The following is a 55,973-nucleotide window of genomic DNA, read 5'->3' as shown; positions in this document are numbered from 1 at the left end:
CCAATCATTTGCACTTTCTCATCCATGGCACAGGTCTCTTTCCAAGGCATCGGCGCACCTCCACCAATACCTTATCTGTAACCCATGTGCCCGGTCTATTTTGTTACCATTGTACCCGGTCTGTACCAACCCCCTCACTGCCCTAACAAGGGGGATGCTGTATTTTACCGACCCCTTTTCCTCTTATCCCTCTCCCCGCCGGCAGGGAGAGGGACGACCGATGTTAGTATAGATTCCAGTCCTCGGATAAACCCGTTCTAAAGCCATCACCGGACCCTTCGACAAGTCCCGATTCCTTCGTCATATCCCGATTCCCTATGGTCATGCGGGACACCGGATGAGATATGAATCGGTGCGGGATGGCGACAAGGTCGCTCACTCAGGGTGAGCGGAAGTGACATACTACCGGCATATCACAATTTCATCAGATAAAATAAGCAAGACGGATGTTTAAATCCTCCTCACTCCCCTTCCGATTCGTCCCTCATGCGGAATCTGCGACTTTGACGAGGAGGACAAAATACCCCAAATAATATTTAGTTAGTAAAAAGAAAAGTCTCTCTTTTCTTGACAGGCAACAGCGTTCAAACCTAGAATAACGGCGGAAGCAAGGGCTGTTTAGCCGGCCCGGAATATTTAGCCGTCAGGAGGCATCATGTCCCGAAACGTCCGCACCGTTCCCGCCATTCTTACCGACGACCCCGCCACCCTGGAAAAGCTGGTACGCCAGACGGAGTCGTTCACCGACTTCGCCCAGTTCGACCTGATGGACGGGGATTTCGTGCCGTCGCACAGCATCTCCTGCGGGGATATCGCCGCTTTAAAGACCAAGCTCAAATGGGAAGCGCACCTGATGGTGCGGCACCCGGAGGAATGCCTGGCGGACTTTAAAAAGGCCGGGGCGGGGAAAATAGTCTTTCACTACGAGGCCACACCCGCGCCGCAGGACGTTATCCGCCGGATAAAAACGCTCGGCATGAAAGCGGGGCTGGCGGTCAACCCGGAAACGCCAATCAGCGCTTTCGCGCCCCTGTTAAAAGAGCTGGACAGCGTGCTGTTCCTATCGGTCAACCCAGGTTTTTACGGCGCCAAGTTCATCCCGGAAGTGCTGGAAAAAATAGTCGAGTTCCGCCGGGCCTACCCGCAGATGGAAACGGGCATAGACGGCGGGGTCAAGGAAAGCAATATAGCGCAGATAGCCCGCACCGGCGTGAACGTTATCTACGTGGGCAGCGCCATCTTTTTACAGCCGGACCCGGCGGCCAGCTATAAACGGCTGGCGGCGCTGGCGGCGGACGCTTAACAGGGAGAAAAGCTTTGTTTAAAGTGAAAGCCACGGTTACCGGCTTCGACAAGGACGAGCGGAAATACCCCTGCCATTTCAGATATAAAGTCGGCGAGGAAATCATCTTCGACGGGGAGAGGATTACCGGCCGTATCTGCCCCACCGTGGTCCCGATACTGGGGCAACTCTTCGACGACCTTTTGGCGTCCGGCGGCCGCCACCGGGAAGGGGAAAACCCCAAAAGCTACGTCCCATTCTGGCACGCGCCCCGGAGCGTAAGCGACCCGGCTTACCGGATATACGACGGCGCGGGCTTCCGCCCCACCCCGGAAAGGCCGGAAGAAGATTATAAATTCGTAGCGGACGAGACCCTGTACGATATTCCGCCCGGCGGCAGGTATATCATCGGCCGGGGCACGGCCAGGCGGGAATTCTCCGCCGTCTGCAGCGACAAGCACACGCTGGCGCGGTTCAAGGTGGAGGCATTCGACCTGGCGGATAAAGGCGACAGCCTGCCCTACTACCGCCGCACCATGTCCATCCTGGACAAAATCATACGCCGGCCGGGCATAGCCATAAAAAAGATTTTAGGTGAATTTACCGCCGAGCAGATTAACGGTATTTATCCCGTACTGGGACAGAAGATGGTGGCGGTGCTGGCGGGGGAGCTGGAGCTGATGGGCTACGTAGAGGTGAGCGAAGATAAAGCGACAGCTACCGCCAAAGGCGAGCAAAAGCTGCGAGGCTTTATCCGGGGACTGACGGCGGCGGAGAAAAAAGCTTTAAAGCTTAAAAACCATTAACCCTGGCCCTGCCCAAGCCTGTCCTCGGAACCCCAGTTCAGCATTACCTCTTTGAGTTTCTGGGCGAGCTGCGGGCTGTTGCGCAGGCGCTGGATGAAAACGGGGCAACCCTCCAGCAGCGAGTTCTGGGCCGCCGTGGCCATGCTGGAAAGCAGGTTCTGCATGTTCGGGTCCATCTGCTGCGGGGCATTACCGCCCGGCACCTGCTCCAGCTGACGCCGGATATCCTCGGAGGTAAATTTCATCGGCACGACGCAGGCTTTATACCAGGGACATTCCTTACACTGTACTATCTGATAAGCTTCATTGATAATATCATCCATCACCGACCCCCTGTCATTACACTTATATTATAGCACCTTCAGCGGCGAAATATACCCCGGACTCTTTAAGGGAAAGCCGCCGCCCGTCACTCTGGACAAAACCGGTGCCACAGCATATAATCCACTTGTATATCATCTGTACAGCTAAAGTCTATCCATCCGGCAGCCATGAAAACGTGGACGGCCGTAATTCATTCTCGAAGTATCAAAGGCAGGAGGAAATTATGCCACTGTACATCATGATGAGCAATCTCACGGATGAAGGCAGAAAGACGGTAAAAGCCAACCCCCACCGGATACTGGAGGTCAATAAGGAGGTGGAGGCGATGGGGGTAAAAATCCTGGCGCAGTACGTCACGCTGGGGCAGTACGATTTCATCAACGTCCTGGAAGCGCCCAACAACGAAGCCATCGCCAATGTAGCCATGGAGCTCGGCTCCCGCGGCACACTCCAGACCAGCACGCTGTCCGCTTTGACCCTGGAGAATTTCATCAAGGCGATACAATAGCCCATCGTGCTTAATACGGGCAGCGGCGCCCTTTTTGCAGCCCGGCCGCCAAATACAACCGGAGGCAGAAAATCAAACCGCTAAGCTATACCCAAATTTCTCTTTATAAATCCTGTCCCCTGTGCTACAAGCTACAGTACATCGACGGACTAAAAACCGCCGTACGCTGGTATTTCAGCTTCGGGACATCCATGCACAGCACCGTCGAGCGCTTTTTTAAAGTACGCACGCCCCACCCGCCCTCCCTGGAGGAGCTACTGCAATTCTACGAGCAAAGCTGGCTTTCCCAGGGCTACGCATCAGCGGAGGAGGAGGCGAAATACAAGGAATACGGCAAGCAGATACTGGCCAAATTCCACGAGATACACGCCCCCGGCTTCCGACTGCCGGTAGCCACCGAGCGCGGCTTTAGCCTGGACGTAGCGGGGATAAAGGTGCGGGGCTTTATGGACAGGGTAGACAAGCTGGACAGCGGCGGGCTGTCCATCATCGACTACAAGACGAACCATGAGCTGTTCACGGCCGAATACCTGGAAAACGACCTCCAGCTGACCATATACCAGATGGCCGCCGAGCAGACCTGGAAACTGCCGGTGGAAAAGCTGACGCTGTATCACCTGCGCTCCAACACCGCCTGCACTTGCGCGCCGCGGGCACGGGAGCGCATCGAAGAAACGCGGCAGATGGTTCTGGACGTGGCGGCCAACATACAGCAGGGCATTTTCCCAGCCACGGAAAACCAGTACTGCCCCTGTGATTTCCCCCAGCACTGCCCCTACTACCGCCACCAGTTCCTCACCGCCGTCCCGCAAACGCCGATACAGGAGCCCCTGCCCGGCCTGGCCGCCGCGGCGGCCGTAGATAAGTACGCGGCCATACAAAAGCAGATAAAAGAGCTCCAGGACGAGCTGGAAAAAACCAGGCAGGAGATTATCGAGTACTGCCAGGGGGAGAACCTGAACCGCGTTTACGGCGATGAGCATGAAATCACCTACAAAATCACGGAGCGCACCGGCTACGATGATGATGAAGTGAAAAGAGTGCTCGAGCCGGAGGGGCTGTGGGAAAAGGTGCTGGGGTTTGACGCCGCGCTGCTCAAGCAACTGCTGGCGGATAAAAACCTGCCGCCCGACCTCCGTAAAAAAGTAGAGTCGTTAAAGCGCGTTACCTCCGCTTACCCCCAGCTCTGGCTGCGGGCGCGGGGCGGAGAAGAAGAGTAACCCTTGCGCTAAAGAAAACAGGGAGCCAACATGTCCAGGCTGCTGCTTATCAGGCATGGCAGGACCAAACTGCATAAGGACAACAGGTTCTGGGGCAACACGGATGTCCCCCTGAGCGAAACCGGCATACGGCAGGCCGGGCAATTGCGGGAACGCCTGGCGGCGGAAAAAATCTCCGCGGTGTACGCCAGCACGCTGAGTCGCGCTCTTACCACGGCGGAGATAATAGCCGCTCCCCACCGCCGCAGCGTGACAACCTGCCCCGAGCTGCGCGAATGCAACTTCGGGTATATAGAGGGTTTAACATACCCGGAAATAAAGAGGGTATACCCGGCCCTGGCCCGGGAACTGAACGACGGCACGGCGGTGAGCTTTCCCGGCGGCGAGAACATAGAGCAGCTCAATAAGAGAGTGGCGACTTTCACCCAGCGGCTGGCCGACCATAAAGCGAAAGATACTATAGCTATAGTGGCGCACGGGGGGCCGCTGCGACTGCTCATCTGCAGCCTGCTGGGACTGGAGCAAAAGCACTGGATACAGCTGCGTATAGATTTGGCGGCTTTGAGCATCGTGGAGACGTACCCGGGAACGGCTATTTTGAATTTGTTAAACGACACTTCATTTCTCACTCCGGAGGAGGACTAACCCATGGAAAAAACATTCGCGTCATGGAGCGGCGGCAAGGACTGCTGCCTGGCACTATACCGGGCCAAGGCGGCCGGCCGGGACGTGCGCTACCTGGTGAACATGGTCACCGCGGACGGAAAGCGCTCATGCAGTCACGGGATTGCCGCCGCCGTCATCGCCAAACAGGCGGAAGCGCTGGGGATTCCCATCGCGCAGCGGCGCACCACCGGCGATAACTACCAGTCGGTCTTCATCGAGACACTAAAAGAACTGAAGCGGGAAGGCGTGACGGGCGGGGTGTTCGGGGATATCGACTTCGAGCCGCACCGCGAGTGGATAGAGCAGGTCTGCGCCGAGGCCGGGGTAAAACCCCACCTGCCCCTCTGGCAAGAAGACCAGGCCGGGCTGATGGAAGAGTTCCTGGACGCCGGTTTCACGGCGGTGGTGGTGGCGGTAAGAGCCGACCTGCTGGGCAAGGAGGCACTGGGGAGAGTAGTGAACCGGGAGTTTTTAGCGTACATCGCGGGGCTGAACAAGGGCATCACCCCCTGCGGCGAGGCCGGTGAGTTCCATACGCTGGTTGTAGACGGGCCGATATTCGGGAAAAGGCTGGAAATTGCCGAGAGTGAAAAGGTTTCCCGGGGCGACCACCATTTCCTGGAGATTTTAAAAACCGGGCTGAAAGACAAGCAGCCGGCGGGGCGCTAAAAATGGCGAAGATAATAGCCAGGGTAATCTCCCAAAAAGGCGTCTGCGACGCCGGCCACCGGGTGGGGGACGAGTTCGTCATCGGGCAGAAAACGCCGGAGGGCATGTGCTCCTGGGCGTTCTACACGCTCTTTCCCTTCGCCGAGCCTTTACAGTTCGGCGGGGCTTTCCCCTGGGAAAAAGACCCGGCCAAAGCGCGGGTGGCCTGCCCGGACGCGGACAACCCGGTGGTCTTCGAGCTGAGTCGGGTGGAATAGGCCGAGAGGGAGAGTCTGGAAAAGCAAAGTGCTCTCCTATTTACGCCAACGCCAGGGCTATCAGCTCTTTAACGTTCCAGCCCACGACGCCGCATAAAAGCAGGATGGCGGGAATCAGCCAGCGCCCCGGCCAGGTGGTCTTTCATAGACAGCGTTTTCTTTTCCGGCACGTTCGTTACCCCCGGTGAATAAGGCTTCCTGCATCTTAAACATAGGCCGCCGGGGAAAAATACGGATAAATATTGCCGCGGAAATTGTAAATAATAAGTAAAAACGCAATATCCTCTACTAACGATTCGATTCCATACCAACAACTTAAATTACACTCGTCCCTGTGCTATACTTTAGGAAAGAATTTCTCCGTGAGGTTTTACACTTGACCGGCAGCGCAGAAGCCAGGGAAAAAATAGAAAAGCTGAGGGCGGAAATCGACCGCGCCAACTACCGCTACTATGTGCTGGACAGCCCGGAGATTGCCGACATCGAATACGACCGGCTGATGCGGGAACTGCAAAATCTCGAAGAACAGTACCCCGAACTGCGCACCCCGGACTCCCCCACCCAGCGCGTCGGCGCCGCCCCGCTGGAGGCCTTCGGTGTGGTGGCGCATCCCCAGCCGCTGCTGTCTTTAGCCAACGCCTTTTCCGACGACGAGCTGACGGCCTGGTACACGCGCACGCTGAAGCTGGCGGGGGGCGCTAAATTCGACTTTGTCTGCGAGCACAAGATAGACGGGCTGGCGGTGGCCCTGACTTACGAAAACGGCCAGCTCGTGACCGGCGCCACCCGCGGGGACGGGCTGCGGGGGGAGAATATCACGCAAAACCTGCGCACCGTCCGCAGCATCCCCTTATCCGTCCCTAAAGACGCGCCGCCCCGCTTCGAGGTGCGGGGGGAGATATATCTACCCAAGACCGGCTTTATCAAGCTCAATAAGGAGCGGGAGGCGGAGGGTTTACCCCTGTTCGCCAACCCCCGCAACGCCGCCGCCGGCTCGGTGCGGCAGCTCGATTCCCGTATTACCGCCAAACGCCCGCTGGATATTTTTGTTTACCAGATGGGCTGGCCGGAGATTAAACCCACGCACCAGGAGACGATGGAACAGCTGAAAAAATGGGGATTCAAGACAAACCCGCGCAGCCAGCGGGTGGACACCATAGAAGACGCCCGCCAATATTACCACAAATGGGAAGCGGAAAGGGAAGGACTCCCCTACGAGGCGGACGGGGTGGTGGTGAAAATCAACCAGATTAACCTGCATATGGAACTCGGCGATGTAGGCCGGGAGCCGCGCTGGGCTATCGCCTATAAATTCCCGGCCACCCAGGCCACCACCCGGCTGCTGGACATCGGCATCAGCGTGGGGCGCACCGGCACGCTCAATCCCTACGCCATCCTGGAGCCGGTGGCGGTAGGCGGGGTTACCATCCGCAACGCCGCCCTGCACAATGAGGACGATATCCGCCGCAAGGACATACGCATCGGGGATACGGTAATTATCCAGCGCGCCGGGGAGGTCATCCCGGAGGTGGTGGGGCCGGTGGTGAGCAAACGCACCGGCGGAGAAAAAGAGTTCAATTTACGGGAAAAAGTAAATGGCAAGTGTCCCGAATGCGGCGGCGAGGTGGTCAAGCCGGAGGGCGAGGTGATGTACTACTGCGCCAACGCCGCCTGCCCGGCCCAGGCGCAGCTGCGCATCGAGCATTTTGCCTCCAAGGGCGCCATGGACATCCGGGGGGTGGGGGAAAATATCAGCGCCACGCTGTTCAACGCGGGGCTGGTGAAAAAAATATCGGACCTATACTACCTGAAAGAAGCCGACCTGGCTGATATAAGAAACCTGGTAAAAAGCATCATCGCCGCGGTAGGCGAGCGTATTATGCTCCCCGCCAAACAGGCGTCACTAATCAAGTTCCTGACCACCCGAACGCTGGCGGAAGAAAAAGAACTGCCGGCATTGGCGGGCAGATACCAGGTAGATTCGTCCTACATCATGTCCGTAAAAGACCGGGTGGATGAGGTCTTGCCCGCAGTACTCAAAGAATACGTGACCAGGACAGACATGGCGCTGACCTGGGACGATGTCCTGACCCTGGAGAAGCTGGCAGAAAAAAGCGCCGCCAACATCATCAGCGCTATTGAAAAAAGTAAAACCCGTCCCCTGGCACGTCTCATTTACGCGCTGGGCATCCGGCACGTGGGGGAGGAAATGGCGGAGATACTGGCCACCGAGTTCCGCAGCCTGGACGCTTTAAAAGAAGCTTCCCGCGAAAGGCTGATGGAAATCAGCGCCGTAGGACCCAAGATAGCGGACAGCATCCTGGCCTTTTTCCGCCAGGAAGACAATCAAATAATCATCCAGCACCTGAAAGACGCGGGGGTAAAAGCGGCCATAACCGAGGAAGTCGCTGACGAAAAAACAAACCTGCCCCTGGCGGGTAAGGAGTTCGTGGTGACGGGGCGGCTGGAAGCGTTTTCCCGGCCGCAGGCGGAAGCCAGGATAAAGGAGCGGGGCGGGGCAGCTAAAGATAACGTCACCCGCAAGACGGATTACGTGGTCTACGGCGCGGACCCCGGCTCCAAGCTGGATAGGGCAAAAGAGCTGGGAATTAAGACCATCGATGAAAAGGAATTTTTAGAACTGCTGCAACAGGATAAGCTTTAGTGGCAAGTCTTTTCAGAATTATCGTAAAATGGGGGGCGGGGTGAGGTTACCGGATTTAACCCTTGAAAAATCGGGGAAATGACGGATACAATAAAGGAATTATTATCTTATGAAACTAATAGTCGGACTGGGTAATCCCGGATATTTATACGCGCGCAACCGGCATAACATCGGCTTTATGTGCGTCAACCACCTGGCCAAGCGGCAGCGCATCACCTTCGATAGAAAGCAGGGACACGCCCGCACCGGCATCGGCAACATCGGGGGCAGCCGGGCAGTGCTGGCCAAGCCGCAGACCTACATGAACGCCAGCGGGGAAGCGGTAAACGCGCTGCTGAAAAAGCTCAACATCAAACCGGAAGACCTCGTCGTCATCCACGATGACCTCGACCTCCCCGCCGGCAAGATACGCCTCCGCCTGGGGGGGAGCTCCGGGGGGCACAAGGGCATCGACTCCATTATATCCCACACCGGCACGCGTGATTTCTACCGGGTGCGGGTGGGCATCGGCCGGCCGGAAAGCGACAGCAAGTCCGAAGCCGCCAAAGAGGACGGGGTTATCGCTTACGTTTTGAGCGACTTCACCGGCGCGGAGCGGGAAATCATGGAAAAGACCATCCCGCAGGTGTCCCAGGCGGTAGCCGACCTGCTGTCCGAAGGCATCACCGCCGCCATGAACAAGTACAACTAAAAGCAGATGAACAATAAAAAGGTATTTTATATAAAGTTCATCCATTCCGTAATCTATCTCTTCATGGTGGCCTGCCTGTGCTATATTTTCTATTGCGCCCTGGCGCAGCGGTACGACTGGACACTGCTCACAGCCATACTCGCCATAGTGGTGGAAGGCCTGGTATTACTGCTGAACCGCGGCCGCTGCCCCTTTACCAACCTGGCGGAAAAATACGGCGCGGAACGCGGCTCCGTGACCGACCTGTTTTTCCCCATGTGGTGCGCCCGGCATACGTTCAGGATTTCCACCACCGTTTTCATTCTAGAGCTTATCTGGCTGGCGTGGGGATACTTTACGTAGCACAAAGCCATAACATAAAGCGTAAAGCCAAGTTAACCCAGTTTTGGGCAGTGTATCATTTTGAAATGAGTTGATTTCATCAGCTATACTATGAATTATGGAAAAATTCCATCTTATTGCCAGAGCTCTTATACTGGATAATAAAGCAGTTTTGTTGGCACATCAAAAAGGCGCGAAAAATACATTTCTTCCCGGCGGACACGTAAATATCGGTGAGAGTGCGACTACGGCTTTAAAACGCGAGCTAAATGAAGAACTTGGTTTTGAATTGGATATCGAAAGTTTCCTGGGTTGTATCGAAGCTGATTGGCAAGATGGAACAACGCAAAATTACGAAATAAATCTCGTTTTTAAAGCCGCCATTAAAAATCTCGATATAAATTCTACCTTAGTATCACGTGAAGCACATCTCGAATTCTTTTGGTCGAAGGTAGATGACCTGGAAAAACATAACTTATTACCTAATCCTCTTCAAAAAATGATAAGAGATTATATTGCGGGACAGAAAACAATCTGGTGGGCAAGCACTTTATCACAGTGAGTGTGAAAGCCATACTAAAAGACATATTGCCGAAATTATCGTTTTATCCTATTAGTTTCACGATTTCCTCAACATTCCAGGTATGATCAGCTATCCCGGCTGCCATAGCCGGTGTTCGAGGATAAGGATTGGCCAGTGTCTTATTTTTAGTTCTCAGTGCTAACCTTTAAGTCCTCTTTTTGCCAGCGTGCAACCCCGATGCTATAATAACAACGTCAAACGAGGGTATTTCCTGATGAGCAACGACCTTATTTTGATTGCAGTCATCGGCGGCAGCGAGGTCCCCCCGCCGATTGCCACCCTCGCCGAGGAAGTGGGGCGCGAGATAGCCCGCCGCGGCGCGGTGCTGGTGTGCGGGGGAATGGGCGGGGTGATGGAAGCCGCATGCCGCGGCGCTGCGGCGGAGGGGGGAATGACGGTGGGCATACTGCCGGGAGACAACCGGCGCGAGGCCAATCCCTACGTCAAGATACCCATCGTCACCGGCATAGGGTACGCCAGGAACGCGGCGGTAGTGAAATCCGCCCGGGCGGTCATCGCCATCGACGGCTCCTACGGCACACTCACGGAAATCGGCTACGCATTGCAAAGCGGCCGGCCGGTTATCGGGCTGGGGACGTGGGGCTTAACTATAAACGGCAAGGCGGACGAAAATATAATCCCGGCCAAAAACGCCGCGGACGCGGTGGCTAAAGCTTTCGATTTGTTGTAAATAATTCCGCATGGATGGAGTAGAGAATGTCAACGATTGAGAATATCAAAGCCAGGGAAATACTGGACTCCCGCGGCAATCCCACGCTGGAGGTGGAGGTGGAGCTCAACAGCGGCGCCCGCGGTTGGGCGGCCGTGCCCTCCGGCGCCAGCACCGGCAAGCACGAGGCGCTGGAACTACGGGACGGCGACAGCTCCCGCTACAACGGCAAGGGCGTGCTCAAGGCGGTGGCTAACGTGAACAAGACCATCGCCGAAGCTATTACCGGCATGTCCGCCGTCGAGCAAGCGGAAATAGACCACGCGCTCATCGAGCTGGACGGCACGCCGGACAAGTCCAACCTGGGCGCCAACGCTATCCTGGGGGCGTCTCTGGCGATTGCCCATGCCGCCGCCGACCATTTAAAAATGCCTTTGTACCGCTACCTGGGAGGTAGCAGCAACTATACCCTGCCCGTGCCCATGATGAACATTCTCAACGGCGGCAAGCACGCCGCCAACTCCACCGACCTCCAGGAGTTCATGGTCATGCCGGCGGGCGCTAAAAGCTTTCACCAGGCGCTGCGAACCGGCGCGGAGGTATATCACGCCCTGAAAAAAGTGCTCAAGGACAAAAAACTGGATACCAACGTGGGGGACGAGGGCGGCTTTGCCCCTTCCCTCCCCTCGAATAAAGAGGCGGTGGAAGCCATACTGGCGGCTATCGAAGCGGCCGGCTATGTACCCGGCAAGGACTGCTACATCGCGCTGGACCCCGCCGCCAGCGAGTTCTACGAGGACGGCAAATACGTCCTGGCCCGGGAAGGCAGGACGTTTACCCCCGCCGAGATGGTTGATTATTATGTCAAATGGGTCAGCGAGTACCCTATTATCAGCATCGAGGACGGCATGGCGGAGGACGACTGGGAGGGGTGGCAGCTCATCACCAAAAAGCTGGGCGGTAAAATCCAGCTGGTGGGGGACGACCTTTACGTCACCAACGTGAGCCGCCTGGCACGGGGCATCAGCCTCAAGGCCTCCAACTCCATCCTCATCAAGCTCAACCAGATAGGCACGCTGACGGAGACCATAGAGGCTATCAGGATGGCGCGGGATGCCGGGTGGACGGCTATCGTTTCCCACCGCTCCGGCGAAACGGAGGACACGACTATCGCCGACCTGTGCGCGGGTTTGAGCACCGGGCAGATAAAGTCCGGCGCCCCCTGCCGTTCCGAACGCACCGCCAAGTACAACCGGCTGCTGCGCATCGAGGAGGAGCTGGGGGAAAAGGCGGAGTACGCAGGGATGAAAGCGTTTTATAATATCAACAAATAGAAGTTATCACACGTGAATATCAAGTTACGCCAATACAACGTTAAAAAGGACTTTAAAACGGTCGGGGATTTCCTGGTAAAGCATTACCTGCCGGAAAACCGGGACGGAAACTATTTGCAGCCAGCCTGGGAATATATGCACAGCCACCCTTACTTCAAGGACGGACTGCTGGACAGCTTTAGAATCTGGGAAGATGACGGCAAAATCGTCGGCGTGGTGCACCCGGAGTCGCTCCCCGAGGAAGCGTTTTTCGAAATCCACCCGGATTACCCCCATCTCAAAGCGGAGATGTTTGCCTACACCGAAGAACATATAAAAGGCAGGGGGCCGGACGGACGGATATGCGTGTTAGCATTCATCAACGACTTTGATAAGGAATTCGAAGCCTTGGCCGAGGCGCACGGCTATGCCATTTTTAGCGAGCTGGCGCGCCCCATGGCCCATCTGCCGATACCGAAACCTTTCCCTTCCATCCATTTGGCAGAGGGGTTCCGGCTGCAAAGTCTGGCGGACGAGAACGACCTGGCGAAACTGGACCGCTGCGTCTGGCGGGGCTTTAATCACGGCGACGAACCGCCTGCCGTTGACTACGCCGGACGTAAAAAGATGCAATCCGCCCCCAGTTTCCGGAAAGACCTGAATATAGTCGCCGTTGAGCCAGGCGGGAATTATGTGGCTTACGCGGGGCTATGGTTTGAACCCGTAAACAAATTTGCTTATGTTGAACCTGTTTGCACCGACCCGGACTACCGCTTGAGGGGACTCGGCAAGGCGGCAGTGCTGGAAGGGATTCGGAGGTGCAGCCAACTCGGCGCAACCGTGGCTTACGTCGGCAACACTCTACCGATTTACTTAAGTATAGGGTTCAAACGGGTACATACCTGCAACTGCTGGAGAAAATATCCCGGCACATAAAAGGAACTAATCATGAATGAAGTATTTCCCGGCATACGGTGGCTGCAACTGCCCATCACCATGGAGCAGTCCGACCTTAACTATATCAACGTGTACCTCATCGCGGGGGAAAAGGGGTATTTGCTGGTGGACTCCGGCTGGAACACGGACGAGGCTTTCGCCACCCTGCACAACGCCCTGATAAAAAACGGCATCGCCTTCAACAACATCAAGCAAATACTGGTGACGCACGTTCACCCGGACCATTACGGCATGGCGGGGCGTATCCGGGAGCTTTCCGGCGCGACGCTCATCATGCACCATATAGAAAGAGACTACATCGAGCCGCGCTACGTCAAGATGGAGCCCCTGCTGAACGAGACCGACCACCTGCTGGTGACCAACGGCGTACCGGAGGCGGAAATGGTCAACATGCGGGACGCCACGCTGGGGCTGGAAAACTATATCATCGCCGCCCAGCCGGACCGCACCCTCCACGATGGCGAGACGATATCCACCGGCACTTTCAACTTCCGCGTCATCTGGACGCCGGGGCATTCCTCCGGGCATGTCTGCCTGTACGAGCCGGAGAAAAAGGTGCTGCTTTGCGGCGACCATATATTGCCCAAGATAACCCCCAACGTCAGCGTGCACCCGCAGTCCATCGAGAACCCGCTCGGCAGGTATTTGAAGTCGCTACAGGAGCTGAAAAAGCTGGACGTGGCGTTGGCGCTGCCCGGGCATGACAAGCCCTTCACCAATTTTAAAGAGCGCATCGACGAGATAACGCACCACCACGGCATCCGGAACCAGGAGATACTGGAGACAATCGGCGAGGGGCACAAGACCGCCTACCAGATAGCGCGGGAGATAACCTGGGGGAATAGCGGCAGGTGGGACGACCTGCCCCCCTTCCACCAGCGGATGGCGGTCTTCGAGACGCTGGCCCACCTGGAGATGATGGCGTCAGACGGACTTATAGACAAGCTGCCCGGCCGGGGCACCATAGCGTATAGTCGGAGATGATATAATATACCGGCATGAAGAAAATAGGCATCACCACCACCGTCCCCGCGGAAGTGCTGCTGGCGGCGGGATACCAGCCCGTAGATTTAAATAATATCCTCGTCTCTTCCCCCGACCCCACCCGGTACATCACGATAGCGGAGAGGGCCGGTTTTCCACTCAACTGCTGCGCCTGGATAAAGGGTATTTACGGCGTCTGCATCGATTCCGGCCTCAAAGACGTGCTGTGCGTTACCAGCGGCGACTGCTCCAACACCATCATGCTGATGGAGGTATTAAAGCTCAAGGGGTTCAACGCCATGTCCTTCGCCTACCCGGCCGGGCCCGACCCGGAGCAAATGCAGGCGGCGCTGGAAAGCCTGGCGGAAGCGTTCGGTACTACTTTAGGGGCGGCGGAAAAGGCGCGGGGGGAGCTCAAGAGCGTGCGGGAGCTGGCGCTGAAGCTGGACCAGCTTACCTGGAAAGAGAACCAGGCGAGCGGCTGGGAAAACCACCTGTGGCTGGTGTCCGCGTCCGACTTTAATGGTGATTATGTCAAATACCAGCAGGATTTGGAAGCATTGATAAAGTCCGTTAACGCCCGGCTACCCTACCCGGAAAAGGAGATACGGCTGGCGTACCTGGGCGTGCCATCCGTTTACGCTAAAGAGCTTTACGCGTACGTAGAAAAACATGGGGCGCGCGCGGTCTATAACGAGGTGCAGCACCAGTTTGCCATGCCGGAACCGGGCGAGTCCCTGGCCGAACAATATGCCAACTATACCTACCCGTATTCCTTACGCGAAAGGCTTAAAGTAATTAAAGCCGAGATTCAGCGGAGGCGCATTCACGGCGTGATACATTACGTGCAGGCGTTCTGCCACCGGGGCATCGGAGACATAGTTATCCGCGACGCGATAGACCTGCCGGTGCTGACGCTGGAGGGCAACGCGGACTTTTACCTGAGCGGGCACGTCAAGACGCGTATCGAGGCGTTTTTGGACATGATAGAACGGCGGAAAAGGGCCAACACAGACTCATGAGGGCGGGACATCAGGGCGAGAAAATATGAGGGCAGGTTTAAAACGCACCCTATATAGTGTAAAATTAGTCAAGGAAAAATGAAGTGTTAAACCGGCATATTGCATAAAACCAGTGAACTGATTATTTCACACATTGGATTCCAGCCCCCGATTGTCATACGTGGCACGGCTTCGCTGGAATGACAATCTAATAAAAAACAGGAGGCGAACATGAAAACAAGAGTCGGCATCAACGGCTTCGGGCGCATCGGCAGGCTGACCTTGAGGACCATCAACCAGTACCACAAAGACCGGCTGGAGGTAGTAGCCCTTAACGATTTGACCGATACCAAGACCAATGCCCACCTGATGAAATGGGACAGCGTGTATGGTCGCTACCCCGGCGAGGTGTCCGCCACCGAGAAGGCTATCATCGTGGATGGGCAGCAGATACAGGTAATTTCCGAACGCGACCCTGGCGCCATACCCTGGAAGGATTACGGCGTGGATATCGTCATCGAGTCCACCGGGCTGTTCACCGATGCCACCAAAGCCATCGCCCACACCAAGGGCGGCGCCAAGAAAGTGGTCATTTCCGCCCCCGCCAAAAACGAGGACGTGACCATCGTGCTGGGGGTGAACGAGAAAGACTACGACCCCAAAAAGCACACCGTGATATCCAACGCGTCCTGCACCACCAACGGCATCGCGCCGGCGGTCAAGGTGCTGAACGATACCTTCGGCATTACCAAGGGGCTGATGACCACCATCCACTCCTATACCAACGACCAGAAAATCATGGATACCGTCCATAAAGATATCCGCCGGGCGCGCGCCGCCGCCATGAATATCATCCCCACCACCACCGGCGCCGCCAAAGCCGTGGCGCAGGTCATCCCCGCGCTCAAGGGCAAGATACACGGGCTGGCTTTCCGCGTCCCCACCCCCACCGTATCGGTAATCGACTTTGTCTGCGACGTGACCAAAGACGTCACGGCGGAGCAGATTAACGAAGCGTTCAAGAAAGCCGCCGCGGGGTCGCTCAAGGGCATCCTGGAGTACTGCGAGGAAGAGCTGGTCAGCATGGACTTTAAAGGCAACCACCACAGCTCCATAATAGACGCGCCCAGCACCATGGTTATCGGCGGGAACATGGTGAAAATCCTGGCCTGGTACGATAACGAGTGGGGCTACTCCTGCCGCCTCGGCGACCTGGTTTACTATATAGCCACCAAAGGGTTGTAGAAATCCTCGTGTCAGTCTGTAAAATAATCGATACTTTTCCGGCTTTTCTGGAGTGGTGGGAAAAGGGGCGGCGTTTGCCCTTTGAGGAACAGCTTAACGGCTGGGAAAAAGATTACATGGCGGGCTGGCCGGAACTGCGGCAAAAGCAGCTTGACAGCTACGCCGAGGATAAAGCAGACTGGCGGCAAGCCGCCGGGGAAAGAGTCTTACCTTATCTTTCCGAAAGAGTGCCGGCCATGCAGGAAGCTCATCAAAACCTGCAAACATCGTGCCTGCCTGTCTATGAAAAAGCCAAAAAGACGCTGGTCTTCGATTTCCCGCTGATAACCGTTTTCTACGTGGGTATCGGGGTGGGGGCGGGGTGGGCGACGACATATCAAAATACACCTGCCGTACTCTGCGGACTGGAGAATATCGCCGAGTGCGGCTGGAGCGGCGGTGAAGCTATAAAAGGGCTTTTGGCCCATGAACTGGGACATCTCATACAGTATCACTGGCGGGGTCAGACCAAGGTATTTGCCGCAGCCAACCCCTGGCGGCGACTGCTCGAAGAGGGCTTCGCCCAGCGCTGCGAGGTCTTAATCACCGGCCGGCTGTTCCACCAAACAGCCGGCGTTAATACCGGCGATTGGCTGGAATGGTGCCAAAACCATAAAAGCTGGCTGGCCGCGGAATTCTTGAAAACGGTAGAAGCAGGCAAATCCACCGCCGCATTCTTCGGTTCGTGGATTAAGATACAGGGTAAAAGCGAGACGGGCTACTTTCTGGGGCATGAGGTTGTTAAAGAACTGGAGAAGAATCTGAGCCTGAAAGAGATAGCCTTGCTGGATGATTATGAAGTGTCTTTAAAGCCTATCCTGGAAGGCTTAAAATAGAGACGTTTTCCCTCATGGTTCGATAGTATCACCATGAGATGCTTGGCTAATTTCCCTCGGTCGGCTGATTGACATACCGTCCGCAAACCCCCTAAAATGAATCATCGAATCCGGTTTAAGGAAGATAAATGAAGTTAGTTGTTGTCGGTTTCGGGCAGTGCGGCGGCAGAATAGCCGACGAGTTCGCCCGCTTAGATAAAAGGGCGCGCGGCCTGCGCGGCTACAATATCATCACCGGCGCTTTCGCCGTCAATACGGATATCGCGGACCTGAGCGGCCTGACCACCATCCGGCCCAACTACGACCACCGTATCCTGATTGGCAACAAGAAAACGCAGGGGCACGGCGTGGGCAAAATCAACGAGCTGGGCGCGGAGATAGCCCGCGAGGACGCGGACAAGGTAATCGAGACTATCCGGAACACGGAGAATTTCACGGATACGGACGCCTTTTTACTGGCGGCCAGCGCCGGCGGCGGCACCGGCTCCGGGGCGATATCAGTGATGACGCAGCAGATAAAAGAGCGCTACGTGGACAAGCCGGTCTATAACCTTATCGTCCTGCCCTTCGAGCATGAAGTGTTGACCGAGGAAAGAACGGTCTATAACGTGGCCACCTGCCTCAAGTCCAGCTACCTGGTGGCGGACGCCATTTTCCTGGTGGACAACCAGCGGTACGTCATGAAGGATGCCTCCCTGACCCACAACCTAGCCCGGATTAACAGCAATATTGTGCAGCCGTTTTTCAACCTGCTGTGCGCCGGGGAGGAAAAGAAGCCGCGCTACATCGGGGCTAAAATCCTGGACGCCGGGGACATCATCCAGACGCTGGTGGGGTGGACGACCCTCGGCTACGGGCAGTCGGCGACCTCATTTTTCAAGCCGTTCTTCAAACGTTCCCGTGATTTCCGGGACAAAGCCACGGAGACCCAGAAAGGCGTCCAGGCGCTGGATGCCGCGATAAGCGGGCTTTCCATCAAATGCAACCCGCTGGACTCCAAGCGGGCTTTATACCTCATTTCCGCCCCCGCCAAGGAAATCAACGTGGACCTGGTGAAAGCGCTGGGGATGTACATCAAAAATATAGCCCCGGAAGCGGTAATCAGGAGCGGGGACTATCCCAGGGAAAAGGGCTCGCTGGATGTCACGGTGATACTTTCGGAAATGAGCGACGTGGAAAAAGTAAGGAACTACTTCACCAAGACCATCAATCTCATCGCGGAACTGAAGAAACGGCAGGAAGGCATGGTAAACACACAGCGAGGGATTGATATCACAATTAAGGACATTCCCTCGCTGCTGTAGCTGACTTATTCAGTTTTTCCGCTTGATTTTCTATTTCAGGAAAGCCCGGCTTGCAACGCCGATATTCAGCGTCTTTTTACCGCTTTCCCCGGAAGCAAGTGCCTATCTGGCTATCTTGGAGTAAATCTGCCAGGCCTGCTCGATAGTCTCATCGCGGACCTGCCAGGCCCTCTCGATATTGGCGTCGCGGCTGGCGGCGGCTTCGGAAACGGCGGCGTCACAGGCGCTGCTGGCCAATTGCTCGGCGGATTTATAGGATTCCTCGGCCTGCTTGATAGCTTCCTCGCGCGCCTGGGCGGACGTGGCGATAGCGGCATCGCGGTCTTTCAATGCGGCAGATACCTTGGACTCATAAGCCCGGGAAGCCTGCGCTTCCGCCCGCTTATAAGCCTTGGCTACCTGCATCTCGTTCTCATGGTAAGCCTTGGCGACCTGGCGCTCGGCGTCCATGTAGGCCGCGTAAGCCCGCTCGGCCTGACTCATTACTTCATCAAGGGGATTGCCGCTGTGCTCTTCCGTTACCGGGGTTTCTTCTTCAGCGGGGGCTTCTTCGCCCGACGGGGTGGTCTTCTTAATACGATCTTTCTGGGTAGGCACCAGGCACCTCCTATAATATTTGATTTATATTCACTGAACAGCGTAAATGGTCACTACTTAGTGCCAAGTATAATGGTGCAAAAGGTAAAAAGTCAAGCTAATTTTATGCCTGCCGTACAGGTATCCCGGCAGAAAAACTACGGGCTTTCAGGCCCGTTTTCTTCATCTTCGCCGGGGTTCTCGACTTCAGTCTCTTCCTGAATCTGCTTGTTCCTTCTGGTCTCATACATCTTGGCCAGCGATTCCAGGCGCTGCTCCACCTTCTGCTTGGACTCCTTGGATATCTCCCGGGGTATCTCTTTCAGGGTTTCCCGGGCCAACTGCATGGCTTTATCCGCCTTGGTCGCTTTCTTGGCGGCTTCATTGAGCGCCTCCAGCGGCGCGCCGTCATCTTCTACCGGTTCCGGCGCCTCTTCCTCATCCGTTTCCGCCGCCCTCTTTTGCCGGCTCTTTTCCAGGGCTTCCTGGTAAGCCAGCAAGGAAGCTTCCGCGTTGTCCCGGGCTATCTGCCCGGCGGCTTCCGCCCGGCCGATGGCATCCTCGAAGGCGGATATGGATATGCCGGCGGCCTCCCGCGCCACCCTGGCGGATGCCTCCGCGGCTTCATTAACGGTCTGGACGGTCCGCTCCGCCGATTCCCTGGCGGCGGCAATCAGGGTGTCCGTGACCCGCCTGGCGGTCTTTTCCGCTGCTTCCGCCGCCCGCCTGGTCTCCCGGCTTATCTCCTGCGCCCGGTTGATGGCCATCTGGATTTCCGTCTCAGACTCCTCAGCCATCTTCCTGGCGGTGGTAATGGCTTCTTCCATCGCTTCCTTAACCAGCCTGATGGACTCTTCAGTAGTCTCCACGGCGGCCTTGCTCAGCTCCCTGGCCGTTTTTACCGCGCCGTCACTTTCCCTACGGCTCTTCTCGATAGCCGCCCGGGCCATCCGGGCCGATTCCTCGGCGGAGGCCTTGGCGTTATCGTTCATTTCCTCAATCCTGGAGATGGCCTCGCGGAAACCCGCGGTGGACTCTTCTTCTTTTTCCAGGGCTTCCACGCTCAATTCAGTAGCACGGGCGATGGCTTTTTCCGATGCCGCGATAGCGTTTTCCGCCGCCTCCCGGGCGGTCTTGGCAGCCACGTCCGTAGCTTCCCGGACCGATAGTATGGTGGTCTCCGAGAGGGCCGCGGTAGCTTCCACGGACTCCCGAGCGATGTCCCTGGCCGACTGCACCGCCACCGCGATGGACTCACTGGCGGTACCGGCGGCGGCCGCGACGGTATCATTGGCTTTCTGAACGGCGGCTTTAACGGTTTCCGCGGCGACCCGGCTGTCTTCCCCGGCCTGGGTTACCGCTTCCTGCACCGTTTTTACCGCTTCATCAGCGGCGGCTTCAGCGTCACGGCTGATTTGCTCGGTGCTGGCTATGGAATCGCGGAAACTCTGTGCCGCCGCCGCGGCTTTTTCCCTGGCTTCCTGAGCGATTACTTGCGCCCTGGCAATGGCCTCTTCCGAGGCCGCTTTGGAAGCCTCCGAGGCTTCACGGGCCGTCCTGGCGGCGGCATCCGTGACGAGGCGGGCTTCCTGGGCGACTTCTCCGGCTTTAACTATGGCTTCCTGGACCGTCGTTTGCGTTGCTTCGGCGGCCAGTCTGATTTCCTTGTTAATGACTTCCACCCGGTTAATGGTTTCCAGTGAAGACCGGTGGGCCGCTTCCGCCACCTCCCTGGCGACCTTGCTTAACGTTTCCGCCCGGCTGGCGGCTTCCTCAGACGTTCTGGCGGCCACCTCAGCTACTTCCCGGGTGGCTTTGCTGACCTTTTCCGCCCTGGCGGATGTTTCCTTGGCGATTTTATTGGTGGTGTCCGCCGCATCCCTGGCTTCCTTAGCCATTTTTTCCGCCCGGCTGGTGGCCTCTTTAACGGCCTTGACCGATTCGTCAGCGGCTTCGCGGGCTTCCTTGACGGACGCTTCCGCCAGGCTCATGGCTTCCTGGGAAATTTCCTTAGCGGAGTCCGATTGTTTTTTGGCTTCGCGGCTGATTTCGTTTATCTGACTCAAGCCGTCCTGGGAAAGCATCAGGGCGGACTCAGCGGCGTGCATGGCCTCCTGGCCTATTTTCTCAGCCCGGGCGATAGCTTCCTGGAAAGCCTTGACCATGGACTCGGCGGTTTCCTGGGGGCGCCTGGCCACTTCCTCCGCCCGGCGGATGGCCTCATTAGCGGCCTGAACGGTAGCCTCCATGGCTTCCCGTGTTTCATTGCTGATTTTCTCCACCCGGGCCACCGCGTCCCGCACCGTCTTGGCCGCCGCCTCGGCGGACTCCCGGACTTCTTTGCCTATTTGTTCCGCCCGGCGCGTCGCGTCAATGGCAGTCTTGGATGACTTCCCGGCGGCCTCCCTGGCCGCCCGGCTCAATGTCTCGGCCCTGGCTACCGCCTTCTCAAAGTCGAGAGTATTACCTTCAACTTCCTGTTTTAGCTCAGGAGACATTATCCCACCCTTCTCAAGTAACGGTGGCTGCTACCAGCATAGACTATGATATCATTCAAGCGAACGTTTTTCAATAAGCACCAGTTTTTATAGTCTCATTATACCATCCCCAAACGTACATAAGTACCCAATATATACATAAGTACTATAATACGCTATTTTCAGATACAACTAATTGACATTCAGATGCTTATATGATAAAAATAGCTTAATTGCCGAATCATAAATATTGAGGTGAGAGATGAAATTAGTAGTCGTTGGCTTGGGGCAATGCGGAGGCAGGATTGCTGACGAGTTTTCCAAGCTGAACAGCAGAGCCAGATCACGACGCGGCATGAACATCATTACCGGTTGTTTTGCCGTCAATACAGATGCCGCCGATTTAAGCGGACTAAGCAATATCGGAAACGACCATCATCATCGCATCCTTATCGGCGGGCGCAAGACCGGCGGTCACGGGGTGGGGAAAATCAATGAACTGGGCGCCGAGATAGCCAAGGAAGATTCTGATAAAATAATCGAAAATCTCAGGAACACCAAGAAATTCTTCGAGACGGACGCATTTCTTCTTATCGCCGGCACAGCCGGGGGCACCGGCTCCGGCGCTATCTCCGTAGTGACGCAGCACCTTAAGGAGCGCTACATCGACAAGCCGATATGGAATTTACTGGTACTACCCTTCGAGCATGAAGAATCCACCGAGGAAAGGACAGTCTTTAACGTAGCCACCTGCTTAAAGTCCTGCTACTCCGTGGCGGACGCGGTATTCCTGGTGGACAACCAGAGGTACGTGCGCAAGGACTCGTCCATCAAGTCCAATATCACCAAAATCAATGAAATGATTGCCGAGCCTTTCTACAACATGCTCTGCGCCGGGGAAGAAAAGAAGTCCAAGTACATCGGCGCCAAGCTACTGGACGCCGGCGACATCATCCAGACGGTGGTGGGGTGGACGGTTATCGGCTACGGCAAAACGTCCGCGCCGCTGTTCAAAATGCCCGACCTCAAGAGCGATTTCCGCAAAAAGGGCAACGAAATCCAGAAGGGCATCCAGGCCATGGATGAGGCTATCAGCGAGCTTTCACTCAAGTGCAATCCCGCCGATTCCCGCCGCGCTTTATACCTGGTGTCCGGCCCCGCCAAGGAAATGAACATGGACATGGTCAAGGAAATAGGCGATTACATGAGGGACATCGCGCCGGAAGCCATTATCCGCAACGGCGACTACCCGCACGAAAGGGGATCGGTGGATGTGACCGTGCTCCTCTCCGAGATGAGCGACGTGGAAAAGGTCAGGGACTATTACCTGCGCTCCACCGACCTTATCCCGGAGTTCAAGAAACGCCAGGCGGAGACCGAGGACAAGCTCAAAGCGCTGGATGACGTCTCCAAAGATATACCGTCGCTGCTGTAAGCTATAAATCCAAATGCAGGCCATGAGTCCCGGCTAAATACCGGGACTCTTTTTTTATCGAGAAAGCGACAACTGACAAGTAACAGGTATCAAGGAAAAATAAAGGGGAAAAGGGGGGAGGGGTTTATCACTTGATACTTGATATTTTGGTCCCGGAGCAATATGTTTTATACCGCCGCCGGGCCAAATCTCTCTTGGGTAATAAAAGTTTTTAGAGTATAATATACCCGTAATGGCATCTCAAGTATTTTACCGCAAGTGGCGGCCGCAATCGCTCGGGGAAATTGCCGGCCAGGAGCACGTCACCCGGACGCTGCTGAACGCCCTGGCCAAAGAGCGCGTTTCCCACGCCTATCTCTTCTGCGGGCCGCGCGGCACCGGCAAGACCACCACGGCGCGCGCCCTGGCCAAAGCCATCAACTGCCTGACCAACGGCAAGGGCGATTCCTGCAACACCTGCGAGATGTGCCTGGCCATTTCCGAGGGACGGGCGCTGGACGTTATCGAAGTGGACGCCGCCAGCAACCGGGGCATCGACGAAATAAGGAACCTGCGGGAAAAGGTGAACTACGCTCCCAACCAGGCGCGAAAAAAGGTCTACATCATCGATGAAGTCCACATGCTCACCAAGGAAGCCTCCAACGCCCTGCTGAAAACGCTGGAAGAGCCGCCGCCCCACGTGGCGTTTATCCTGGCCACCACGGAGGCGCATAAACTGCTGCCTACCATCCTCTCCCGCTGCCAGCGGTTCGATTTTCACCGCTATTCCCTGGCCGATGTGGTGACCCTGCTGTCCCGTGTGGGTGAAGGCGAGGGCATCAAAGCCGCGCCGGAAGCTTTAAAGCTCATCGCGCGGGCGGGCACCGGCAGCATGCGCGACTCCCTGAACCTGTTACAGCAGCTCAACACCTTTTACGGCAACGATATTACCCTCCAGCAGGCACAAGCGCTGCTGGGCATTACCGGCGACCGGCGCTCCCGGGAACTGGTGCAGCACATCTTCAACGGGGACATCGCCGCCGGCATTACCACCCTGAATAACGTGAACAGCGACGGGCTCGACCTGCGCCAGTTCCACCGCGATGTGATGGAGTACCTGCGGCTACTGCTGCTGGTCAAGACCGGCGCGGCGGAGACAATAGAGCTTACCGTCGATGACATCAAAGACCTCAAGGAGCTGGCGAACAAAGCCACCCTGCCCCAGATACTGAAAGCGATTAAAACCTTCGGGCAGCTCGAGCTGAGCCTGGATAACTATTCCACCCTGCCGCTGGAGCTGGCGATAGTGGACTCCTCACTGGCGGAAACCGCCGTCAAGGAAGAACCCGTCCGCCGCGCCGAACCGGAACCACCCGTTAAGAAAGCGCCCCCGGTTATGCCACCGACCGCCGTACAGCGGGTCGCCCCTCCCCCACCGGAGAAAAGGGAAACAGCGGCCAACCCGACCCCGGCCAGACCGGCGGCGGAAAAACCCGTCAATCCGGCCCCGGCCAGGCCAATCGAGGAAAAGCCCACCGTTCCGGCGCCCGTTAAAGCGGAGGCGACCCCGCCGGCCATGGGCAGCACCATCGAGCAGCTCCAGCAGCAATGGAGCCGGATGATTAACGAAGCGCCGGACGGCATGAGCAAGACCCCGGCGGCCGCCCTGCTGCGGAGCGCGCGTCCCCGGGAAATCACGGGCGATATCCTGGTGCTTTCTTTCAAATACCCGATACTCAAAGAAAATCTAGAAAAACTGGATAACCAGAAAATGGCTGATAAAATAGTCAGCAGATTTATGGGCCGCCCCTGCAAGGTGCGCTGCGTTTACGAACACGAAAACAACCACCTGGTAAAAGCGGCATTGAAAATGGGCGCCCAGGTTATCGAACCGGAGGAAGCGTGAATAAATTTATGATGCAGCAGGCACAGAAACTCCAGGCGCAGCTTCTCAAAGCGCAGGAAGAGCTCGCCACCCTGATGGTCGAGGCCAGTTCCGGCGGCGGCGCCGTCACGGTGGTGATGAACGGCCAGCAGGCAATACAGTCGGTCAAAATCTCCAAGGAAGTAGTAAACCCGGAAGACGTGGAGATGCTGGAGGACATGGTGCTGACGGCGGTCAAGGAAGCGCAGGTCAAGGCGCAGGAAGCCGCCGCGCAGAAGATGGGCGGGGTAACGGGGGGATTGAAAATTCCCGGCTTAATGTAATTAAGTGTCACCTTCAGCGAAGCGAAGGTTCCGGGAACGGGGAGGAGGAGCACAATCTTTACCCCGCCCCGAGATTCTACAGTCGCTCCGCTCCTTCAGAATGACATTATCATTATAGAGAAGTATTTAAGGAGAACCAGTGTCTAAGCAAGACCCCATTCCCGCCGCCAGTGACGCCATCGGCAAGCTGGTTCAGGAATTCAGCAAGCTGCCCGGCATCGGGCCCAAGAGCGCCCAGCGCATTACCTTCCACCTCCTCCGCTCCCCGGAGGAAAAAGCCAGGTCGCTGGCGGAGGCGCTGGTATCGCTGAAACAGCGGGTCAACATCTGCTCCGTCTGCTGCAACGTCACCGAGAGCGACCCCTGCCCCATCTGCCGCAATCCCCAGCGGGACGTCACCCAGGTCTGCATCGTGGAACAGCCGCAGGACATCTTGGCGCTGGAGCACACCGGCGTCTATAAAGGTCTTTACCACGTCCTCCACGGCGCCATCTCCCCCAGCGAGGGCGTGGGCGCCGACGATATCCGCACCCGCGAGCTGCTGGTCCGGCTCCAGAACAACACGGTCAAAGAGGTCATTTTAGCCACCAACACCAACCTCGAAGGCGAGCAGACGGCGATGTACCTCAGCCGCCTGATTACCCCCCTCAGTATTAAAGTGACGCGGCTGGCCCGCGGCCTGCCCTACGGCACCGAGCTGGAATATGCCGACGATGTGACGCTGACCCGGGCACTGGAGGGTCGGGCGGAGTTCTAAGGGGAAAAAGGGAGGGGCGAAAAATGGACGGTGAGCACGGCGGCTATGAACTCTATAGTTTTATCGCGGAATACTATGACACCACCTATAACCGGCGCAATGATATAGACGTCGCGTTTTATGTCGACTACGCTAAAAAAGCTAACGGGCGGACGCTGGAGCTGGCCTGCGGCACCGGGCGCATCCTTATCCCCACCGCCAAAGCGGGCTGCGCAATAACCGGGCTAGACCTCTCCACTTATATGCTGCAAAAATGCCGGGAAAAACTGGCGCAGCAGCCGCCGGACGTGCAGCAAAGAGTAAAGCTGACACAGGGGGATATGACCAATTTTTTCACCGGGGAAAAGTACGCCCTGATAACCATGCCCTTCCGCCCATTCCAGCACCTTATCAACACAGCGCAGCAGAAAGCCTGCCTCCGGTGTATTTATCAACACCTTGAAACCGGCGGGCGGCTCGTCTACGATGTTTATAATCCCAACCCGGCCAGGCTGGTGCCCAATCCCCAGTACATGAAAGAAACGGTGGATTTGCCGGAAACAACGCTACCTGATGGACGCAAGGTAAGCCGCGCTAACCGCCTGGCAGATTTCCACCGGGAACAGCAGTACAATGACGTCGAGATTATCTATTACGTCTCCCACCCGGACGGCAAGAAGGAAAGGCTGGTGGAGGCGTTCCCCATGCGCTACTTTTTCCGTTACGAGATGGAACACCTGCTGGAGCTCTGCGGTTTTAAGGTAATAGACTTTTTCGGGGATTTCAAGAAGTCGGCCTTTGCCGGGGACTCTCCGGAGATGATATTCGTGGCTGAAAAGGGGTAAAAAGCAATCCGTCCCTGCTCCCCTTCTTTACCTCTTTTTGACTTGCCTTTACGATTACGTTAATATCAAATCAAGCGGCAGGTATTCCCCGTAAAAAGGGGGCGATTTTGAGCCATTTCAGCGGCGGTTTCCGCCCGTATAACGACCCCGACAGAAGAAAGTGGCAGGACCCGGAGGCTATTCTAAACCGTATCGGCCTGGAGCCGGGGCTGACCTTCGCGGATATAGGATGCGGCGGGGGATTCTTCGCCATTCCGGCGGCGCGGATGGTCGGCCAAGATGGCAAAGTCTATGGCGTAGACGCCAACCCGGTATCGATAGCCGCCTTGCAAGAGCAGGCCGCCGCCGAAGGCCTGAACAATCTTTACCTTACCGCCGCCAGAGCCGAGGATACCGCGGTCTGTGAACAATGCGCCGACATCGTCTTTTTCGGGATTGCGCTGCATGATTTTCAGGACGCATCCCTGGTGCTGAAAAACGCCCGGCGCATCATCAAGCCCACCGGTAAACTTATCGACCTCGATTGGAAAAAAGAGGGAATACCATTCGGTCCTCCAGCGCATATCAGGTTTGACGAAGCCAAGGCTTCCCGCCTGATTGAGGCGGCGGGCTTTAAGGTGACGTCGGTAGAAGATAGCGGCCCTTATCATTACCTGATAACCGCCAGGCCAGCTTGAGCCAAGAGAGAAACATACAGCATGTCAGACCCGCACGAATACCAGACGGAAGCCGTCGTGATAAAAAAAACGAAGCTGGGAGAGGCGGACAGCATCCTCACCTTCTTTACTCCCGGTCTGGGTAAAATCCAGGGCTTCGCCAAGAGCCTGCGCAAACCCAAGAGCAAGATGTCCGGCCACCTGGAGCTGCTTACCCACAGCACGGTGTCCTTTACCCGCGGCCGGGGTAGCATCGATACCATCACCGGCGCGCAGACCATCGACGCCTATCTACCTATGAAAAACGACCTCTGGCTGACCTCCTGCGGGCTGTATGCGGCCGAGCTGGTGCACCAGTTTGCCGCCGAGCACCAGGAGAACTACGGGATCTTCCGGCTGATGCTGGATACCCTCGACCGGCTCTGCCAGGCGGAAAACAAGGAGCTCGTGCTGCGCCACTTCGAGCTGCACCTGCTGGAAAGCGCCGGCTACCGTCCCCAGCTGCGGGAATGCGTCGCCTGCCACAAGGCGCTGGAGCCGGTAGCCAACTATTTCAGCCCAGGCGCCGGCGGGATGCTCTGCCCGGACTGTTCCCTGAGCCACCCTTTCTCCAGTCCGCTTTCCTTAAACGCCCAGAAAGTGCTGCGGCTGTTACAGGGCAGCGATTACGCGGCGGCCAGTCGTGTAAGAATAGAAGCCGGGCTGGCCCGCGAGATAGAAAACGTCATCAGCCTTTACCTCAAGCACCTCCTGGAGAGAGAGGTAAAGTCCGCCGCCTGGCTGGATACCCTGCGGGAACAAAGAATACAGCTAAAACAGTAAGTTGTTTCTCCGGTCTACTTAAACTATGATTGCATCCGCCCGTGTCACCATCCTCTTTACCATAATGCACGAATAACATATAATTAGTCTGAACCTGTCCCCGATTATCACCGGGGCGGTAACTAGATTAGTGCAGGTAGAGAGTATTTATGCCATCAGTATCAGATGAGATTACCGAACAAAGAAAACAGAAGGTCATGGGGCTGCGCAGTCGCGGCGTTGACCCCTATCCCCACCGTTTCCCGCGGACCCATACAGCGCAGCAGGCCATAGCGACGCTGGAGGCGCGGGAGTCCGCCGGCCAAGCCAAAGAGCCGGCGGCCGGTCCGGAAGCGGCAACGGTCAGCGCGGCCGGGCGCATCATGGCGATAAGGAAAATGGGCAAAGCCATTTTCATGGACCTGCGCGACGGCACCGGCAAGATACAGCTTTTATTCCAGACCGCCAACTACAGCGAGGCGGACCTGGAGATTTTCAAAAACCTCGACATCGGGGACATCGTGGGGGCGGAAGGCGGTATACTGCGCACCCGCACCGGCGAACCGACCATCGCCGTCGCCCGCTTCACCCTGCTATCCAAGTCCCTGCGGCCGCTGCCGGAAAAGTGGCACGGCCTGAGCGATACCGAGACACGCTACCGCCAGCGCTATATCGACCTCATAGCCAATACCGGGGTAAAAGACATCTTCATGACGCGGAGCAAGATTATCGCCGCCGTGCGCCGCTTTCTGGACGGGCGGGGCTTTATCGAAGTGGAAACGCCGATGATGCAGCCTTCCGCCGGCGGCGCGCTGGCCGCCCCTTTCATCACCCACCATAACGCCCTGGACCAGGACTTCTTCCTGCGCATCGCGCCGGAGCTATACCTGAAAAGGCTTATCGCCGGGGGGTTCGATAAAGTCTATGAAGTCGGGCGCAACTTCCGCAACGAGGGCATCGACACCGAGCACAACCCCGAGTTCACCATGATGGAAAGCTACGAAGCCTACGCCGACTACACGGACGTGATGGCGATGGTGGAGCAGATGGTATGTTATGTCAGCCAGGAAGTGCTGGGCACGGCGGAAATCAAATACGGCGAGAACGCCATCAACCTGACGCCCCCCTGGCGGCGCCTGACACTGCGGGACGCCATCAAGGAATACAGCGGCATCGACTTCGTGAAATACCCCACCGCGGACGGCCTGCGGGAAAAAATGAGGTCGGTGATGGCGGCGGTAGACACCCAGAAGAACTGGGCCAAGCTGGTGGACGAGCTTCTCAAAGCCTTCGTCCGGCCCAAGCTTATCCAGCCCACCTTTATTTACGATTACCCCGTTTCCATGTCCCCGCTGGCCAAAAACAAGGCGGGGGAGGAGCGGGTGGTAGAGCGCTTCCAGCCCTACGCCGGCGGCATGGAGCTGGGCAACGCCTACTCCGAGCTCAACGACCCCGTTTTACAGCGGGAGCGCTTTGTGGAGCAGATGCAGGAGCGCCACGGCACCGACGAGGAGAAGTGGACCATCGACGAGGACTTTCTGACCGCGCTGGAATACGGCCTGCCCCCTACCGGCGGGCTGGGCATAGGCATCGACCGCCTGGTGATGCTGCTGACCAACCAGCCTTCCATCCGGGACGTGATACTGTTCCCGCAATTACGGGCGAAGGAGTAGGGGGAGAAATAACCGGAGAAAGGCCGGATATAATTTTAACGAAAAGGGCGGGGGGAATAATGAACGATAAGATGAAGCTGGCCGCAGCCTGCGGCCTTTACTGCGGCGATTGCGAAATCCTGGGGGAAAAGTGCGACGGCTGCAACACGGTCAAAGGCAAACCTTTCTGGACGGCGCAGTACGGCGTGGACGTCTGCCCGGTATATGGCTGCTGCGCGGATAAAAAGCACCTGGAGCACTGCGGGCTCTGCCCCGAACTCCCCTGCCCGACCATGACCTCCATGCGCGACCCCTCCCAGAGCGCCGAAGAGGCGGAAAAGTCTTTTCAGCAAAAGCAAAAAGACCTGAAGTTAAGGAAAGAAATAGGCACGGCCGCCTGGCTGAAACAAAGATAAACGCGGCCAACCGGAAAAGTTGTGGTAAAATAAGCTATGCTCGACCTTAAATTTATCAGAGAAAACCCGGAACTGGTGCGTCAGGCGGTGGCCAACCGCCACGATACCGCCCCCATCGATGAAATACTACGCCTGGACGCCGAGCGCCGCCAGAACATCGTGAAGCTGGACGCTTTGAGGCAGGAGCGAAAAACCATCTCCAAAGAAAGAGAAAAAGCCCAGGAACGGGGCCGCGCCCTCCGGGTGGAGATTCAAGCCCTGGAAGAAGAAGCCGGTAAGCTAGACCGGCAGCTAGAAGACCTCCTCCTCCAGATACCCAATATTCCGCAGTCGGACGTGCCGCTGGGCAAGGACGATACGGAAAACGTCACCATCCGCACCTGGGGCGAACCCGGTAAATTCGACTTCCAGCCCCTGCCGCACTGGACGCTGGGAGAAAACCTCAAGATAATCGACTTCGAGCGCGGGGTAAAGCTCTCCGGCACCCGTTTTTACGTGCTCAAGGGGCTCGGCGCCCGGCTGCAGCGGTCCCTCATTACTTTCTTCCTCGACCAGCATACTTTCGAGCATGGCTATCAAGAGATTTACCCGCCCTACATGGTCAAGAAAGAGTGCATGGTGGCCGCCGGGCAGCTGCCCAAGTTCGCCATGAACATCTACCACGACGCCGAGGAAGACTACTGGTTCGTGGGGACGGCGGAGATACCGCTCACCAACCTGCACCGCGATGAAATACTTGCCGCCGCGGAGCTGCCGCTCTACTACTGCGCTTATACCGCCTGTTTCCGCCGGGAAAAGATGTCCGCCGGCAAGGACACCCGCGGCATCAAGCGGGGACACCAGTTCGATAAAGTGGAGATGTACAAGTTCGTCACGCCGGAGACCTCCAACGACGAGCTGGAAAAACTCACCCATGACGCGGAGGACGTCTGCCAGAAGCTCGGCCTGACCTACCGCATCCGCAAGCTCTGCACCGGGGATATCGGCTTCGGGGCCAACCGGTCTTACGATATCGATGTCTGGGCGCCCGGCTGTGAGGAATGGCTGGAGGTCAGCTCCTGCTCCAACGACGGCGATTTCCAGGCCCGCCGGGCCAATATCCGCTACCGCCCCACCCCGGACGCCAAGCCCCAGTTCGTCCATACGCTTAACGGCTCCGGGCTGGCATTGCCGCGGATAATGATAGCCGTCATGGAGAACTACCAGCAGGCGGACGGGACTATAGTGGTGCCGGAAGTTTTGCGGAAATACGTGGGCGCCGACGTTATTAAGTAGGTCTGCCCGTCAAGGCGAGCTTTAAAAGGGGCAATGAACAGTACCTCCCCTTTACCCCGCCGCTGGACTCCAGCTTTCTCCTTCAGCAAGCTCAAGATGAGCGGGGATGACACCTATTCTCATTCACTACTCTGAACTACAAACTGTATACTTTCAACTTACCCTTTACCATCCTGCCTTTCTTAACACTTGACACGTTTGCGTTTTTCGTATATTATACCTAGTAATTCTATGTATAGAAAGTGGAGGTACTAGTAAAAATGCGCGTACTTGCAGTCATCGTTATCATCCTGGGTCTGGCCGCCATCGTTTTAGGGATAATGTTTATTCCGCAGGCAAGCTCCGGGCAGAAAGACATCGAAGTATCTATTGCGCCCCTGAAAATCAACGAAGTTGACGAAAAATATGATGCGGTATCGGCAAAATATGATGTTTTAAAAGCAGCCGAAGAGCCGGGGATACAAGGTCAAACAGCCGCACCTTCCATCAACTATGTTTATGTTTCCGCGCAGCGGGCTTTACTGGGACTGGCTAAAGCCAATATCGGGACCGTCAAGGCCATACGGATCATGGGCATCGCCGATATCATCATCGGCGCGGGTCTGGTGCTGGGCGGCTTCGTCATGCTGCGCAAAAGCGCCTAGATAACCACTAAAAAACCTACAACTGAATAGCCAAAAATACCGCACCTCATAGATGGAAACATCGAGATTTTCCCGGCACATCCATCTATGGGGTGTCAGTATTTACAGATAGATATTTACCCGCCTCTCAGATATAATCCCTTTATACTGAGGACTCGCGGTTACGCAGTCCCGCGCATAAGAGGAGAAATGCCATGGAGCCAAAACAGTACGAGGTAGTCATTAAGCTGGTGGGCAATAACAGCCCCTGCCACTACGGGCACCAGGTAGGCGACGAATGGGTCTTCGATTACGCCACACCGCCGGGCATGTGCAGCCTGGCCTACAACGCCATTTACCCCGCGGCACTGGCGCTGTATTACGGGGCGGTCTTTCCCTGGACAGAGGACCCGGATGTTATCATGCTGTCCTGCCCGGACGTCGAGGTGGGCAACCGCTTCGAGCTGTGCCGCAGGGTAAAAAAATAACCCCCGCCGCTCTATTGCCCCGCCGGTATAAAATTGGGGGCTGACCCGCGGTAAATTTGAGGGTTAACCCGCTGTTCAAAGCAAGTACCATGAAGCACACTGATTAAATAAAGCGTTTATTTTTCAGTCTTTCCACGTCAGCGGCGAGGCATTCAAATGACCACGGTAAAAACTCTGGAATTCAGTAAAATAATCGCGGAACCTCTCCACGAAGCCAACGGCTATTGTCCCCGGTGCCACAGTGTCGCCCACTTCACGGTGGACAAAGGTTTCGGTTATCTCAAGCGGTGCCCGAGCTGCGGCAACCTGGAATACCTGCGTCCGAGGGTTCTGAAATTCGACCAGCGCTCCCGGCAGTGGCGGTAAACGCCTGAGGCTTTTCCGACTGAATTGCGGGGAGGGCTCCTAGCCCGGCGCTTCCACGGTTATCGTTGTACCTGCACCCGGCTCCGACTTCATGGTTATCGTACCCCCCACCAGCTGCACGCGCTCCTGCATGCCCGCCAGCCCGAGCTTGCCTTCCTTGGCTAAATCCCCCACCTTGCCGGCCAGGGTAAAGCCCTTACCGTTGTCCTTCACAGTGATTTTAGTGCTCCTGGCGCTGAACTCGATGGTAATTTCCGCGGCGGTGGCGCCGGAGTGCCGCCGGACGTTGGTTAAAGCTTCCTGGATAATGCGGAATAAAGCGATGGCGCCCTCTTCCGGCAGCCGGTGCTCCTTGCCTATCACGCTGACCCTGGTCTCCACGCCGGAATACCGGGTGACCTCTTCCGCCAGCCAGCGGATAGCCGGCAGCAGGCCAAGACGGTCGATAGCCGCCGGCCGCAGGTCCTGGCTCAAACGGCGCACGCCCTGGAGTATCCGGTCCGTCTGCTCCCACAGCTCTTCCAGGCGCCGCTGCGTTTCCGCGGAAAGCCCTTTTTCACTGGAAGCCAGGGAGTCCAGCTGCCGGGAAAGCACCACCAGATCCTGGATGGTCTCATCGTGGAGTTCATGGGAAATGCGCTTTCTTTCTTCTTCCTGGGCGCGGGTGGCCTGCTGGAGATAAAAATGCAGGTTTTCATTCATTCTCTTCTGCTCGGTAATATCCCGGGCGATGTTTTGAAAGCCAACCGGCTTGCCCTTGTCCAGCACTATGCTGGTGGAAAGCTGGATGAAAATCTCGCTGCCGTCCTTGCGGATAACCTTCTGCTCGTAGGGCTGCTCCACCGGCTCATGTTGCAGCAGTTTTCGGCGGATTTCATGCGCCAACTCCAGGCTTTCCTGAGACAGCATGTTCCTGGCGTTCATCGTGTAAATTTCTCTCCGGGTGTACCCGATTATTTTCTCCGAGGCGGGGTTAAAGCTGATGAAGTTACCTTCAAGGTCGTGTATCCAGATGCCGTCAATGGCGTTCTCGAAAAGCGAGCGGTACCTTTCCTCGGACGCTTTCAGGTCGAGCTGCGTAGCCTCCAACTGCTTGCGGTACTCCCGCTCGCGGCGCAGCGCAGCGAAACTGATGGCAATCACGTTGCCCACCACGAATACCGTCGCCGTCTCGATGACCGGGTTGAGCAGGGCATCTTCGATAAAGATAATGCGCGGCAACATGCAGGCCAGCGCCGCCAGCGAGGTGTAAAAAGCCCCCCGCCACCCGAAAACGAAACCCGCCCAGATAATAGGCGCCAGGTAAAGGATTCTTTCCACGGCGTGACGGGAAAGATGTAAATCCTCCGTCAGGCGGGTGATAAAAGCCGGATGCGGCAAGGAGTCCCGGTAATAAGGGATGGTGATAAGCGCGATAACGGCGATGATAAGCCAGAACCCCGGATTACGCAGAGTGCCGACTATTTCTTCCTTTATTTCACGGCGGGCCAAAGCACTACCTCGAACGGCAAGAACGCTATTCTCAGGGTATGTCCTCCAGAGTCACCCAGCCCTCTTTCAGCGCCCGCACCACCGCCTCCGTCCGGGAGCTTACCTGGAGCTTGTTGAAAATATGGCCCAGATGGGCCTGCACGGTGCGCAGGCTGAGGCAAAGCTCGTCAGCGATGTCCTGGTTGCTCAGGCCGCGCGTGGCCAGCCGCAAGACCTCTATCTCGCGGTCGCTCAGCACCTCGGCTTGTTTTTGTCCCACCGGTTTGCCGGGCGCCGGCACGAAGCGGTTAAGCACTTTACGGGCGATGGACGGGTGCAGCACCGATTCCCCAGCGTGCACCTGGCGTACCGCTTCAATAAGCTCACGCCCGCGCACGCTTTTCAGCAAATACCCGGCCGCGCCCGCCTCCAGCAGACTGAAGACAAACTGGTCGTCATCATAGGCAGAAAGTATCAGCACGGCGATAGCCGGATAGAGCTTTTTAATTTGCCGGGTGGCTTCCACGCCGTCAATCCCCGGCATGGCGATATCGATAATGGCTACGTCCGGCCGTGAGGAGCCCGCCAGCTTGATAGCCTCGGCGCCGTCAGCGGCTTCCGCCACCACGTCCATATCCGCTTCATGTTCCAGTATCTGGCGGGTGCCGTCCCTAACGACGGCATGGTCATCCGCGATTAAGATTTTAATTTTATCCATCCAACACTCTCCACGGCATATTTATTATGATACACCACAGGGGGAAAGTACTCAATTAATTATTAAGATGCGAGTTCAGATTGGCCGCCGGTGATTACTTTAGCCGTGTGCCTCACCCCTCATTCATTAGATATTTTTACCCCTTGACGTTATAATATTATTATCTGCCACGGGGCAGAAGAAAGAGGGCTGCTCAATATGCGGCGTTTCTCCCCGCCGGGGTGGGTCTCAATACCACTATGCCTGGCAGCCATCAACCTGTTTTCCAACTGTGCCGTAGAAACCTCGAACGTTTTTATCGCGCTCTACGCCAAGGACCTCGGCTCCTCCAACTTTCATGTCGGTCTTATCGCCGCTACTTCAGGCATAGCGTTTTTCATATCGTCCCTGTTGTTCGGGCGGCTTTCCGATTCCTACGGCCGGATGGTTTTTATCCGGGCCGGGCTGGGGCTTACGGCGCTGTCCTACCTTTCCCAGATACTGGCCCATTCCCCCATGACCCTGCTGGCCGCCCGGGGGATGGTGGGCTTCGCCATCGGCATCAACTCATCGGTCATCATGGCCTACACCTATGAAAACCAGAAACAGATAGGCAGCTTTATCTCTTACGGCGCGCTGGGCTGGCTGCTGGGCGCGGTGACCGCCGCCATCGTAAAAAACTATACGGCGCTTTTCATCATCAGCGCCTCGGTGGCGCTCATGGCGTTCCTTGTCTCTTTCCTGCTGACGGAAAAGGTCATCCACCGCATACGGGTGGCCGTTTTCCCGACGGCCCTGATAAAAGCCGACTACAAGATATACCTGGCGCTGTTCCTCCGGCAGCTGGGGGGCAACGCCATCTGGGCGGTCTGGCCGCTTTACCAGGCCGGCATAGGCGCCACCAAGACGTGGATAGCCATCGTGGAGGTGACGAACATGGTGGGACAGATTGTTTTCATGCGTATGGTGGAAAAGTTCAACCCGGTGCGCATGTTCCAGGCGGGGCTGATACTATCGGCGGGGGTATTTATCGCTTACGGCTTCGCCACCCGGTACTGGCAGCTGGTACCCATCCAGCTGGTGCTGTCTTTTGCCTACTCCAGCATGTTCGTGGGCGCTTTGAGCTACCTGCTGCGGCGCCATACGGAGTACGGCACCACCTCCGGGCTGATGAACTCCGCCAACGCGGTGTCCGGCGTATTCGGGCCTTTCCTGGGCGGGGCCGTTTCCGAGGCGTGGGGCTACCCATCCCTGATGTATGTCAGCGCCGGCATTACCCTGATGGGCGTGCTGACCTCCCTGGGGCTGAAGAAACGCAAGGGCAGCAAAGCCGCGATGACCGGCTGAACGCTTGTCATTCACGCCGCCTTAAGGTAAAATTCTAACGCACGGAGGGGTGTCCGAGTGGCCTATGGTGACGGTCTTGAAAACCGTTGTCGGTGCAAGCCGACCGTGGGTTCGAATCCCACCCCCTCCGCCAGCCTATACCGCAAAAAAGGTCGTAATAGCCGGAGCCATAATATAGAGTAAAAAACTATATGACACCAGATAACAAGGCTTCCCGGTTCCATATCCTGGATGCCTTCCTGATATTCATCCCATTTTCTATTATTTTCTATTACCTGGAAGTCCACCCGGTGCTGACGTTAATCACTACCGGCGCGGGGATAGTGGGGCTTTCTCACGTAATCGCGGAAAACACCGGCATCATCGCCCAGCGCGTTTCCAATACCATTTCCGCGCTGATTAACGCCACCTTCGGCAACGTCATCGAGTTTTTTATCGCCATCTTTTCCCTGCGCAGCGGCCTGGTGGAAATGGTCAGAGCTTCCATCATCGGCTCCATCGTCCTCAACGTGCTGCTGCTCATCGGGCTTTCGATGGTCTTCGGGGGACTGAAATACAAGGAACAGCGTTTCAATAAAGACTCGGCGGGGCTTTCCTCCACGATGCTCGTCATTATGGTGGCGGGACTGGTGCTGCCTTCCATGTACAGCCTGCTGCTGTCCAAGCCCGCGCACGCCATGAGCCTGGCCGTTTCCGTGGTGCTGGGAATAGTTTACCTTTTGAGCCTGCTCTATACGCTGGTAACCCACAAGCACCTGTTTTTGGTGGAGCGCGAGGCGCCGCGTTCGCCGCTTAACCACACGTGGTCGGTGCGCACGGCCGCCATTCTGCTTTTCCTGGCCGTGGGGCTGGCCAGCTATGAGTCCTACCTACTGGTGGAAACCCTGACGCCGCGTATCGCGGATCTGGGGCTGAACCAGACATTCCTGGGGCTGGTGATTATCGCCATCCTGACCAATATCCCGGAGCATATCAGCGCTATCAGCTTCGCGCGTAAGAACAACATGACGCTTTCCCTGGAGATTGGGATGAGCTCCGCTTTGCAGATAGCGCTTTTCGTGGTGCCGGTACTCGTCCTGTTAAGCGGCCCGCTGGCGGGAATTTCCCTGGACCTGGAGTTCGGCCCGTTTTCCATAGCGGCGCTGGTGATGACCGCCATGATAGCCAACTACATCAGCGCGGATGGCATCTGCCACTGGCTGGAAGGCGTACAGCTTATCGCCGTTTACGTGCTGATAGCCATAGCGTTCTATTTTATCTAAAGCCATTCCGGTAAACTGCTGTTCCGGGAATTGACCCGATTTTACCAGGAATTATCAACCGCCGAAGTTGACCAATGACTACTCTTCTATACTGACCTTGTTCAGCCAGGCAAAGCCCATCTCGTTCAGCTCATAGCCTTTGACGTAAGGCTTGACCAGCACGTAGTTCTCCCCGAACCACAGCGGAATAATGGCGGCATCATCTACCAGCGCCTGCTCCGCCTGCCGGTACAGGTCAAGGCTCCTGGCGGCATCAGGCTCTACGCCGGCCGTATCCAGCAAGGCGTCCACGGCCGCGTTGGCATAGCCGCCGTAGTTGTTTTCCGCGCCGCTGTGGAAGAGCACGTCCAGGAAGTCCTGGGGGTGGGGATAATCGGCTATCCAGCCCATATCAAACAGGTTGTCTTTTTCCTCCTGGAGGTAATAGATATACCGCTCCGGGTCCAACGCCCTGACCGTTACCTCTACCCCGAGGTTTTCCCGCCACTGGGTGATAATGGCCTCCAGCACCGAGGATATGGCGCCGCCGTAGCCGGAGGTGGTTAAAACAATCGGGGGGAGGTTGGACACATCACCGTAGCTGGAAGCGGCAATCAGGGCCTTGGCCTGGGCAACGTCAAACCCCAGCCCCGCCACATTTTCATTGTAGCCGGGGATGCCGGGCGGCAAAATGCCGTCAGCGCGCTGGTTCATGTTGCGCAAGGTCAAAGCGATGATTTTATCTTTATCTATGGCCATGGAAAAGGCTTTGCGTATATTAACATCGTCGAAGGGGGGCTGGGTGGTGTTAAAGCCCAGCCAGCTAAAGCTCAACTCCGGTTTTACCTGGAGCTGGGTATAAAAAGTCCCGGCCGTATCTTCCACGCGGTCAATGTAGTCGGTATACACATCGGCAACATCTATCTGGCCGAGCTCGTACAGGTTCATGGGAATACCGGCCCATAAAAGGAACCGGACTTCCTGTAGCCTGGCTTTTTCGCCGTAAAACCGGGGATTCCTTTCCAGGACTATCAGGGTGTTGGTCTGCCATTCCTTGAGGATGAACGGCCCGGTGCCGTTGGGGTGATACCACCAGCCGCTCCCGGCGGCCACGTTGGTTTTATCCACCACCATGGCGGTGGGATAGGTCAGCTTGGAAAGGAAATAAGACCGGGGGGCGTCTATGGTCACCTGCAAGGTATAATCGTCCAGGACTTTAACGCCGCTGATTTCTTTAGTCTGGCCGGCCATCACGTCCTTCACCCCTACTATATCACCCAGGTAAGTGGCCACCACGGTGGAGCCGGTGGCGGGGTCAGCGGCGCGCTCCCAGGAATACTTGAAGTCGGCGGCGGTGACCTTTTTACCGTCCTGGAAGACCACATCTTTACGGAGGGTAAAGGTGTAAGTAAGGTGGTCATCGCTTATCGTCCAGTTTTCCGCGATATCCGGCGCCGGCTCAAGGTTACTATCCAGTTTTACCAGCCCGTTAAATATCTGGGCGATGTATTCATAAGAGTTCATGTCCCCGGACACCGCCGGGTCCAAGGTATAGGGGTCGGTGCCGTAGAGCTTGAGGGTGCCGCTGCCGGTACTTGGGGTAGTAGTAGCGGGCGACGGCGTAGTGGTCTGATTATTGGGGCAGGCAGTCAGCAGCAGACAGCCGCACACCGCCAGCAGCATTAACAACAATAAGAGTTTTTTCATACTATGCTCCGAAACACCCCATAAATCCAATATAACACAAATTATCAGACCCTGCACAACGAGGTTTTCAAGCTAATATTCCAGGGTTTCAGGGAGTTCCAGGCGACCCAATTTCACCTAGATATTTGACATTTGTCACATTTTATGCTATTTTATGACTGCAAACTTCTCCGGGGAGGACATCATGCTTCCCAACGAGATTCTCATATTAATGGCCATCGTGGCCGATGCCAGAGCCGGCAAGAAAATACTTTCCCACCTGCTGGATATATCCGGTGAATACATCGGGTATTTTTACAACTCGCTGGTCAACCGCGGCTACCTGAAACACCACGGCCTGGACGGCTACCAGCTTACAGCGGCGGGCCGGGAAGCGATATCCGGTCTACTCAAGAAAAGCCGCGCCACACCTAAAGACATCGTGGCGGGACTGCGGGCGCTGGGTATCACACTGAGTCCGGAGCAAGCGCAAAAGATAGAAAAGACGGCGCGGGAAGCCGTCCGGGCGGGGTAAAAAAGACCGCCGCGCCCCATGACACCGCCACACAGGGGGAAGCAAGCCTGTGTGACCTCCTTCATTATAGTGAGCTATGTATTCAACGCGCAGGGTACATAGCTCACATTTTTATGGTCCCTTGATAACCCCCTGTTTCAAAAACGAGCCTAAGTAATGTACTACTTATCCTTTCCAACAATTGAATTATTTTTTACTTCAACATATAATCTTTAACAAACGCCAAAAAATAAGGAGAAGGAAATGATACCAGAAGCGTACGCCAAGTACTATAAAGGCAAGCCCGTAGCGGATTTTACCAAGCTTTACCCGCAGCTGACCGCCAAGTCTTTCCATATCTGGGGATATGAGTGGAAATCCCCCTACCGCATGGACTGGTTCTGCGTCACCGAGCCATTCCTGATGATTAACGACCCACATACCCACGACTTTGACCAGTTTTTAGCGTTCCAGAACGCCGACGCCACCCACGTTAACGACTTCGACGCCGAGGTCTGGCTTTACCTGGGCGAAAAGGGCAAACAGGAAAAACTGGTTATCACGGAAAGCTGCTTCGTGCATGTCCCCAAGGGCATGGTACACACGCCGCTGGAGTTCAGGGTAATCAACAAGCCCATCGTTTTCATGGACATTGCACTGACCGCGGACTACGTGCGCAAGCCGGAAGACAAGTCCAAGCCGGTGATGCGGGAACGGCACGAACGCTAAACTAAAAACAAACAGGAAATCCAATATCGCGCGGGGAGGGCTTTAAAACAGCCCCTGCCTTTTCAGGCTGTTGTAGCTCTTCCCGCCGATGATGATGTGGTCCAGGACGTCTATACCTACGATTTCCCCGGCGCTGGCCAGTCTTTTAGTCAGGGCGATATCTTCCTCGGAAGCCTCGGTGTCACCGGAAGGGTGATTGTGCACAAAAATCACCGCCGCCGCGCTGGCGGATATCGCTTCCTTGAACACCTCCCGCGGGTGGACGATACTGCTGTCCAGGCTCCCCACCGATATCTCGGCGGTACGTATCAGCTGGTTGCGGGTATCCAGCAGTAAAGCCAGGAAATACTCTTTCTTTTTGTCTTGGAGCCTGCCCTGCACCACCCCCACGATGTCTTCCGGGGTCTTGAGCGAGGTCTTGTCCGCCGACTCCCCATAGCCCGACAGCCGGTTGGACAGCTCCACGGCGGCCTTTATCTGGGACGCCTTGGCGAGACCGATGCCCCTTACCCCGGACAGCTCTTCAACCGAGGCGGCGGCGATACCCTTGATCCCCCCGAACCGGCTGAGCAAACGCTGCGCGGTGACCATGACGGACTCCCCGGAGATGCCCCTCCCCAAAATAAGCGCCAGTATCTCCTGGGCGGAAAGCGCCTCCACCCCTACTCTCTGGAGTCGCTCCCGGGGGCGGTCGGCGGGGGGCAGGTCATGAATGGTCATGGACCTGGCGGTATTTTCACGCGGCTTTTTCATTTTAGCCCAGTCTATCACCTTATTCGCCCCAAAGCAAGATGGATTCCATAACCAATATTCATCATACCCTGAGTGCTCTCTTAAGGTTTTACCGGAAAATCACGGGGGTTAACCACCACGGGATTTAATGGTGCGGTGGCGGCAGATTAAGGGTTGTCCAGATTCAAAAATAACGGCATTATGTCTATTATCTTTGTATAGATGAAAAACAATGAATTGTCATCTGAAAGTCTTGTAAGCCAGAGGAGAAAAATGCTCAGCCTAGTCCGCGCCAAAGCCTGTAAACGATGCGGCGGCGACCTCTCAGTAGAGTGCGATGTCTACGGCGTTTATATAGAGTGTATCCAGTGCGGCGCCACCTGGAACCAGAACAGCATCAACCTTAATGCCGCCGCCGGTGAGAAACCCCTTAAAGCCGTAGCCGCCAAACCGCGTTCCGCCGATATCACCGCCGAGTAAGCCCCTGAAGCTTTCCGGCTAATTCGCCGCTACACCGGTAAGCACCGTCTGCCACCGCGCGTTCAGACCGTCCATATCGAATCCGTATACCTCAGTCAGAGCCTCGTCGTAGCCGCTCCCCTCGCTGAAAATGTTCAACAGCTCCAGCATTTTATCCCGCCCGTATTCACTGATAAGGTAGGACACGAACTCGAAGCTCTCAGCGTAAGACAGGATAGACAAATCGCCGTAGGCGGAAAAGGGGCTGGTCAGGCTGCGCACGGAAAGCAGCGTATCGTTCTGCAAGGCGGTGAACAGGGCGGTGGAGAAATAAACGGCCAGGGGGCCTTCGGAATACATGGCCAAGCCTTCGTCCAGCCAGGTGGGCAAACCGTTATAGGGATTAAACGTCACCTGATGCACCACCAGGTGGGTAAGCTCGTGGGAAATGGCGCCTTTGCCCCAGGCCAGGCTGGAGGCATCCGTGGCGATGCCGATGGCGATAACGCTGTACTGCGTGAAAGCCACCCCGCCCGTCCACTCCTGGGGGTATATCATCGAGCCCTGCAAGTCCGTTGAATTAGCGTAAATATAAATGCTTACCGGGTTCTGAATCTCGGCGCCGGTGTTCTCGGAAAGACGGCCCAGCGCCTGCTGGGTGGCATCCATCAGCTCGGCGGCGAAAGCACCGTCGCCTTCATACCAGTAAAGCGTTATCAGCCCCTCCTGGAGCGACTGCCAGTCATAGCGTTCATCCATAATGTTGACCCGCTGCGGCACGGTCTCCAGCGTTTTGCCGCCGGCATCGGTCAGCGTCCACCAGTAGTCAAGGCTGGTACCCGGCGGGAACCCGCCGGTCTTGCGCATGTCCATCATCCATTGCGCCGCCACCGTTTTGGCCGGAGTGAAAGTGATGAATATCTCGCTGACGATTTTTACATGCTCCATGCGTTCCACAGTATAGTGGAGGCGGATATCGGTGATATTTACATCACTCCGGGCATTAACGGTAAAGACGATACTGGCCGGGAAATTCACCGTGGCGGTGCTGCCGGTAACGGATAATCCGCCGCTGGCGCTGACCGCTGCGGGCACCAGCAATACCAGCACTAAAGCTATGGCTAATAACGCAAAGATTCTCTTTTTCATGGTCCCTACTTACCCATTATAGACCTTAAATACGCATCGATAAAGCCGTCCAGCTCACCGCCGAGCACGGCCTCGGTGTTGCTGGTCTCATAGTCCGTGCGATGGTCTTTGACCATGCGGTAAGGATGCAGCACGTAGCTCCTGATCTGGTTGCCCCACCCCGCCTCTATCCGTTTCCCCTTGAGCCTGGCTTTTTCCGCCTCCCGCTTTTCCAGAGCCTGTTCCAGCAGGCGCGCCCGCATAATCTTGAAGGCGAAGTCCTTGTTCAGATGCTGAGAGCGCTCGCTCTGGCAGGACACAGTGATGCCGGTGGGCAGGTGCGTTAGCCTGACGGCGCTGCTGGTTTTCTGCATGTGCTGGCCGCCCGGCCCGCTGGAGCGGAAGGTCTCCACCTTGATATCATCCGGTTTAATATCCACTTCAACGTCGCTTTCAGCCTCCGGCATGACCTCCACCAAGGCAAAAGAGGTATGGCGGGCATGGTCGCTATCGAAGGGGGAAAGCCGCACCAGCCGGTGCACGCCGTGCTCGCTCTTTAAGTAGCCCGCCGCGTAATCTCCCTTTACGGCGATAATGACCCGCTTTATCCCCGCCTCATCCCCCGGCGAGGTGTCCAGTATCTCGGTCTCAAAGCCGCGGCGCTCCGCCCAGCGCAGGTACATGCGCATCAGCATTTCCGCCCAGTCCTGGCTTTCGGTGCCGCCCGCCCCGGCGTGTATAGCCAGGATGGCGTTGCGGGCGTCATACTCGCCGCGGAAAGCCAGCTGAAATTCATATTCGTCAATTTGCCCGGTGAGCCCGTCCAGCTCTTTTTCCAGCTCCGCCAGGATGGGGTCGCCGTCACTGGCGATAGCCGCCAGCTCGTGAATGTCATTCAGCTTCTTGTCTAATCCCCGCCAGCGCTGCACGGTGCGGGTCTTTTCCGCCAGCTGGCGCATGACCGCCTGAGCGCCGGCCTGGTCGTTCCAAAAGTCAGCTTTAGCGGACTGCTCTTCCAGTTTGGCTATCTCTTTTTCCTTACCGGCGACGTCAAAGATGCTCCAAGGCGGCGGCTACGCGACCCCGTAAGTCTTCCAGTCTGGCTTGAAAATCCGGCATCTTTCACTAACTCCTCAAGTTAATTAACCGGCGGATTTTACCGCCACGGTGCTTTCTTTAACCTTTAAAAATCCCCCCGCCGCCCGGTGCGCCAGCCGCGTCGGCTCCGGTAAACGGTAGCCCCGGCAGCATTTCTCCACCCAGTATACCGCCCCCTCTAAATCTATCATATGCCCGGTGGAAACGTATACCGGCTTGACGCCGGCCCGGGTGCGCACTACCGCCCCGATGACCTCCCCGTTATCAAGAAGATCGGCGCGGGCGCCCGGCTCGAAAGCCAGTCCCCCGTGTTCACCAATCAACCTCGACTTGGCACAGCCGACGGTGGGGATGCCCAGGCAAAGCCCCAAATGCGCCGCCAGCCCGATGCGCCGCGGGTGCGCTATACCCTGCCCGTCCACCAGAACAAGGTCGGGCACATTTTCTATTTCCTCGAAGACGGGCAGCAGCAGCGGTATCTCCCGGAAAGAAAGCAGCCCCGGCACATAAGGAAAAGTGACCTTACCCGTCACTGCCTTCATTTCAACAACCTCCAGGGCGGGGTAGCTCAAGACCACCACCGCGCCCCGGCCGGTGCCGCGCCACCGGTCCACGGATACATCCACCCCGGCAATCAGGCGGGGGGATTTAACGCTGCCCGTCCGCACCACCTCCGCCGCCAGCTTGAGCTGAATTTCTTTGGCTTCGGCGGTGGTGACCCGCCAGCTATGCCGGCCGACTATCCGCATACCCTGATTATAGGCACAGTCATAAAGCGCTGGCAACATGCCATTACAGAAATCTTGATACTTGCTCCGTATTCATTAATAAAATAAAATATGCTACAATGGCACTACGGATTACGTCCGTTAAAAATGAAATAATCGGAGACGGCCTTTGACCTATTCCGTACGCCGGATGGCTAAAGAAGACCTCGACCAAGTAAACGAAATAGACCGCGAGGCTTTTCCCACCCAATGGCCGCCCGCCAACTACCGGCAGGAGCTGCAAAACCGTATTGCCCATTACATCATCGCCGCCGATGAAGACAGGACGGTATCCGTCCCCGCCGCCGCCCCCAAGAGCAAGACCGGGCTCATTTACAGGCTGCTACCCTGGATTAAGAAACCGGCGCCCGTTCCCGCCGCCCCGACGCCGCCCGTTAACCACCAATACATCGTGGGGTTTTCAGGGCTGTGGATGATGGCGGACGAAGCCCACGTGACCAACCTGGCGGTGCGCCAGGAGTACCGGGGCAGGGGGCTGGGAGAGCTTTTGCTTTTGGGGAGCATCGACCTGGCCGCCGAGCTTAAAGCCAGTTTCCTGACGCTGGAGGTACGCGCCTCCAATACCGTGGCGCAGAGCCTTTACCGCAAGTACGGCTTTATGCAGATGGGCATACGCAAAGGCTATTACCTGGACAACCGGGAAGACGCTATCATCATGACCACGGAAAGCCTCAGCACGGAGTCCTTCCGCGAGCGGGTGAGCAGGCTGCGGGCAGCCTTGGCGAAAAAGCTGAAGTAAAGGCCAAAGCTCATGCCAGTGAAAGCTAAAACCCGGGCGGGGGGAAAAGGGGAGGCGGTTTCCGTCCCCTGCTCTGAAGCTGGCACCGGAGGGCATCATTGACCCGTTATCCCCGGCCAATGGCCGCTTTTTCCCAAATTCCAACCTCCCGCTCTATGCCCCTTTGTCTTTTTATGATAGAATTATATTCCAGGGGACAAGTGGTCAAGGAGGAACACGGCTATGTCAGGACATTCCAAGTGGTCTAAGATAAAACATCAGAAGGGCGTTGACGATGTTAAGCGGGGCAACCTTTTTACCAAGCTGACCCGTGAAATAATCATCGCGGCTAAAGAAGGCGGCGGCAGTACGGACACCAATTTCCGCCTGCGCCTGGCCGTCCAGAAAGCGCGCGACAGCAACATGCCCATGGACAACATCGACAGGGCTATCAAGAAAGGCACCGGCGACCTGTCCGGCGGCGCGCTGGAAGAAATGACGCTGGAGGGCTACGGGCCTAACGGCATGGCCGTCCTGGTAAACGCTTTAACGGATAATCACAACCGGACCGTGCAGGAAGTACGGAGCACCTTTACCCGCCACGGCGGTTCACTCGGCGCCAGCGGCTGCGTGGCCTGGATATTCGAATCCCGCGGCGTTATTTCAATTCCCAAGGAGCCGGACATGGACGTGGATGACCTGACGCTTACCGCCATCGACCTGGGAGCGGAGGACGTGCAGGCGGAGGGTGAATTCCTGGAAATATACACCAAGCCGGACGCCCTGTTCAAAGTGCGGACCGCCCTGGAGGAAAAGAAAATAGCCGTGGAGTCCGGCGAGCTGCAAATGGTGCCCAAGACCCTGGTCAAGCTGGACGAGAAAGCCGCCACCCAGGCGCTGAAGCTACTGGACAAGCTGGAAGAAATCGACGACGTGCAGAACGTGTACAGCAACGCGGATATACCGGATAACGTGCTGGCCGCGATACAGTCGGCGTCATAAACCGAATATTGTTAGGTACAAGGATTCCCCACAGATGACGCAATGAAAATCTTAGGAATCGACCCGGGCACGGTAGTGATGGGCTACGGCGTGGTGGAGAGCGATAACGGCGAGCTGAGCCTGGTCGATTTCGGGGCGATAACCGTTCCAGAGAAATTGCCCATCGGGGAGCGGCTGCGGCGCATCTATGACGAACTCCTCAAAGTGATTTCCCGATACCGGCCGGACGCCATCGCCGTGGAACAACCCTTCGTCGCCAAGAACGTGCGCACGGCCCTGGCCATCGGCCGGGCCCAGGCCATCGCCCTGCTGGCCGCCGCCCAAAAAAGCATCCCCGCCTTCGAATACACGCCGGCCCAGGTGAAACAGCGCGTGTCCAACTACGGCGCCAGCAGCAAGGAGCAAATCCAGGAGATGGTGCGACTCCAGCTCCGCCTGGCGGAGGTCCCCCAGCCCAATGACGCCGCGGACGCCCTGGCGGTGGCCATCTGCCACGCCAACGAGACGCACATCAGCAACCTGCTGGCCGCACAGGGAGAGAGCTAATGATAGCCAGTCTGACCGGAAAAATAGAGTCGCTCAACGGCGATAGCGCCATCGTGAACGTGGGAGGGGTGGGATTCCGGGCTTACATGCCCACCTCCGCCCTGAGTACCATCGGCAAGCCGGGGGATACGGTGAAAGTCTTTACCCACCTGCACGTGCGGGAGGACAACATCACCCTTTACGGCTTCCCCACCGCGGAGGAGCTATGGCTCTTCGAGACGCTGCTGGGCGTGACCGGACTAGGGCCCAAGCTGTCTTTGGCGATGCTCTCCGCCCTCACCCCGGACCAGATTACCATGGCTATAGCCACCGGCAGCGCGGACATGCTGGACATGATACCGGGCATCGGCAAGAAGGTGGCCGGCCGCATTATCCTGGAGCTTAAAGACAAGATAGGCGCGGGGTGGGCAGCCACGCCGGCCACGGAGATGACCCGGGAGAACGCGGATGTGCTGGGGGCACTGACATCGCTGGGGTATTCCGCCGGCGAGGCCGTCAAGGCGGTAGCCGCCCTGCCCGCCGACCCGAAGCTGAAGCTGGAGGACAAGGTCAAGCTGGCTTTGCAGTACCTGGGGAAGAGGTAAAGGATTAATAAAAACTCCCTTAATCCCTTCCTTCGGTAAGCTCAAGACAGGCTTTACGAAAGAGGGCTACAGCTAACGTTTTGCCTCTCCCTTTTGTAAAGGGAGATTGAGAGGGTTTTTATGCATCGGTACAGCCCTGCCTCAAAGCAAATAGCCCAGCAGCTGAGAAGGAACATGACCGATGCCGAGCGCCTACTCTGGTCTCACCTGAGGATGAAACAACTCAAGGGTTTCATGTTCAGCCGTCAAAAACCCATTGGTAGATACATCGCGGACTTCTATTGCCATAAGGCGAATCTGGTGATCGAAGTTGACGGTGGGCAACATTTATCAGGCGATTCTATTGAATACGATGCAATCCGTAACGAATATATGAAAAACTCCGGGATTACAGTGTTAAGATTTGCTAATACCGATGTAATGAATAATATCTCAGCGGTATTGGAAGAAATTAACAAAAAACTCGCTTAATCCCTCTTTACGAAAGAGGGAGACATGGAAAGGGGTAATCTATGAAAGCATCAGAGGGCAGGATAGGCCGGGTATTCGTGGTGAGGCTGGAGGACGGGGACATGGTGCCCGGCTGCATTGAGGAGTTCGCCGCGGAGAAGGGCATAACGGTGGGGCAGGTGGTGCTCATCGGGGGGATAGGGGGCGGGGAGGTAGTAGTGGGCCCGCGGAAGTCCGAGGAAATGCCGCCGGACCCGGTGCGGCTGCCGATAGAGGGGGCGCACGAGGTGGTGGGAGCAGGCATTATCGCGCCGGACAAAGAGGGAAAACCGAAGCTGCATATCCACGCGGCGATGGGGCGGGCGGGGCGAACGCTGACGGGGTGCCTGCGCTACGGCGCCGCGACATGGCTGGTGGGGGAGGCGATTATCTATGAGGTGGTGGGGAGCGGGGCAAAGCGCCTGCCGGACCAGGCCAGCGGGTTTGATTTGATGGAGATGTGAGGGGGGATGGATAGTACGAACCCCTTTTCCTCTTATCCCTCTCCCCGTTTACAGGGAGAGGGACGATAGTTAGCAGGATGGATAAAATATTTTTTATTCATTCATCCTTTTGTGTTATGTCAAACATGGATTAATTAACCCTGGATAGTAATTGAACGGGCAATAGATTCCAGCCCCCGATTGTCATACGGGGCGCGGCTGCGCTGGAATGACATTTCGCGAAATCCTCCTCTCTCCTCTTCCGATTCGTTCCTCATGCGGAATCTTTGACTTTAACAAGGAGGACGAATTACCCCAAAAGTGAATCCCTTCGACAGGCTCAGGGTGAGCGGGGGAGGAAAAGCATGGGGGGGGGGGGAAAGCAGGAGGCCTCGATTTCTCGAGGCCTCCCGGGTAAAGCACCTAGCAATTAGAGCCTGACGATCAAGCTATTATTTAGCAGCCTTATTCAAACCGGTAAAATAAATCTTGCCCTCCGGGAAGCAGGTGAAGTGGATTACCGGGCTGCCGACGCGGTGGAAAACCAGCGGGCAGTGCTCTACGCCGGCCGGGATATAGGTCATGGTGCTCCTGGTGATTATCTGTTTCTCCCCGCCCAGCCAGAGCTCAATCTTGGAATCAAGGTCGTGGAAGTCGTTGGGATTGGTGCCGAAGAAACATAACACCTCGTCGAAGTCATGCTTGTGAGGTTTGACGGCGGCGCGGGCTTTCTCCAGCATCTCATCCGTCATTTTGGGCATCGGGCCTTTGAACGGCATAATCCAGACACACTCCGTATAAAAGCCGTCCGGTATGATATCGTTATCCAGGAAGAGGATACGGCCGCCTTTGCCGTCTTTAGCTTCCGCCGGCGGGGGATTGGGGCTCCACGGCGCTTCCACTTTGGGCGGCTGGAGGAAATCGACGATTAATTTATCGGTCTTGCGGGCCGACTTTTTATTATCTTTAGTCGCCGTGGCATTCCCGGTATATTTGTTGGTCCCGCCGATGCTGAAGTGGAAGACAGGTTTATCGATTCTGTGGAAAGTGATGGGGCCGTGTTTCATGCCCTTGGGGATGAAAATCAATGAAGTTTTGGTGACGGTGTGCTTTACGCCATCCAGCCAGATTTCCAGCTCACCGCCTAAATCGCGCGGCTTTTCAGTATCGCTGCCAAAGAAGGCCAGCACTTCCTCAAAATCATGGGTATGCTCTTGCATATAGGGTTCATCGCCCTTACTTTTTTCCATGCCCGGCAGGAACCAGACGCATTCGGAGTAGATTCTGGCACCGGGAACAATAGTGTCATCCAGCCAGACGATGTCCTCCCGGCCCTTCGTCCCCCCGATTTTATCGGTACGGAAGGCAGGTAATTTGACGCCTTTCTTGGCATCGGTGATGAGATATTTAGCCATTTTAGACTCGACCATGATAAACCTCCATATATTACTTTCTATCAAATATCATATTATCAGCAACCGGCGGCGGTTCCGCGCCGGCGGCGAATATACGAGAGCACTATCGGTACGTAACTGATTATATTCCTTTCGCCACCGCCCTATCAAGAACCGGCGCCTCCGGGCAGTAAAGGACTCCGGTTATGGCGTAAAAATAACATCTCTCCTTTTAGCCCCTTCTGCGTCGGTGGAGGGGGGATTAAAGGGGAACCCTGCGACAGGCTCAGGGTGAGCGGGGGGTGGGGGACGGATGGATTCTTCGCTTTTCTTAGAGTTTCAGGCGGGAGCGAAATCCTCCTCGATCCTCTTCCGATTCGTTCCTCATGCGGAATCTTTGACTTTAACAAGGAGGACGAATTACCCCAAAGGGAACCCTTCGACGGGCTCAGGGTGAGCGGGAGGCGGGGGACGGATTCTCACACTACGCTCAGGGTGACCCGCCGCGCCCTCCCCCATAAAAGCCGCCACCCATAAGAATCAAAGCCGCCCCTCTTTTCCGCGCGGCGCGGGGATTTTATACTTTTTAATGAAAAGCACCGCCAAGGCGCGTTCACAGGAGGGGCAATATGTCTTCAGTAGAATCTCTTCTCTTCAGCATTATGATGCTGATGTTCCTCGGGGCGGTCATCGCCTTCAGCTACTTCGTCATCCGGCCGCTGCGCATCCACTGGGCGATTAACGAAGCCAAAAAGATGGTGGTTAACCGGGAAATCGGTAACGGCTGGCGTCACCGCAACGTATGGCGCACGCTGGCCACCGCCCGCAACGACCTCGAAGCCGCCGAGCTCTGGCAGCGCTTGAGAGACATCCGGGAAATAAACGAAAACTGGGCGGAGTAGCCAGTCTCCATCCCGCCTCAAGAATAAAGAAACGGCGCACCCTGTCCGTCCCAACCACGGGACAGGCAGGAGTGTCAGTCGCTATTTTTATGTAACATTCCTCACATACTCCGCCTCCCCGGACGATATATAGTAATAACAGGAGACATTAATGGTTATATTATTTATCATACTGGGCGGGGCGGCGGGGGGAGGCCTGGGATGGCTCTTCGACCGCGTGACCAAGCGTAAGGCCGGAGAAGCCGCGGCAAGCTGCGAGACCAATACCTGACGCTTCGCGCGTTCCGGCTCCTGGTCAGGGGTCCTTTACGGCATCATCCTGGGGGCGGTAATCGGGGGGATAATCGGCAACAGCATCTAGCCCTTTTTTATCTCCCGCCTCCCGTTTGTATCCTCAAATATTACGGGTTATACTATGTGCAGAGGGACGCTTTTTACCCTCACGGAGGTGCCAGGATGGCAGACAGAACCAAGCCGATAACCGTTGGAGAGACCGCGCCGGACTTCACCCTCAAGGACCAGGACGGCAAAGACTTCAAACTATCCGCCCAGCGGGGCAAGCGGGTACTGCTTTCTTTCCACCCCCTGGCCTGGACGGGCGTCTGCACCGCGCAGATGAAGTCGCTGGAAGAAAACTATAAAACGATGGCCACGCTCGATACCATACCCGTCGGGCTGAGCGTGGACGCCGTACCGGGCAAGAAAGCCTGGGCGGACGATATGAAGCTGAAGCAGCTGAGGATTCTATCCGATTTCTGGCCGCACGGGGCGGTGGCCAAAGCTTACGGGCTTTTCCGCGAGCACGGCGGCACCTCGGAGCGGGCCAACGTCATCGTCGACGGGCAGGGCAGGGTGGCCTGGGTAAAGGTGTACGAGATAGCCCAGCTGCCGGACATCAACGAGGTCATCAGCGCGCTGAAAAAGCTGTAAAAGCGGGGCGGGGACGAACCTTACCCCCCAACCCCCTCTCCGCAGGCAGAGACGGGGAGGGCGAATAGCCTGAAGTCAATCACATATATTATCCGGCGGGGGGCGGGGAAAAGGCTGGGCTGACTAGAACTTCTGTGCTATAATACGGACATGACGCAGTTCAAGATAGTTTCCGATTTCCGCATGACCGGCGACCAGCCCCAGGCGGTGGACAAACTGGCGGAGGGGCTGGAGCGGGGCTATAGATACCAGACCCTGCTGGGCGTGACCGGCAGCGGCAAGACTTTCACCATGGCCAACGTCGTCGAGAAGGTGCAGCGCCCCACGCTGGTCATCTGCCACAACAAGACGCTGGCCGCCCAGCTTTCCAGCGAGTTCAAGGAGTTCTTCCCGGACAACGCGGTGGAGTACTTCGTGAGCTATTACGACTACTACCAGCCGGAAGCGTATATACCGCGCACGGATACCTACATCGAGAAAGACGCGGACATCAACGAGGAGATAGACAAGCTGCGGCACGCCGCCACCAGCGCCCTATTGAGTCGGCGGGACGTGCTGATAGTGGCCTCCGTCTCCTGCATCTACGGCCTGGGCGACCCGGAAGAGTATAAAGGCTTCGTGGCGACGCTGAAAAAGGGCCAGCATTACGGTCGGCAGCAGCTATTGCGCCAGCTGGTTGATATGCAGTACGGCCGCAACGAGTTCGACCTGGCGCGGGGCAACTTCCGCATCCGGGGGGACACGCTGGAGATACAGCCGGCCTACGAGGACCTGGCGCTGCGCATCGAGTTCTTCGGGGACGACATCGACCGCATCATGTCGCTCGACCCGCTGACCGGCGAAATACTGAATGACATGGACGAGGTAAGCATTTTCCCGGCCAAGCACTTCGTGACCCGGCATGATAAAATGGTCAAAGCCATCGAGGAGATACGCGCCGAGCTGGGCGAGCGGCTCAAGTTCCTCAACGAGCAGGGCAAAATAGTAGAGGCGGCGCGGTTACAGGCGCGCACCAGCTACGACCTGGAGATGATGGTGGAGGCGGGCTACTGCTCCGGCGTGGAGAACTACTCCCGCATCCTGGCGGGGAGGGCGCCGGGCAGCTCGCCGTCAACGCTGCTGGACTACTTTCCCAAGGACTTCCTGATGATTATCGACGAGTCGCACATCACCCTGCCCCAGATACGGGGCATGTACAAGGGCGACCGCTCGCGCAAGGAAACGCTGGTGGACTACGGCTTTCGCCTCCCCTCCGCCCTGGACAACCGGCCGCTCAACTTCGAGGAGTTCCAGCAATGCATCAACCAGGTCATCTTTACCTCGGCGACGCCGGCGGAGTTCGAGCATACCCATAGCCAGCAGGTGGTGGAGCAACTCGTGCGGCCGACCGGGCTTCTGGAGCCGACCATCGAGATAAAGCCGACCAAGGGGCAAATCGACGACCTTTTGGAGCAGATACGCCAGCGGGTGGACAAGGGGAGCCGCTGCCTGGTGACCACGCTGACCAAGCGCATGGCGGAGGAGCTGGCGGACTACCTGGTGGAAACGGGCATCAAGACGCATTACCTGCATTCGGAGGTGGACACGCTGGAGCGGGTGGAGATTTTACGCGACCTGCGCCTGGGCGTGTACGATGTAATCGTCGGCATCAACCTTTTAAGAGAAGGGCTGGACCTGCCGGAGGTTAGCCTGGTGGCGATACTGGACGCGGACAAAGAGGGGTATCTGCGGAGCAAGGTCTCCCTGATACAGACGATGGGCCGGGCGGCGCGCCACGTGGACGGGCACGTTATCATGTACGCGGACAGGGTCACGGGGTCCATGCAGGAGGCCATCGACGAGACGATGCGGCGGCGGAAAATCCAGGAGGACTTCAACCGGGAGAACGGCATCACGCCGCAGGGCATCCGCAAGGCGGTGCGGGACATCACCGAGCGCGTCAAGGCGGCGGCGGTGGCGGAAAAGAAGGCCACTTACACGGCGGAAACCCCCGCTTCACGCGAGGAAATGGCCCGGCTGGTGCGTGACCTGGAGACACAGATGAAACAGGCCGCCAAGGCGCTCGAATTCGAGAAAGCGGCGCTTATCCGGGATAGAATCGTGGAGCTGCGCCAGGAAATGGTCATCGAGGACGGGCAGCGGTTCGTGAAAATGAAGGAGAGACGCAGATGAAACCAAAAAGCCGAGAAGAAGCCGCCAGGACGGCCGGCGCCAAAGCCCGGGAGTACATGGATAAGTACGGGAGCTGCAGCCAGAGCACTTTGCTGGCGCTCCAGGACACGTTCGACCTTAAGGACGAAAGCGTCTTTAAAGCCGCGGGGGCCATGACGGGGGGCATAGGGGGGATGCAGGACGCCTGCGGGTCTTTGTGCGGGGCGAGCCTGATGTTCGGGCAGGTTTTAGGGCGCGGCATCAACGAGTACGCCGACAAGGACAAGCTGATGGGTTCCATGACAGCGGCGGGGCAGCTTTACAAGTGGTACGAGAAGGAGTTCGGCTCCCCTACCTGCAAGGAAATCCGCACCACGTTCGGGGGAGGGGTATATTACGATATGCATATCCCCTGGCAGGCGGAGCTGGCCAAGGAAGCACGCGTGCACGAGCAGTGCGTGACGCTGGCGGAGAAAACGGCGGCGAGGGCGGCGGAGATACTCTGGGATGAGATGAATAAAAAACCTAAATCCTAAAAATGAAAACCTAAGCTCTAAACTCTAAATACTAAACTATTTGAAGGCGGGAAATGCTGGAAGAAAGCCCGGAAAAAGAGACGCGCCAGGACAAGCGGGAAGAGAAGCTGCGCAAGAAGAAGGCCAAGATAAAGCAGCACGGGAAGGGGCTGGGGAAGGTGTACAAGGACGCGGTGGAGAAGCGGGGAGGATGAGGGGATAAAATATTGCTATTTGCAAAATACCTATTTTCTAGTAAACTATACACAACAGAATGACCATGCAAGGTTACTTTTATGTTTGAATTAGATACGATTCTAAAGGGTGACTGTTTAACAGTACTTAAAAGTTTACCTGACTCTAGCATTAATTTTATCTTTACTTCACCGCCATATGCGGACAACCGGAAAAGCACCTATAAAGGCATTTCTCCTAAAGAGTACGTAAACTGGTTTTTACCCATTTCATCCGAATTGCATCGCGTACTGAAAAGCGATGGCACTTTTATTTTGAATATTAAGGAGAGAACCGAAAACGGGGAACGTCAGACCTACGTGCTTGAATTGATCCTTGAAATGAAAAAACAAGGTTGGTTATGGACGGAAGAATATGTCTGGCACAAGAAAAACTGCTATCCAGGAAAATGGCCAAACCGCTTCAGGGATGCATGGGAACGGTGTTTACAGTTTAATAAACATAAGCATTTTAAAATGTACCAAGAGGCAGTAATGGTACCGATAGGTGACTGGAGTAAAAAACGGCTGTCCAAGCTTAGTGAAACCGACCTTAGACGGGATGAATCCAAAGTTGGCAGCGGGTTTGGTAAAAATATTTCAAACTGGCTTGGGAAAAGATTAGTATATCCTACGAACGTTCTCCACCTTTCTACGGAATGCGCAAACCGGGGCCATAGTGCCTCCTTTCCTTTGTCATTACCATCCTGGTTCTTGAAACTATTTACTCTTGAAAATGATGTAGTGCTTGACCCGTTTATAGGTTCCGGGACAACGGCTATTGCTTGCCTAGACTTAAAGCGTCACTATATAGGTGTAGAAGCCATGGAGCACTATTACAATTTATCAAAAGATGCCATTAGCGAATGGCGACATAAGCATAATGGGAAATGTCAGGAAGCGGATTTATGGTCTCTATTAAAGTAGAAGACGTCGGTAATTACGTAAAAAAGAATATTGGCCTGTTTCATAACGGGAGACTTGAAAGTCTGAACGGCCTCAAACTAAATAATGTTCTTAAGAGAAAAAACCCTTATCTATTCAAGGCAAAGAATATACTGCTAGCTCAAGAATTAGTTAAAATCATTATGGATGCCTATTTATCTTCACAGGAAGAAACAATATTTGGTAATTTTTTAGAGGAACTGGCAATCTTTGTTAATGAAAAAGTGTATCAATGACCTTTCCCCCGTAAATAATGCCATTGGCTCTTAGAGTTCTCTGCTAGAATATAGCGAACGGGAGGACTCGAAATGCAGCGCAAGAAGTACACTGAAGAGCAGATTATCCAGGTGCTAAAAGA

Annotated in this window: 61 protein-coding genes and 1 tRNA gene; 51 read left to right on the top strand and 11 right to left on the bottom strand. The window is 56.4% G+C overall.

Annotated features, from left to right (window positions below):
* Positions 1 to 655: 655 nt before the first annotated feature.
* Both WC370_06535 and WC370_06530 read left to right on the top strand, forming a co-directional pair.
* Complete coding sequence (locus WC370_06535; GenBank protein MFA5309128.1) at positions 656 to 1,303, top strand: ribulose-phosphate 3-epimerase; 648 nt, start codon at positions 656 to 658, stop codon at positions 1,301 to 1,303.
* Between the two features lie 14 nt (positions 1,304 to 1,317).
* Entirely contained in the window at positions 1,318 to 2,088 is a 771-nt protein-coding gene (locus tag WC370_06530) for a hypothetical protein (GenBank protein MFA5309127.1), read from the top strand.
* Here the strand turns inward: WC370_06530 and WC370_06525 are convergent.
* Positions 2,085 to 2,411 carry a hypothetical protein gene (locus tag WC370_06525; protein MFA5309126.1) on the bottom strand — a complete coding sequence of 109 codons (327 nt, stop codon included), beginning with the start codon at positions 2,409 to 2,411 and terminating at the stop codon, positions 2,085 to 2,087. The two genes, WC370_06530 and WC370_06525, sit on opposite strands and share 4 nt — an antisense overlap.
* 224 nt (positions 2,412 to 2,635) lie before the next feature.
* Between WC370_06525 and WC370_06520 the strand changes: the two genes are divergently transcribed.
* From WC370_06520 to WC370_06440, 17 genes are all read left to right on the top strand, one after another.
* The gene (locus WC370_06520) at positions 2,636 to 2,920 is read left to right on the top strand and encodes a GYD domain-containing protein (protein ID MFA5309125.1); all 285 of its coding nucleotides are present in this window, start codon (positions 2,636 to 2,638) and stop codon (positions 2,918 to 2,920) included.
* 71 nt (positions 2,921 to 2,991) lie between these two features.
* Positions 2,992 to 4,140, top strand: a complete 1,149-nt coding sequence (locus WC370_06515) for a PD-(D/E)XK nuclease family protein (GenBank protein ID MFA5309124.1) — start codon at positions 2,992 to 2,994, stop codon at positions 4,138 to 4,140.
* Between the two features lie 30 nt (positions 4,141 to 4,170).
* The gene (locus WC370_06510; GenBank protein MFA5309123.1) at positions 4,171 to 4,785 is read left to right on the top strand and encodes a histidine phosphatase family protein; all 615 of its coding nucleotides are present in this window, start codon (positions 4,171 to 4,173) and stop codon (positions 4,783 to 4,785) included.
* Positions 4,786 to 4,788: 3 nt separating this feature from the next.
* Positions 4,789 to 5,475, top strand: a complete 687-nt coding sequence (locus tag WC370_06505; GenBank protein ID MFA5309122.1) for a diphthine--ammonia ligase — start codon at positions 4,789 to 4,791, stop codon at positions 5,473 to 5,475.
* Positions 5,476 to 5,477: 2 nt separating this feature from the next.
* On the top strand, positions 5,478 to 5,732 hold the full coding sequence (locus WC370_06500; GenBank protein MFA5309121.1) for a TIGR04076 family protein: 255 nt from the start codon (positions 5,478 to 5,480) through the stop codon (positions 5,730 to 5,732).
* A gap of 376 nt (positions 5,733 to 6,108) precedes the next feature.
* Complete coding sequence (ligA, locus tag WC370_06495) at positions 6,109 to 8,397, top strand: NAD-dependent DNA ligase LigA (protein MFA5309120.1); 2,289 nt, start codon at positions 6,109 to 6,111, stop codon at positions 8,395 to 8,397.
* A gap of 109 nt (positions 8,398 to 8,506) precedes the next feature.
* The gene (pth, locus tag WC370_06490; GenBank protein MFA5309119.1) at positions 8,507 to 9,088 is read left to right on the top strand and encodes an aminoacyl-tRNA hydrolase; all 582 of its coding nucleotides are present in this window, start codon (positions 8,507 to 8,509) and stop codon (positions 9,086 to 9,088) included.
* A 6-nt stretch (positions 9,089 to 9,094) separates the two neighbouring features.
* Positions 9,095 to 9,430, top strand: a complete 336-nt coding sequence (locus WC370_06485; GenBank protein ID MFA5309118.1) for a hypothetical protein — start codon at positions 9,095 to 9,097, stop codon at positions 9,428 to 9,430.
* A gap of 97 nt (positions 9,431 to 9,527) precedes the next feature.
* Positions 9,528 to 9,971 carry an NUDIX domain-containing protein gene (locus WC370_06480; GenBank protein MFA5309117.1) on the top strand — a complete coding sequence of 148 codons (444 nt, stop codon included), beginning with the start codon at positions 9,528 to 9,530 and terminating at the stop codon, positions 9,969 to 9,971.
* A gap of 235 nt (positions 9,972 to 10,206) precedes the next feature.
* The gene (locus WC370_06475; GenBank protein ID MFA5309116.1) at positions 10,207 to 10,683 is read left to right on the top strand and encodes a TIGR00725 family protein; all 477 of its coding nucleotides are present in this window, start codon (positions 10,207 to 10,209) and stop codon (positions 10,681 to 10,683) included.
* A gap of 26 nt (positions 10,684 to 10,709) precedes the next feature.
* Positions 10,710 to 11,996 (top strand): phosphopyruvate hydratase, encoded by a 1,287-nt coding sequence (eno, locus tag WC370_06470; protein MFA5309115.1) that lies wholly within the window; start codon positions 10,710 to 10,712, stop codon positions 11,994 to 11,996.
* Between the two features lie 12 nt (positions 11,997 to 12,008).
* Positions 12,009 to 12,911 carry a GNAT family N-acetyltransferase gene (locus WC370_06465; protein MFA5309114.1) on the top strand — a complete coding sequence of 301 codons (903 nt, stop codon included), beginning with the start codon at positions 12,009 to 12,011 and terminating at the stop codon, positions 12,909 to 12,911.
* A 12-nt stretch (positions 12,912 to 12,923) separates the two neighbouring features.
* Positions 12,924 to 13,916, top strand: coding sequence for an MBL fold metallo-hydrolase (locus WC370_06460; protein MFA5309113.1), 993 nt, complete (start codon positions 12,924 to 12,926; stop codon positions 13,914 to 13,916).
* A 14-nt stretch (positions 13,917 to 13,930) separates the two neighbouring features.
* Complete coding sequence (locus WC370_06455) at positions 13,931 to 14,938, top strand: 2-hydroxyacyl-CoA dehydratase (GenBank protein MFA5309112.1); 1,008 nt, start codon at positions 13,931 to 13,933, stop codon at positions 14,936 to 14,938.
* Between the two features lie 210 nt (positions 14,939 to 15,148).
* Entirely contained in the window at positions 15,149 to 16,162 is a 1,014-nt protein-coding gene (gene gap / locus WC370_06450; protein MFA5309111.1) for a type I glyceraldehyde-3-phosphate dehydrogenase, read from the top strand.
* Positions 16,163 to 16,170: 8 nt separating this feature from the next.
* Positions 16,171 to 17,037, top strand: a complete 867-nt coding sequence (locus WC370_06445) for a hypothetical protein (GenBank protein ID MFA5309110.1) — start codon at positions 16,171 to 16,173, stop codon at positions 17,035 to 17,037.
* A gap of 128 nt (positions 17,038 to 17,165) precedes the next feature.
* Positions 17,166 to 18,341, top strand: coding sequence for a tubulin/FtsZ family protein (locus tag WC370_06440; GenBank protein ID MFA5309109.1), 1,176 nt, complete (start codon positions 17,166 to 17,168; stop codon positions 18,339 to 18,341).
* A 102-nt stretch (positions 18,342 to 18,443) separates the two neighbouring features.
* Here the strand turns inward: WC370_06440 and WC370_06435 are convergent, their stop codons facing one another.
* Both WC370_06435 and WC370_06430 read right to left on the bottom strand, forming a co-directional pair.
* On the bottom strand, positions 18,444 to 18,938 hold the full coding sequence (locus WC370_06435) for a hypothetical protein (protein ID MFA5309108.1): 495 nt from the start codon (positions 18,936 to 18,938) through the stop codon (positions 18,444 to 18,446).
* A 137-nt stretch (positions 18,939 to 19,075) separates the two neighbouring features.
* Complete coding sequence (locus WC370_06430; GenBank protein ID MFA5309107.1) at positions 19,076 to 21,415, bottom strand: hypothetical protein; 2,340 nt, start codon at positions 21,413 to 21,415, stop codon at positions 19,076 to 19,078.
* Positions 21,416 to 21,656: 241 nt separating this feature from the next.
* On the opposite strand from WC370_06430, the gene WC370_06425 reads away from it, so the two are divergent.
* The 13 genes from WC370_06425 to WC370_06365 all read left to right on the top strand — a co-directional run bounded on the left by WC370_06425 (position 21,657) and on the right by WC370_06365 (position 32,874).
* Complete coding sequence (locus tag WC370_06425) at positions 21,657 to 22,829, top strand: tubulin/FtsZ family protein (protein ID MFA5309106.1); 1,173 nt, start codon at positions 21,657 to 21,659, stop codon at positions 22,827 to 22,829.
* A 232-nt stretch (positions 22,830 to 23,061) separates the two neighbouring features.
* Positions 23,062 to 24,714 carry a DNA polymerase III subunit gamma/tau gene (dnaX, locus tag WC370_06420; GenBank protein MFA5309105.1) on the top strand — a complete coding sequence of 551 codons (1,653 nt, stop codon included), beginning with the start codon at positions 23,062 to 23,064 and terminating at the stop codon, positions 24,712 to 24,714.
* Entirely contained in the window at positions 24,711 to 25,016 is a 306-nt protein-coding gene (locus WC370_06415; protein MFA5309104.1) for a YbaB/EbfC family nucleoid-associated protein, read from the top strand. The genes dnaX and WC370_06415 overlap by 4 nt, the downstream gene beginning before the upstream one ends.
* Positions 25,017 to 25,155: 139 nt before the next feature.
* Positions 25,156 to 25,773 carry a recombination mediator RecR gene (gene recR / locus WC370_06410; GenBank protein MFA5309103.1) on the top strand — a complete coding sequence of 206 codons (618 nt, stop codon included), beginning with the start codon at positions 25,156 to 25,158 and terminating at the stop codon, positions 25,771 to 25,773.
* A 23-nt stretch (positions 25,774 to 25,796) separates the two neighbouring features.
* Positions 25,797 to 26,597 (top strand): class I SAM-dependent methyltransferase, encoded by an 801-nt coding sequence (locus tag WC370_06405; GenBank protein MFA5309102.1) that lies wholly within the window; start codon positions 25,797 to 25,799, stop codon positions 26,595 to 26,597.
* A 107-nt stretch (positions 26,598 to 26,704) separates the two neighbouring features.
* The gene (locus tag WC370_06400; protein MFA5309101.1) at positions 26,705 to 27,274 is read left to right on the top strand and encodes a methyltransferase domain-containing protein; all 570 of its coding nucleotides are present in this window, start codon (positions 26,705 to 26,707) and stop codon (positions 27,272 to 27,274) included.
* 21 nt (positions 27,275 to 27,295) lie between these two features.
* Positions 27,296 to 28,075 carry a DNA repair protein RecO gene (gene recO, locus WC370_06395; protein ID MFA5309100.1) on the top strand — a complete coding sequence of 260 codons (780 nt, stop codon included), beginning with the start codon at positions 27,296 to 27,298 and terminating at the stop codon, positions 28,073 to 28,075.
* Positions 28,076 to 28,224: 149 nt separating this feature from the next.
* Positions 28,225 to 29,727, top strand: coding sequence for a lysine--tRNA ligase (lysS, locus tag WC370_06390; protein MFA5309099.1), 1,503 nt, complete (start codon positions 28,225 to 28,227; stop codon positions 29,725 to 29,727).
* A 59-nt stretch (positions 29,728 to 29,786) separates the two neighbouring features.
* On the top strand, positions 29,787 to 30,122 hold the full coding sequence (locus WC370_06385; GenBank protein ID MFA5309098.1) for a DUF3795 domain-containing protein: 336 nt from the start codon (positions 29,787 to 29,789) through the stop codon (positions 30,120 to 30,122).
* A gap of 36 nt (positions 30,123 to 30,158) precedes the next feature.
* Entirely contained in the window at positions 30,159 to 31,397 is a 1,239-nt protein-coding gene (gene serS, locus WC370_06380; GenBank protein ID MFA5309097.1) for a serine--tRNA ligase, read from the top strand.
* A gap of 260 nt (positions 31,398 to 31,657) precedes the next feature.
* Positions 31,658 to 32,041 (top strand): hypothetical protein, encoded by a 384-nt coding sequence (locus tag WC370_06375; protein MFA5309096.1) that lies wholly within the window; start codon positions 31,658 to 31,660, stop codon positions 32,039 to 32,041.
* Between the two features lie 194 nt (positions 32,042 to 32,235).
* The gene (locus WC370_06370; protein ID MFA5309095.1) at positions 32,236 to 32,508 is read left to right on the top strand and encodes a TIGR04076 family protein; all 273 of its coding nucleotides are present in this window, start codon (positions 32,236 to 32,238) and stop codon (positions 32,506 to 32,508) included.
* A gap of 156 nt (positions 32,509 to 32,664) precedes the next feature.
* Positions 32,665 to 32,874, top strand: a complete 210-nt coding sequence (locus tag WC370_06365) for a hypothetical protein (protein ID MFA5309094.1) — start codon at positions 32,665 to 32,667, stop codon at positions 32,872 to 32,874.
* A gap of 39 nt (positions 32,875 to 32,913) precedes the next feature.
* Here WC370_06365 and WC370_06360 read toward each other — a convergent pair whose 3' ends face one another.
* On the bottom strand, positions 32,914 to 34,365 hold the full coding sequence (locus WC370_06360) for a PAS domain S-box protein (GenBank protein MFA5309093.1): 1,452 nt from the start codon (positions 34,363 to 34,365) through the stop codon (positions 32,914 to 32,916).
* A gap of 31 nt (positions 34,366 to 34,396) precedes the next feature.
* Positions 34,397 to 35,062 (bottom strand): response regulator transcription factor, encoded by a 666-nt coding sequence (locus tag WC370_06355; GenBank protein MFA5309092.1) that lies wholly within the window; start codon positions 35,060 to 35,062, stop codon positions 34,397 to 34,399.
* 198 nt (positions 35,063 to 35,260) lie between these two features.
* Here WC370_06355 and WC370_06350 point away from each other — a divergent pair, with 198 nt between their 5' ends.
* The 3 genes from WC370_06350 (at position 35,261) to cax (ending at position 37,650) form a co-directional block, all read left to right on the top strand.
* Entirely contained in the window at positions 35,261 to 36,388 is a 1,128-nt protein-coding gene (locus tag WC370_06350; protein MFA5309091.1) for an MFS transporter, read from the top strand.
* 43 nt (positions 36,389 to 36,431) lie between these two features.
* Positions 36,432 to 36,521: transfer RNA gene (locus tag WC370_06345), tRNA-Ser, on the top strand.
* 58 nt (positions 36,522 to 36,579) lie between these two features.
* Complete coding sequence (cax, locus tag WC370_06340; GenBank protein MFA5309090.1) at positions 36,580 to 37,650, top strand: calcium/proton exchanger; 1,071 nt, start codon at positions 36,580 to 36,582, stop codon at positions 37,648 to 37,650.
* 78 nt (positions 37,651 to 37,728) lie between these two features.
* Here cax and WC370_06335 read toward each other — a convergent pair whose 3' ends face one another.
* Entirely contained in the window at positions 37,729 to 39,336 is a 1,608-nt protein-coding gene (locus WC370_06335; GenBank protein ID MFA5309089.1) for a peptide ABC transporter substrate-binding protein, read from the bottom strand.
* 184 nt (positions 39,337 to 39,520) lie between these two features.
* Between WC370_06335 and WC370_06330 the strand changes: the two genes are divergently transcribed.
* Both WC370_06330 and WC370_06325 read left to right on the top strand, forming a co-directional pair.
* Positions 39,521 to 39,850 carry a hypothetical protein gene (locus tag WC370_06330; protein ID MFA5309088.1) on the top strand — a complete coding sequence of 110 codons (330 nt, stop codon included), beginning with the start codon at positions 39,521 to 39,523 and terminating at the stop codon, positions 39,848 to 39,850.
* A 243-nt stretch (positions 39,851 to 40,093) separates the two neighbouring features.
* Positions 40,094 to 40,558, top strand: coding sequence for a hypothetical protein (locus WC370_06325; protein ID MFA5309087.1), 465 nt, complete (start codon positions 40,094 to 40,096; stop codon positions 40,556 to 40,558).
* A gap of 42 nt (positions 40,559 to 40,600) precedes the next feature.
* On the opposite strand, the gene radC is transcribed toward WC370_06325, so the two are convergent.
* A complete protein-coding gene (gene radC / locus WC370_06320) occupies positions 40,601 to 41,311 on the bottom strand; it encodes a DNA repair protein RadC (GenBank protein MFA5309086.1) in 711 nt (236 codons plus the stop codon).
* A gap of 252 nt (positions 41,312 to 41,563) precedes the next feature.
* On the opposite strand from radC, the gene WC370_06315 reads away from it, so the two are divergent.
* Complete coding sequence (locus tag WC370_06315) at positions 41,564 to 41,770, top strand: hypothetical protein (GenBank protein ID MFA5309085.1); 207 nt, start codon at positions 41,564 to 41,566, stop codon at positions 41,768 to 41,770.
* A gap of 18 nt (positions 41,771 to 41,788) precedes the next feature.
* Here the strand turns inward: WC370_06315 and WC370_06310 are convergent, their stop codons facing one another.
* The 3 genes from WC370_06310 to nfi form a co-directional block, all read right to left on the bottom strand.
* The gene (locus WC370_06310) at positions 41,789 to 42,898 is read right to left on the bottom strand and encodes a peptidase MA family metallohydrolase (GenBank protein ID MFA5309084.1); all 1,110 of its coding nucleotides are present in this window, start codon (positions 42,896 to 42,898) and stop codon (positions 41,789 to 41,791) included.
* A gap of 5 nt (positions 42,899 to 42,903) precedes the next feature.
* A protein-coding gene (gene prfB, locus WC370_06305; GenBank protein MFA5309083.1) for a peptide chain release factor 2 occupies positions 42,904 to 43,996 on the bottom strand; the annotation gives its coding sequence in 2 pieces (ribosomal slippage) (positions 42,904 to 43,929 and positions 43,931 to 43,996; 1,092 coding nt in all).
* Positions 43,997 to 44,019: 23 nt separating this feature from the next.
* Positions 44,020 to 44,763: a deoxyribonuclease V gene (gene nfi, locus WC370_06300; GenBank protein MFA5309082.1), complete on the bottom strand. Its 744-nt coding sequence runs from the start codon at positions 44,761 to 44,763 to the stop codon at positions 44,020 to 44,022.
* Positions 44,764 to 44,872: 109 nt separating this feature from the next.
* Here nfi and rimI point away from each other — a divergent pair, with 109 nt between their 5' ends.
* The 6 genes from rimI to WC370_06270 all read left to right on the top strand — a co-directional run bounded on the left by rimI (position 44,873) and on the right by WC370_06270 (position 48,566).
* Positions 44,873 to 45,502 carry a ribosomal protein S18-alanine N-acetyltransferase gene (gene rimI / locus WC370_06295; protein ID MFA5309081.1) on the top strand — a complete coding sequence of 210 codons (630 nt, stop codon included), beginning with the start codon at positions 44,873 to 44,875 and terminating at the stop codon, positions 45,500 to 45,502.
* 222 nt (positions 45,503 to 45,724) lie between these two features.
* Entirely contained in the window at positions 45,725 to 46,483 is a 759-nt protein-coding gene (locus WC370_06290) for a YebC/PmpR family DNA-binding transcriptional regulator (protein MFA5309080.1), read from the top strand.
* A 42-nt stretch (positions 46,484 to 46,525) separates the two neighbouring features.
* A complete protein-coding gene (ruvC, locus tag WC370_06285; protein ID MFA5309079.1) occupies positions 46,526 to 47,029 on the top strand; it encodes a crossover junction endodeoxyribonuclease RuvC in 504 nt (167 codons plus the stop codon).
* A complete protein-coding gene (ruvA, locus tag WC370_06280; protein ID MFA5309078.1) occupies positions 47,029 to 47,613 on the top strand; it encodes a Holliday junction branch migration protein RuvA in 585 nt (194 codons plus the stop codon). The genes ruvC and ruvA overlap by 1 nt, the downstream gene beginning before the upstream one ends.
* A 120-nt stretch (positions 47,614 to 47,733) precedes the next feature.
* Entirely contained in the window at positions 47,734 to 48,084 is a 351-nt protein-coding gene (locus tag WC370_06275) for an endonuclease domain-containing protein (GenBank protein MFA5309077.1), read from the top strand.
* 41 nt (positions 48,085 to 48,125) lie between these two features.
* Positions 48,126 to 48,566: a PPC domain-containing DNA-binding protein gene (locus WC370_06270; GenBank protein MFA5309076.1), complete on the top strand. Its 441-nt coding sequence runs from the start codon at positions 48,126 to 48,128 to the stop codon at positions 48,564 to 48,566.
* Between the two features lie 431 nt (positions 48,567 to 48,997).
* Here the strand turns inward: WC370_06270 and WC370_06265 are convergent, their stop codons facing one another.
* Positions 48,998 to 49,975: a hypothetical protein gene (locus WC370_06265; GenBank protein MFA5309075.1), complete on the bottom strand. Its 978-nt coding sequence runs from the start codon at positions 49,973 to 49,975 to the stop codon at positions 48,998 to 49,000.
* Between the two features lie 593 nt (positions 49,976 to 50,568).
* On the opposite strand from WC370_06265, the gene WC370_06260 reads away from it, so the two are divergent.
* The 7 genes from WC370_06260 to WC370_06230 all read left to right on the top strand — a co-directional run bounded on the left by WC370_06260 (position 50,569) and on the right by WC370_06230 (position 55,851).
* A complete protein-coding gene (locus tag WC370_06260; protein ID MFA5309074.1) occupies positions 50,569 to 50,841 on the top strand; it encodes a hypothetical protein in 273 nt (90 codons plus the stop codon).
* Between the two features lie 456 nt (positions 50,842 to 51,297).
* Entirely contained in the window at positions 51,298 to 51,771 is a 474-nt protein-coding gene (locus WC370_06255) for a peroxiredoxin (protein ID MFA5309073.1), read from the top strand.
* Between the two features lie 150 nt (positions 51,772 to 51,921).
* A complete protein-coding gene (uvrB, locus tag WC370_06250) occupies positions 51,922 to 53,943 on the top strand; it encodes an excinuclease ABC subunit UvrB (GenBank protein MFA5309072.1) in 2,022 nt (673 codons plus the stop codon).
* Positions 53,940 to 54,458, top strand: coding sequence for a C-GCAxxG-C-C family protein (locus WC370_06245; protein ID MFA5309071.1), 519 nt, complete (start codon positions 53,940 to 53,942; stop codon positions 54,456 to 54,458). The genes uvrB and WC370_06245 overlap by 4 nt, the downstream gene beginning before the upstream one ends.
* Before the next feature lie 53 nt (positions 54,459 to 54,511).
* Positions 54,512 to 54,652: a hypothetical protein gene (locus WC370_06240; GenBank protein ID MFA5309070.1), complete on the top strand. Its 141-nt coding sequence runs from the start codon at positions 54,512 to 54,514 to the stop codon at positions 54,650 to 54,652.
* A gap of 81 nt (positions 54,653 to 54,733) precedes the next feature.
* On the top strand, positions 54,734 to 55,597 hold the full coding sequence (locus tag WC370_06235) for a site-specific DNA-methyltransferase (GenBank protein ID MFA5309069.1): 864 nt from the start codon (positions 54,734 to 54,736) through the stop codon (positions 55,595 to 55,597).
* The gene (locus WC370_06230; GenBank protein MFA5309068.1) at positions 55,579 to 55,851 is read left to right on the top strand and encodes a PmeII family type II restriction endonuclease; all 273 of its coding nucleotides are present in this window, start codon (positions 55,579 to 55,581) and stop codon (positions 55,849 to 55,851) included. Before WC370_06235 ends, WC370_06230 begins: the two co-directional genes overlap by 19 nt.
* The last annotated feature ends 122 nt before the right edge of the window (positions 55,852 to 55,973 follow it).

The organism is Dehalococcoidales bacterium, from assembly GCA_041652735.1.
GTDB lineage: Bacteria > Chloroflexota > Dehalococcoidia > Dehalococcoidales > RBG-16-60-22 > RBG-13-51-18.
The sequence above is the reverse complement of the archived record's forward strand: the minus strand, read 5'-3'. Positions and strand labels throughout refer to the sequence as shown.

Coding starts and splice junctions, on each gene's coding strand:
- WC370_06355 (MFA5309092.1), bottom strand. CDS start 35,062: ATGGATAAAATTAAAATCTTAATCGCGGATGACCATGCCGTCGTTAGG.
- serS (MFA5309097.1), top strand. CDS start 30,159: ATGCTCGACCTTAAATTTATCAGAGAAAACCCGGAACTGGTGCGTCAG.
- WC370_06460 (MFA5309113.1), top strand. CDS start 12,924: ATGAATGAAGTATTTCCCGGCATACGGTGGCTGCAACTGCCCATCACC.
- ruvC (MFA5309079.1), top strand. CDS start 46,526: ATGAAAATCTTAGGAATCGACCCGGGCACGGTAGTGATGGGCTACGGC.
- WC370_06255 (MFA5309073.1), top strand. CDS start 51,298: ATGGCAGACAGAACCAAGCCGATAACCGTTGGAGAGACCGCGCCGGAC.
- WC370_06230 (MFA5309068.1), top strand. CDS start 55,579: ATGGTCTCTATTAAAGTAGAAGACGTCGGTAATTACGTAAAAAAGAAT.
- WC370_06430 (MFA5309107.1), bottom strand. CDS start 21,415: ATGTCTCCTGAGCTAAAACAGGAAGTTGAAGGTAATACTCTCGACTTT.
- uvrB (MFA5309072.1), top strand. CDS start 51,922: ATGACGCAGTTCAAGATAGTTTCCGATTTCCGCATGACCGGCGACCAG.
- WC370_06385 (MFA5309098.1), top strand. CDS start 29,787: ATGAACGATAAGATGAAGCTGGCCGCAGCCTGCGGCCTTTACTGCGGC.
- WC370_06290 (MFA5309080.1), top strand. CDS start 45,725: ATGTCAGGACATTCCAAGTGGTCTAAGATAAAACATCAGAAGGGCGTT.
- WC370_06270 (MFA5309076.1), top strand. CDS start 48,126: ATGAAAGCATCAGAGGGCAGGATAGGCCGGGTATTCGTGGTGAGGCTG.
- gap (MFA5309111.1), top strand. CDS start 15,149: ATGAAAACAAGAGTCGGCATCAACGGCTTCGGGCGCATCGGCAGGCTG.
- WC370_06375 (MFA5309096.1), top strand. CDS start 31,658: ATGCGCGTACTTGCAGTCATCGTTATCATCCTGGGTCTGGCCGCCATC.
- WC370_06485 (MFA5309118.1), top strand. CDS start 9,095: ATGAACAATAAAAAGGTATTTTATATAAAGTTCATCCATTCCGTAATC.
- WC370_06240 (MFA5309070.1), top strand. CDS start 54,512: ATGCTGGAAGAAAGCCCGGAAAAAGAGACGCGCCAGGACAAGCGGGAA.
- WC370_06505 (MFA5309122.1), top strand. CDS start 4,789: ATGGAAAAAACATTCGCGTCATGGAGCGGCGGCAAGGACTGCTGCCTG.
- WC370_06275 (MFA5309077.1), top strand. CDS start 47,734: ATGCATCGGTACAGCCCTGCCTCAAAGCAAATAGCCCAGCAGCTGAGA.
- WC370_06325 (MFA5309087.1), top strand. CDS start 40,094: ATGATACCAGAAGCGTACGCCAAGTACTATAAAGGCAAGCCCGTAGCG.
- WC370_06265 (MFA5309075.1), bottom strand. CDS start 49,975: ATGGTCGAGTCTAAAATGGCTAAATATCTCATCACCGATGCCAAGAAA.
- radC (MFA5309086.1), bottom strand. CDS start 41,311: ATGAAAAAGCCGCGTGAAAATACCGCCAGGTCCATGACCATTCATGAC.
- WC370_06245 (MFA5309071.1), top strand. CDS start 53,940: ATGAAACCAAAAAGCCGAGAAGAAGCCGCCAGGACGGCCGGCGCCAAA.
- dnaX (MFA5309105.1), top strand. CDS start 23,062: ATGGCATCTCAAGTATTTTACCGCAAGTGGCGGCCGCAATCGCTCGGG.
- cax (MFA5309090.1), top strand. CDS start 36,580: ATGACACCAGATAACAAGGCTTCCCGGTTCCATATCCTGGATGCCTTC.
- WC370_06455 (MFA5309112.1), top strand. CDS start 13,931: ATGAAGAAAATAGGCATCACCACCACCGTCCCCGCGGAAGTGCTGCTG.
- WC370_06370 (MFA5309095.1), top strand. CDS start 32,236: ATGGAGCCAAAACAGTACGAGGTAGTCATTAAGCTGGTGGGCAATAAC.
- WC370_06475 (MFA5309116.1), top strand. CDS start 10,207: ATGAGCAACGACCTTATTTTGATTGCAGTCATCGGCGGCAGCGAGGTC.
- WC370_06405 (MFA5309102.1), top strand. CDS start 25,797: ATGGACGGTGAGCACGGCGGCTATGAACTCTATAGTTTTATCGCGGAA.
- WC370_06525 (MFA5309126.1), bottom strand. CDS start 2,411: ATGGATGATATTATCAATGAAGCTTATCAGATAGTACAGTGTAAGGAA.
- ruvA (MFA5309078.1), top strand. CDS start 47,029: ATGATAGCCAGTCTGACCGGAAAAATAGAGTCGCTCAACGGCGATAGC.
- WC370_06335 (MFA5309089.1), bottom strand. CDS start 39,336: ATGAAAAAACTCTTATTGTTGTTAATGCTGCTGGCGGTGTGCGGCTGT.
- nfi (MFA5309082.1), bottom strand. CDS start 44,763: ATGTTGCCAGCGCTTTATGACTGTGCCTATAATCAGGGTATGCGGATA.
- WC370_06510 (MFA5309123.1), top strand. CDS start 4,171: ATGTCCAGGCTGCTGCTTATCAGGCATGGCAGGACCAAACTGCATAAG.
- WC370_06260 (MFA5309074.1), top strand. CDS start 50,569: ATGTCTTCAGTAGAATCTCTTCTCTTCAGCATTATGATGCTGATGTTC.
- WC370_06480 (MFA5309117.1), top strand. CDS start 9,528: ATGGAAAAATTCCATCTTATTGCCAGAGCTCTTATACTGGATAATAAA.
- WC370_06425 (MFA5309106.1), top strand. CDS start 21,657: ATGAAATTAGTAGTCGTTGGCTTGGGGCAATGCGGAGGCAGGATTGCT.
- WC370_06350 (MFA5309091.1), top strand. CDS start 35,261: ATGCGGCGTTTCTCCCCGCCGGGGTGGGTCTCAATACCACTATGCCTG.
- WC370_06535 (MFA5309128.1), top strand. CDS start 656: ATGTCCCGAAACGTCCGCACCGTTCCCGCCATTCTTACCGACGACCCC.
- WC370_06520 (MFA5309125.1), top strand. CDS start 2,636: ATGCCACTGTACATCATGATGAGCAATCTCACGGATGAAGGCAGAAAG.
- lysS (MFA5309099.1), top strand. CDS start 28,225: ATGCCATCAGTATCAGATGAGATTACCGAACAAAGAAAACAGAAGGTC.
- WC370_06315 (MFA5309085.1), top strand. CDS start 41,564: ATGCTCAGCCTAGTCCGCGCCAAAGCCTGTAAACGATGCGGCGGCGAC.
- WC370_06365 (MFA5309094.1), top strand. CDS start 32,665: ATGACCACGGTAAAAACTCTGGAATTCAGTAAAATAATCGCGGAACCT.
- WC370_06500 (MFA5309121.1), top strand. CDS start 5,478: ATGGCGAAGATAATAGCCAGGGTAATCTCCCAAAAAGGCGTCTGCGAC.
- WC370_06310 (MFA5309084.1), bottom strand. CDS start 42,898: ATGAAAAAGAGAATCTTTGCGTTATTAGCCATAGCTTTAGTGCTGGTA.
- recO (MFA5309100.1), top strand. CDS start 27,296: ATGTCAGACCCGCACGAATACCAGACGGAAGCCGTCGTGATAAAAAAA.
- eno (MFA5309115.1), top strand. CDS start 10,710: ATGTCAACGATTGAGAATATCAAAGCCAGGGAAATACTGGACTCCCGC.
- pth (MFA5309119.1), top strand. CDS start 8,507: ATGAAACTAATAGTCGGACTGGGTAATCCCGGATATTTATACGCGCGC.
- WC370_06330 (MFA5309088.1), top strand. CDS start 39,521: ATGCTTCCCAACGAGATTCTCATATTAATGGCCATCGTGGCCGATGCC.
- WC370_06235 (MFA5309069.1), top strand. CDS start 54,734: ATGTTTGAATTAGATACGATTCTAAAGGGTGACTGTTTAACAGTACTT.
- WC370_06440 (MFA5309109.1), top strand. CDS start 17,166: ATGAAGTTAGTTGTTGTCGGTTTCGGGCAGTGCGGCGGCAGAATAGCC.